Source organism: Actinoplanes sp. NPDC048796 (assembly GCF_040650035.1).
Taxonomy (GTDB): domain Bacteria; phylum Actinomycetota; class Actinomycetes; order Mycobacteriales; family Micromonosporaceae; genus Actinoplanes.
The window spans coordinates 368612-424638 of sequence record NZ_JBEZGO010000005.1; the positions used below are offsets into that span (position 1 = coordinate 368612).

At 71.1% G+C, this 56027-nt stretch carries 57 protein-coding genes and 4 pseudogenes (2 of these 61 running past the window's edge); 31 read left to right on the plus strand and 30 right to left on the minus strand.

Annotated features, from left to right (window positions below):
• Positions 1-961 carry the 3' portion of a winged helix-turn-helix domain-containing protein gene (locus AB0C26_RS23355; protein WP_360251041.1) on the plus strand. 23 nt of this gene lie to the left of the window's left edge, so 961 of the gene's 984 nt are visible here — the last part of the coding sequence; its start codon lies beyond the left edge, outside the window; the stop codon is at positions 959-961.
• Here AB0C26_RS23355 and AB0C26_RS23360 read toward each other — a convergent pair.
• Positions 954-2129: a thiolase family protein gene (locus AB0C26_RS23360; RefSeq protein WP_360251044.1), complete on the minus strand. Its 1176-nt coding sequence runs from the start codon at positions 2127-2129 to the stop codon at positions 954-956. The genes AB0C26_RS23355 and AB0C26_RS23360 overlap by 8 nt on opposite strands.
• A gap of 62 nt (positions 2130-2191) precedes the next feature.
• A complete protein-coding gene (locus AB0C26_RS23365) occupies positions 2192-2617 on the minus strand; it encodes a MarR family transcriptional regulator (protein ID WP_360251047.1) in 426 nt (141 codons plus the stop codon).
• Positions 2618-2690: 73 nt separating this feature from the next.
• Between AB0C26_RS23365 and AB0C26_RS23370 the strand changes: the two genes are divergently transcribed.
• The 6 genes from AB0C26_RS23370 to AB0C26_RS23395 are packed head-to-tail and all read left to right on the plus strand — an operon-like array spanning position 2691 to position 6394.
• A complete protein-coding gene (locus AB0C26_RS23370) occupies positions 2691-3572 on the plus strand; it encodes an SDR family oxidoreductase (RefSeq protein WP_360251050.1) in 882 nt (293 codons plus the stop codon).
• On the plus strand, positions 3565-4437 hold the full coding sequence (locus AB0C26_RS23375) for an amidohydrolase family protein (RefSeq protein WP_360251053.1): 873 nt from the start codon (positions 3565-3567) through the stop codon (positions 4435-4437). Before AB0C26_RS23370 ends, AB0C26_RS23375 begins: the two co-directional genes overlap by 8 nt.
• Positions 4434-4850: a DUF3237 domain-containing protein gene (locus AB0C26_RS23380; RefSeq protein ID WP_360251056.1), complete on the plus strand. Its 417-nt coding sequence runs from the start codon at positions 4434-4436 to the stop codon at positions 4848-4850. Before AB0C26_RS23375 ends, AB0C26_RS23380 begins: the two co-directional genes overlap by 4 nt.
• Positions 4851-4871: 21 nt before the next feature.
• Entirely contained in the window at positions 4872-5300 is a 429-nt protein-coding gene (locus AB0C26_RS23385) for a hypothetical protein (RefSeq protein WP_360251059.1), read from the plus strand.
• Positions 5301-5350: 50 nt separating this feature from the next.
• A complete protein-coding gene (locus tag AB0C26_RS23390) occupies positions 5351-5737 on the plus strand; it encodes a hypothetical protein (protein ID WP_360251062.1) in 387 nt (128 codons plus the stop codon).
• A 9-nt stretch (positions 5738-5746) separates the two neighbouring features.
• On the plus strand, positions 5747-6394 hold the full coding sequence (locus tag AB0C26_RS23395; protein ID WP_360251065.1) for an SMI1/KNR4 family protein: 648 nt from the start codon (positions 5747-5749) through the stop codon (positions 6392-6394).
• Here AB0C26_RS23395 and AB0C26_RS23400 read toward each other — a convergent pair.
• Positions 6347-6835, minus strand: coding sequence for a LuxR C-terminal-related transcriptional regulator (locus AB0C26_RS23400; RefSeq protein WP_360251068.1), 489 nt, complete (start codon positions 6833-6835; stop codon positions 6347-6349). The two genes, AB0C26_RS23395 and AB0C26_RS23400, sit on opposite strands and share 48 nt — an antisense overlap.
• 203 nt (positions 6836-7038) lie before the next feature.
• Between AB0C26_RS23400 and AB0C26_RS23405 the strand changes: the two genes are divergently transcribed.
• The gene (locus tag AB0C26_RS23405) at positions 7039-7389 is read left to right on the plus strand and encodes a hypothetical protein (RefSeq protein ID WP_360251071.1); all 351 of its coding nucleotides are present in this window, start codon (positions 7039-7041) and stop codon (positions 7387-7389) included.
• Between the two features lie 205 nt (positions 7390-7594).
• On the opposite strand, the gene AB0C26_RS23410 is transcribed toward AB0C26_RS23405, so the two are convergent.
• Both AB0C26_RS23410 and AB0C26_RS23415 read right to left on the minus strand, forming a co-directional pair.
• Positions 7595-8002, minus strand: a complete 408-nt coding sequence (locus tag AB0C26_RS23410) for a PPOX class F420-dependent oxidoreductase (RefSeq protein ID WP_360251074.1) — start codon at positions 8000-8002, stop codon at positions 7595-7597.
• Positions 8003-8054: 52 nt separating this feature from the next.
• A complete protein-coding gene (locus tag AB0C26_RS23415; RefSeq protein ID WP_360251077.1) occupies positions 8055-10925 on the minus strand; it encodes a GH92 family glycosyl hydrolase in 2871 nt (956 codons plus the stop codon).
• Between the two features lie 192 nt (positions 10926-11117).
• On the opposite strand from AB0C26_RS23415, the gene AB0C26_RS23420 reads away from it, so the two are divergent.
• The gene (locus tag AB0C26_RS23420; protein ID WP_360251080.1) at positions 11118-11963 is read left to right on the plus strand and encodes an EamA family transporter; all 846 of its coding nucleotides are present in this window, start codon (positions 11118-11120) and stop codon (positions 11961-11963) included.
• Here the strand turns inward: AB0C26_RS23420 and AB0C26_RS23425 are convergent, their stop codons facing one another.
• The gene (locus AB0C26_RS23425) at positions 11964-12224 is read right to left on the minus strand and encodes a hypothetical protein (RefSeq protein WP_360251083.1); all 261 of its coding nucleotides are present in this window, start codon (positions 12222-12224) and stop codon (positions 11964-11966) included.
• A 66-nt stretch (positions 12225-12290) separates the two neighbouring features.
• Between AB0C26_RS23425 and AB0C26_RS23430 the strand changes: the two genes are divergently transcribed.
• Complete coding sequence (locus AB0C26_RS23430; RefSeq protein WP_360251086.1) at positions 12291-12908, plus strand: class I SAM-dependent methyltransferase; 618 nt, start codon at positions 12291-12293, stop codon at positions 12906-12908.
• 857 nt (positions 12909-13765) lie between these two features.
• Here the strand turns inward: AB0C26_RS23430 and AB0C26_RS23435 are convergent.
• A complete protein-coding gene (locus AB0C26_RS23435) occupies positions 13766-14635 on the minus strand; it encodes a helix-turn-helix transcriptional regulator (protein ID WP_360251089.1) in 870 nt (289 codons plus the stop codon).
• A gap of 31 nt (positions 14636-14666) precedes the next feature.
• A complete protein-coding gene (locus tag AB0C26_RS23440; protein ID WP_360251092.1) occupies positions 14667-14915 on the minus strand; it encodes a hypothetical protein in 249 nt (82 codons plus the stop codon).
• A 205-nt stretch (positions 14916-15120) separates the two neighbouring features.
• Between AB0C26_RS23440 and AB0C26_RS23445 the strand changes: the two genes are divergently transcribed.
• On the plus strand, positions 15121-15489 hold the full coding sequence (locus AB0C26_RS23445; RefSeq protein WP_360251095.1) for a hypothetical protein: 369 nt from the start codon (positions 15121-15123) through the stop codon (positions 15487-15489).
• Between the two features lie 148 nt (positions 15490-15637).
• Here the strand turns inward: AB0C26_RS23445 and AB0C26_RS23450 are convergent.
• Both AB0C26_RS23450 and AB0C26_RS23455 read right to left on the minus strand, forming a co-directional pair.
• Positions 15638-16348: pseudogene (locus AB0C26_RS23450) on the minus strand (M28 family peptidase); the annotation flags it as partial.
• Between the two features lie 81 nt (positions 16349-16429).
• Positions 16430-17137 (minus strand): annotated as a pseudogene (locus tag AB0C26_RS23455) (PA domain-containing protein); the annotation flags it as partial.
• Between the two features lie 121 nt (positions 17138-17258).
• Here AB0C26_RS23455 and AB0C26_RS23460 point away from each other — a divergent pair.
• On the plus strand, positions 17259-17888 hold the full coding sequence (locus AB0C26_RS23460) for a DUF1275 family protein (RefSeq protein WP_360251098.1): 630 nt from the start codon (positions 17259-17261) through the stop codon (positions 17886-17888).
• On the opposite strand, the gene AB0C26_RS23465 is transcribed toward AB0C26_RS23460, so the two are convergent.
• A complete protein-coding gene (locus tag AB0C26_RS23465; protein ID WP_360251101.1) occupies positions 17824-19044 on the minus strand; it encodes an MFS transporter in 1221 nt (406 codons plus the stop codon). The genes AB0C26_RS23460 and AB0C26_RS23465 overlap by 65 nt on opposite strands.
• A 100-nt stretch (positions 19045-19144) precedes the next feature.
• On the opposite strand from AB0C26_RS23465, the gene AB0C26_RS23470 reads away from it, so the two are divergent.
• The gene (locus AB0C26_RS23470) at positions 19145-20632 is read left to right on the plus strand and encodes a M1 family metallopeptidase (protein WP_360251104.1); all 1488 of its coding nucleotides are present in this window, start codon (positions 19145-19147) and stop codon (positions 20630-20632) included.
• 25 nt (positions 20633-20657) lie between these two features.
• Here the strand turns inward: AB0C26_RS23470 and AB0C26_RS23475 are convergent, their stop codons facing one another.
• From AB0C26_RS23475 to AB0C26_RS23485, 3 genes are all read right to left on the minus strand, one after another.
• Positions 20658-21482 (minus strand): GNAT family N-acetyltransferase, encoded by an 825-nt coding sequence (locus AB0C26_RS23475; RefSeq protein ID WP_360251107.1) that lies wholly within the window; start codon positions 21480-21482, stop codon positions 20658-20660.
• Positions 21479-22942 carry a gluconokinase gene (locus AB0C26_RS23480; protein ID WP_360251110.1) on the minus strand — a complete coding sequence of 488 codons (1464 nt, stop codon included), beginning with the start codon at positions 22940-22942 and terminating at the stop codon, positions 21479-21481. Before AB0C26_RS23480 ends, AB0C26_RS23475 begins: the two co-directional genes overlap by 4 nt.
• A 114-nt stretch (positions 22943-23056) precedes the next feature.
• Positions 23057-23638, minus strand: a complete 582-nt coding sequence (locus tag AB0C26_RS23485; RefSeq protein WP_360251650.1) for a TetR/AcrR family transcriptional regulator — start codon at positions 23636-23638, stop codon at positions 23057-23059.
• A 67-nt stretch (positions 23639-23705) separates the two neighbouring features.
• Here AB0C26_RS23485 and AB0C26_RS23490 point away from each other — a divergent pair, with 67 nt between their 5' ends.
• Entirely contained in the window at positions 23706-24053 is a 348-nt protein-coding gene (locus AB0C26_RS23490; RefSeq protein ID WP_360251113.1) for a cytoplasmic protein, read from the plus strand.
• 79 nt (positions 24054-24132) lie between these two features.
• Positions 24133-24738 carry an SIMPL domain-containing protein gene (locus AB0C26_RS23495; RefSeq protein WP_360251115.1) on the plus strand — a complete coding sequence of 202 codons (606 nt, stop codon included), beginning with the start codon at positions 24133-24135 and terminating at the stop codon, positions 24736-24738.
• Positions 24739-24899: 161 nt separating this feature from the next.
• On the opposite strand, the gene AB0C26_RS23500 is transcribed toward AB0C26_RS23495, so the two are convergent.
• The 8 genes from AB0C26_RS23500 to AB0C26_RS23535 all read right to left on the minus strand — a co-directional run bounded on the left by AB0C26_RS23500 (position 24900) and on the right by AB0C26_RS23535 (position 32686).
• A complete protein-coding gene (locus tag AB0C26_RS23500) occupies positions 24900-25259 on the minus strand; it encodes a hypothetical protein (RefSeq protein ID WP_360251118.1) in 360 nt (119 codons plus the stop codon).
• A 146-nt stretch (positions 25260-25405) separates the two neighbouring features.
• The gene (locus AB0C26_RS23505) at positions 25406-26971 is read right to left on the minus strand and encodes an ABC transporter ATP-binding protein (protein ID WP_360251121.1); all 1566 of its coding nucleotides are present in this window, start codon (positions 26969-26971) and stop codon (positions 25406-25408) included.
• Positions 26968-28623, minus strand: a complete 1656-nt coding sequence (locus tag AB0C26_RS23510; protein ID WP_360251124.1) for an ABC transporter substrate-binding protein — start codon at positions 28621-28623, stop codon at positions 26968-26970. Before AB0C26_RS23510 ends, AB0C26_RS23505 begins: the two co-directional genes overlap by 4 nt.
• A gap of 17 nt (positions 28624-28640) precedes the next feature.
• Complete coding sequence (locus AB0C26_RS23515) at positions 28641-29624, minus strand: ABC transporter permease (RefSeq protein WP_360251653.1); 984 nt, start codon at positions 29622-29624, stop codon at positions 28641-28643.
• The gene (locus AB0C26_RS23520) at positions 29624-30505 is read right to left on the minus strand and encodes an ABC transporter permease (protein ID WP_360251127.1); all 882 of its coding nucleotides are present in this window, start codon (positions 30503-30505) and stop codon (positions 29624-29626) included. The genes AB0C26_RS23515 and AB0C26_RS23520 overlap by 1 nt, the downstream gene beginning before the upstream one ends.
• Positions 30506-30633: 128 nt before the next feature.
• The gene (locus tag AB0C26_RS23525) at positions 30634-31059 is read right to left on the minus strand and encodes a hypothetical protein (RefSeq protein ID WP_360251130.1); all 426 of its coding nucleotides are present in this window, start codon (positions 31057-31059) and stop codon (positions 30634-30636) included.
• Entirely contained in the window at positions 31056-32018 is a 963-nt protein-coding gene (locus AB0C26_RS23530) for an SMP-30/gluconolactonase/LRE family protein (RefSeq protein ID WP_360251133.1), read from the minus strand. Before AB0C26_RS23530 ends, AB0C26_RS23525 begins: the two co-directional genes overlap by 4 nt.
• Entirely contained in the window at positions 32018-32686 is a 669-nt protein-coding gene (locus AB0C26_RS23535) for a histidine phosphatase family protein (RefSeq protein ID WP_360251136.1), read from the minus strand. Before AB0C26_RS23535 ends, AB0C26_RS23530 begins: the two co-directional genes overlap by 1 nt.
• A 135-nt stretch (positions 32687-32821) precedes the next feature.
• Here AB0C26_RS23535 and AB0C26_RS23540 point away from each other — a divergent pair, with 135 nt between their 5' ends.
• A complete protein-coding gene (locus AB0C26_RS23540; protein ID WP_360251139.1) occupies positions 32822-34261 on the plus strand; it encodes a GGDEF domain-containing protein in 1440 nt (479 codons plus the stop codon).
• A 189-nt stretch (positions 34262-34450) separates the two neighbouring features.
• On the opposite strand, the gene AB0C26_RS23545 is transcribed toward AB0C26_RS23540, so the two are convergent.
• Positions 34451-35275: a trypsin-like peptidase domain-containing protein gene (locus tag AB0C26_RS23545; RefSeq protein ID WP_360251142.1), complete on the minus strand. Its 825-nt coding sequence runs from the start codon at positions 35273-35275 to the stop codon at positions 34451-34453.
• 167 nt (positions 35276-35442) lie between these two features.
• Between AB0C26_RS23545 and AB0C26_RS23550 the strand changes: the two genes are divergently transcribed.
• Positions 35443-36357, plus strand: coding sequence for a DUF5996 family protein (locus AB0C26_RS23550; protein ID WP_360251145.1), 915 nt, complete (start codon positions 35443-35445; stop codon positions 36355-36357).
• Here the strand turns inward: AB0C26_RS23550 and AB0C26_RS23555 are convergent.
• Positions 36354-36866: a hypothetical protein gene (locus tag AB0C26_RS23555; RefSeq protein WP_360251148.1), complete on the minus strand. Its 513-nt coding sequence runs from the start codon at positions 36864-36866 to the stop codon at positions 36354-36356. The two genes, AB0C26_RS23550 and AB0C26_RS23555, sit on opposite strands and share 4 nt — an antisense overlap.
• A gap of 66 nt (positions 36867-36932) precedes the next feature.
• Between AB0C26_RS23555 and AB0C26_RS23560 the strand changes: the two genes are divergently transcribed.
• From AB0C26_RS23560 to AB0C26_RS23595, 8 genes are all read left to right on the plus strand, one after another.
• Positions 36933-37316 (plus strand): BlaI/MecI/CopY family transcriptional regulator, encoded by a 384-nt coding sequence (locus AB0C26_RS23560; RefSeq protein WP_360251151.1) that lies wholly within the window; start codon positions 36933-36935, stop codon positions 37314-37316.
• A 94-nt stretch (positions 37317-37410) separates the two neighbouring features.
• Positions 37411-38241 (plus strand): iron uptake transporter permease EfeU, encoded by an 831-nt coding sequence (efeU, locus tag AB0C26_RS23565; protein WP_360251154.1) that lies wholly within the window; start codon positions 37411-37413, stop codon positions 38239-38241.
• Positions 38242-38249: 8 nt separating this feature from the next.
• The gene (gene efeO, locus AB0C26_RS23570; protein WP_360251157.1) at positions 38250-39380 is read left to right on the plus strand and encodes an iron uptake system protein EfeO; all 1131 of its coding nucleotides are present in this window, start codon (positions 38250-38252) and stop codon (positions 39378-39380) included.
• Positions 39381-39382: 2 nt separating this feature from the next.
• Complete coding sequence (gene efeB / locus AB0C26_RS23575) at positions 39383-40627, plus strand: iron uptake transporter deferrochelatase/peroxidase subunit (protein WP_360251160.1); 1245 nt, start codon at positions 39383-39385, stop codon at positions 40625-40627.
• A gap of 61 nt (positions 40628-40688) precedes the next feature.
• Entirely contained in the window at positions 40689-43862 is a 3174-nt protein-coding gene (locus tag AB0C26_RS23580; RefSeq protein WP_360251163.1) for an EAL domain-containing protein, read from the plus strand.
• A gap of 86 nt (positions 43863-43948) precedes the next feature.
• On the plus strand, positions 43949-44368 hold the full coding sequence (locus tag AB0C26_RS23585; protein ID WP_360251166.1) for a hypothetical protein: 420 nt from the start codon (positions 43949-43951) through the stop codon (positions 44366-44368).
• Entirely contained in the window at positions 44365-45486 is a 1122-nt protein-coding gene (locus AB0C26_RS23590; protein ID WP_360251169.1) for a caspase family protein, read from the plus strand. The genes AB0C26_RS23585 and AB0C26_RS23590 overlap by 4 nt, the downstream gene beginning before the upstream one ends.
• Positions 45483-46553, plus strand: coding sequence for a hypothetical protein (locus tag AB0C26_RS23595; RefSeq protein ID WP_360251172.1), 1071 nt, complete (start codon positions 45483-45485; stop codon positions 46551-46553). Before AB0C26_RS23590 ends, AB0C26_RS23595 begins: the two co-directional genes overlap by 4 nt.
• 39 nt (positions 46554-46592) lie before the next feature.
• On the opposite strand, the gene AB0C26_RS23600 is transcribed toward AB0C26_RS23595, so the two are convergent.
• The 3 genes and pseudogenes from AB0C26_RS23600 to AB0C26_RS23610 form a co-directional block, all read right to left on the minus strand.
• Positions 46593-48809, minus strand: coding sequence for a helix-turn-helix transcriptional regulator (locus AB0C26_RS23600; protein ID WP_360251175.1), 2217 nt, complete (start codon positions 48807-48809; stop codon positions 46593-46595).
• Positions 48802-48942 (minus strand): annotated as a pseudogene (locus AB0C26_RS23605) (DUF2293 domain-containing protein); the annotation flags it as partial. The gene AB0C26_RS23600 and the pseudogene AB0C26_RS23605, both read right to left, overlap by 8 nt.
• A 755-nt stretch (positions 48943-49697) precedes the next feature.
• The gene (locus AB0C26_RS23610; RefSeq protein WP_360251178.1) at positions 49698-49877 is read right to left on the minus strand and encodes a hypothetical protein; all 180 of its coding nucleotides are present in this window, start codon (positions 49875-49877) and stop codon (positions 49698-49700) included.
• 468 nt (positions 49878-50345) lie between these two features.
• Here AB0C26_RS23610 and AB0C26_RS23615 point away from each other — a divergent pair, with 468 nt between their 5' ends.
• From AB0C26_RS23615 to AB0C26_RS23630, 4 genes are all read left to right on the plus strand, one after another.
• Entirely contained in the window at positions 50346-51302 is a 957-nt protein-coding gene (locus AB0C26_RS23615) for a carboxypeptidase-like regulatory domain-containing protein (protein WP_360251181.1), read from the plus strand.
• Entirely contained in the window at positions 51283-51639 is a 357-nt protein-coding gene (locus tag AB0C26_RS23620) for a hypothetical protein (protein ID WP_360251184.1), read from the plus strand. Before AB0C26_RS23615 ends, AB0C26_RS23620 begins: the two co-directional genes overlap by 20 nt.
• 660 nt (positions 51640-52299) lie before the next feature.
• Positions 52300-52758 (plus strand): carcinine hydrolase/isopenicillin-N N-acyltransferase family protein, encoded by a 459-nt coding sequence (locus tag AB0C26_RS23625; RefSeq protein ID WP_360251187.1) that lies wholly within the window; start codon positions 52300-52302, stop codon positions 52756-52758.
• 49 nt (positions 52759-52807) lie between these two features.
• A complete protein-coding gene (locus AB0C26_RS23630) occupies positions 52808-53122 on the plus strand; it encodes a hypothetical protein (RefSeq protein WP_360251190.1) in 315 nt (104 codons plus the stop codon).
• Between the two features lie 111 nt (positions 53123-53233).
• Here AB0C26_RS23630 and AB0C26_RS23635 read toward each other — a convergent pair whose 3' ends face one another.
• A complete protein-coding gene (locus AB0C26_RS23635) occupies positions 53234-53443 on the minus strand; it encodes a hypothetical protein (protein WP_360251192.1) in 210 nt (69 codons plus the stop codon).
• 59 nt (positions 53444-53502) lie between these two features.
• On the opposite strand from AB0C26_RS23635, the gene AB0C26_RS23640 reads away from it, so the two are divergent.
• Together AB0C26_RS23640 and AB0C26_RS23645 are read left to right on the plus strand one after the other, a co-directional pair.
• Positions 53503-54420: an acyltransferase domain-containing protein gene (locus AB0C26_RS23640; RefSeq protein WP_360251195.1), complete on the plus strand. Its 918-nt coding sequence runs from the start codon at positions 53503-53505 to the stop codon at positions 54418-54420.
• A 23-nt stretch (positions 54421-54443) separates the two neighbouring features.
• Positions 54444-54998 (plus strand): hypothetical protein, encoded by a 555-nt coding sequence (locus AB0C26_RS23645; protein WP_360251670.1) that lies wholly within the window; start codon positions 54444-54446, stop codon positions 54996-54998.
• Between the two features lie 51 nt (positions 54999-55049).
• On the opposite strand, the pseudogene AB0C26_RS23650 reads toward AB0C26_RS23645, so the two are convergent.
• Both AB0C26_RS23650 and AB0C26_RS23655 read right to left on the minus strand, forming a co-directional pair.
• Positions 55050-55202, minus strand: a pseudogene (locus AB0C26_RS23650) (SAM-dependent methyltransferase); the annotation flags it as partial.
• A 28-nt stretch (positions 55203-55230) separates the two neighbouring features.
• Positions 55231-56027: the final stretch of a bifunctional diguanylate cyclase/phosphodiesterase gene (locus tag AB0C26_RS23655; RefSeq protein WP_360251198.1), read on the minus strand. It continues 1492 nt past the right edge of the window; 797 of the gene's 2289 nt are visible here — the last part of the coding sequence; the start codon falls outside the window, past its right edge; the stop codon is at positions 55231-55233.

Below are 56027 nucleotides of genomic sequence, written 5' to 3' on the forward strand. Positions count from 1 at the left end.
CGACGACGTCGCGCGAATCCGGGTGGCGACCGGGGCCGACCCCCTGTGGGAGACGGTCATCAGCGTCTTCCGGCTCCGGCGGCCGGGGCCGGAGCTGGCCTTCGGCCACTGGCGCCGGCACGCCGTCCGGGCGAGCCGGCGAGCGGATCTGAGCGTGCTCGGCCCGCTGGTGCGGCAGCGGTACTTCCCCGACTTCCTCACCCCGCCCGAGGGCACCGCCGGCCTGCCCACGGCGCTGGACGCCCTGATGTCGACCCCGGTCACCCGGCTGCGCACCGACATGGCCCGGCTGGCCGGGACCGGCGCGCCGCTGACGCCGTGGATGCGGCAGCTCGGCGACGGTGACCCCGGCGCGCTACGGCAGCTCGCCACGGCGCTGCGCTCGCATCACGACGCGGTGGTGGCGCCGTTCGCCGACGACGCCCGCGCCCAGGTCGACGCCGACCGGGGCCGGCGCGCCCGCGTGCTGCTCGACCAGGGCGCGGAGGGCCTGCTCGACAGCTTCCGGCCGATGATGCGCTGGGAGCCGCCCGTGCTGCACGTCGACGTGCCCCAGCAGCGGGCGCTGCACCTCAACGGCCGCGGCCTGCTGCTGGTGCCGTCGTACCTGTCGTCCGGCACCCCCGACATGCTGTTCGACCCGGGCCTGCCGCCGGTGCTGGTGTACCCGATCGAGCACTCGCTGAGCCGTTCGCTGGCCACCGGCACGGCCCTGTCGGCGCTGATCGGACCCACCCGGGCCGCGGTGCTGGAGTCGATGGGAGACGGGCGTACGACCTCGGAGCTGGCCCGGCACGTCGGGGTGAGCCGCGCCTCGATCAGCCAGCACACCGCGGTGCTGCGCGACGCCCGCCTCATTCAGACCGTCCGGGCCGGCAAGGCGGTCCTGCACCTGCGCACGCCGTTGGGCACCGCCCTGCTCTCCGCCCAGCCCGGCGGCCGGGGCGCGGCGATCAGTTAGCGTTTTCCAGGACGACCGCGAGGGCCTGGCCGACGCCGATGCAGATGGCGGCCACACCCCAGCGATCCCCCGACTCGCGCAGGCGGGCGGCCAGGGTGCCGAGGATGCGGCCGCCGGAGGCGCCGAGCGGGTGGCCGATGGCGATGGCGCCGCCCTTGGCGTTGACGATGGCCGGGTCGATGTCCCAGGCGTCGACGCAGGCCAGCGACTGCACCGCGAAGGCCTCGTTCAGCTCGACGGCCGCCACGTCGTTCCAGGTGATGCCGGCCCGGGCCAGCGCCCGGTCGGCCGCCGCGACCGGCGCGTAGCCGAACATCGGCGGTTCGACGGCGGACACGCCACGGCCGGCGACCCGGGCCAGCGGCGCCCGGCCGATCCGGTCGGCGGCCTGTTCCGAGGCGAGCAGCACGGCCGAGGCGCCGTCGTTCAGCGGCGACGCGTTGCCCGCGGTGATCGTGCCGTCGGGCCGGAACGACGGTTTCAGCGCGGCCAGTTTCTCCGCCGTCGAGCCGGGCCGGATGCCCTCGTCGCGGGTCAGCCCGCCGACCGGCACGACCAGGTCGTCGTAGAAGCCGGCCGTCCACGCCGCGTCGGCGCGACGGTGCGAGCCGGCGGCGAAGGCGTCCTGCCGTTCGCGGGAGATGCCGAACTTCTCGCCCAGCATCTCGTTCGCCTCGCCCAGCGAGACGGTCCACTCCTTCGGCATGTTCTCGTTGACCAGCCGCCAGCCCAGCGTGGTCGACACGGCCGTCACGTTGCCGGCTGGGAACGCCTTCGACGGTTTCGGCAGCACCCAGGGCGCGCGGGTCATCGACTCGACGCCGCCGGTCACCACCACGTCGGCGTCGCCGGTCTCGATGGCCCGCGAGCCGATCATGGCCGCGTCGAGCGACGAGCCGCAGAGCCGGTTGACCGTCGTGGCCGGCACGTCGACCGGCAGTCCGGCCAGCAGCACGGCCATCCGCCCGACGTTGCGGTTGTCCTCGCCGGCCTGGTTCGCGCATCCCCACACGACGTCGCCGATGGAGCCAGGGTCAAGGTCAGGAGCCTTACCCAGTACGCCGGTGAGCGCGGCCGCCGCGAGGTCGTCCGGCCGCGACTCGGCGAGGGCGCCCCCGAAGCGGCCGAACGGCGTACGGACAGCGGCGTACAGGTATGCCGAGCTCATGCCTTCAACCTAGGCCGGGCGGCGATGCGGCACCAATACTGAATGGGACTCGATTGAGAGCTTCACGATATGGAAGCCAGCGCCTGCCAGCTGTCGATCAGGGCGTGCCGGAACCCGGCCGCCTGCGCCTCGGTCAGCCGCCCGGTCATCTCCTCCTCGAGCTCGCGTACCGGCTTCACGTACTGGGCGAGCAGCCCGCGCCCTTCGTCCGTGAGGTGGATGAGCAGCTCCCGCCGGTTGGCCGGGTTGCGCTCGCGGTGGATCAGCCCACGGCTCTCCAAGGCTCGGACCATGTCGGCCATGGTCTGCGCGGTGACGAACGAGTCGCGGGCCAGCTGCGCCGCCGACAGCCCGTCGTGGCGTTCCAGCACGGTCAGCGCCGTGTATTGCAATGCGGTGATGCCGCCGGTGCGGACGATCTCGTCCAGCCGCGCCCGTACCACCAGTTCCAGCTGCTTGACCAGGTAAAGCAGCGACGGTCTCTCCATGGCGTCACCCTACGCTATTGACAGGAATCCTGATCGTCGACCACGATCAGGATTCCTGCTGATGGAGGCGAGCATGAACGTGGAAGGCAAGGTCGCGATCGTCACCGGCAGCGGCCGGGGTCTGGGCTTGGCGTACGTGAAAGCGCTGGCCGCCGCGGGCGCGTCGGTGGTGGTGAACGACGTCGACGAGGCGGCCGTGGACGCGGCGGTCGCGTCCCTCGGCGACCGGGCGACCGGCGTCGCCGGCGCGGTCGGCGACACCGCGACGGCCGAGCGCCTGGTCGACACCGCGGTGAAGACCTTCGGGCGCCTGGACGTGCTGGTCACCAACGCCGGCATCCTGCGCGATCGCGTCCTGTGGAAGATGACCGACGACGATTTCGACGCCGTCGTCCACGTGCACCTGCGCGGCACCTTCACCTGCGCCCGGGCCGCGGCGATCCAGATGCGTTCCCAGGGTACGGGTGGCCGCCTCATCCTCATCTCCTCCCCGGCCGGGCAGCGCGGCAACTTCGGGCAGACCAACTACGCGGCCGCCAAGGCCGGCATCGCCGCGATGGCCCGCACCTGGGCGCTCGAGCTGGCCCGGGCGAACATCACCGTCAACGCCGTCGTCCCGGTGGCCGCGACCGAGATGACGAAGACGATCCCCACCTTCGCGCCGCTGCTGGAGAAGGACGAGCCGCTGCCGGCCTGGGTACGCCGCGACGAGGGCATGGGAACCGTCGACGACGTCACCGGCCTCATCGTCTACCTCGCCTCGGACGCGTCGGCCGGCCTCACCGGGCAGGCCATCGGCGTCGGCGGCGACCGGCTCGCGCTCTGGGCGCACCCGAAGGAGAAGACGGTCGCGTTCACCGACGGCGGATGGAGCGCTTCGGCCATCGCGGACCATGACTTCGGCGACCTGGAGACGTACGGCATCCCCGCCCCGAAAGCCCCCGGCAATGATTGACGTCGACGCCCTGGACGCCATCGACGTCCACACCCACGCCGAGGTGAGCCGGGACGGCCACAAGTCGCTGAGCGGCGAGTTGCTGGCCGCCTCCGAGGCGTACTTCAAAGCACACGGCCACCGCCAGCCGACGATCGACGAGATGGCGTCGTACTACCGGGACCGCCGGATGGCCGCCGTCGTCTTCACCGTCGACGCCGAACACCTGACCGGGCACCCGCGCATCTCCAACGAGGAGGTCGCGGAATCCTGCGCGGCCCACCCCGGCGTGCTGATCCCGTTCGCGTCGATCGACCCGCACCGGGGCCGCGCCGGCGTCCTCGAAGCGCGCCGCCTGGTCACCGGCCACGGCGTCCGCGGCTTCAAGTTCCACCCGAGCCTGCAGGGCTTCGACCCGTCCGACCGGCTCGCCTACCCCCTGTACGAGGCGATCCAGGAACTGGGCGTTCCCGCCCTGTTCCACACCGGCCAGACCGGCATCGGCGCCGGCGTCCGCGGCGGAGGCGGCATCCGGCTGCGCCACTCCAACCCGATGCTCGTCGACGACGTGGCCGTGGACTTCCCCGACCTGCGCATCATCCTGGCCCACCCGTCCTTCCCGTGGCAGGACGAGGCCCTGGCGGTCGCCACCCACAAGGAGCACGTCCACATCGACCTGTCCGGCTGGTCGCCGAAGTACTTTCCACCCCAGCTCATCCGGTACGCCAACTCGCTGCTCCAGGACAAGGTGCTCTTCGGCTCCGACTACCCGGTCCTCACCCCGGACCGCTGGCTGGCCGACTTCGCCGCGCTGGACATCAAACCCGCCGTACGGCCGAAGATTCTGAAGGACAACGCCGCCCGCCTGCTGGGCCTGACCCGATGACCCTGACCCTGAAACCGGCCTTCACCCTGACCGTCGACCTGGCCGAGCCCCGCGACGTGGGCCAGGTACCCACCGGTCACCGCCGGGTCATCCCCATCCTCGGCGGCACGGTCACCGGCCCCACCCTGACCGGCGAGATCCTGCCCGGCGGCGCCGACTGGAACCTGGTCCGCCCCGACGGCGCCATCCACGTGTGGGCCCGCTACGAACTCCGTACGGCCGAAGGGGCCGTCGTCTCGGTCATCAACGAGGGCCTGGGCCGGCCCGGCGAGCCGATACCGACCCGCCCGGTCTTCGAGGTCCCCTCCCCCGGCCCGACCTGGCTGGCCGCGTCGTTCTTCCTGGGCGAACTGCGCCTGAGCGACCGCCCCGGCCGGGTCCACATAGCGGTCAGCCAGGTGATCCCGGCCTGACCGGTAGGGCAAGATGACCGGGTGAGCTCCATCATCAAGTTCTTCGTGGCCCCCGACGACGAGGTCGCCGCCGGCGCCGCCGAGGAGGGCCCCGGGGCGAGGTTCGAACCGATCACCTACGGCAACTTCGACGTGTGGTCGACGCTGGAGGAACTGGAGAGCATCCTGACCGGCCGCGACCTGGAAGAGGTCCTGGACCAGGGCGGCCCCGAAATCATCAGCGGCGCCGGCGAGCCCATGCTGCTGCGCGTCCCCACCGTCCTGGTCGAGGCCCTGTCCACCGCCGACAGCGAAACCATCTCCGGCGCCGCCGAGCAGTGGCTCTCCTTGCGCGCCGGGGAGGGCGAGGCCCTGGACGAGGAACTGGCCCACGAGATAGTCAGCGAACTGGCCGCCACCGCGGCCAGGGCCCAGCGCACCACCCAGTCCCTCTACTGCTGGGTCGCCTGAAGGACAGCACGGCGCCGACGCTGGTCTCCGCTGATGCTCGAAGGAGGAGTGTGCAGGTCCTGCGAAGTGACGCGACCCTGGAGATGGAGCTGCGTGGCACCGTGGCCGAGCTCGAGGGCTTAGCCGAGCTGGTGTGCTCGGGCAGCGGCACGGCCGAACTGGATCGCATCGGCGACCCTGCGCCGTACGACCGGACGCTGGCGCGCATAACCGTCGAGCAGACGTCGGGTCCGGCTCTCATCGGGTGCTTCACGAGCCCTGATGTGCTGGACATCCGAGGAGGACACGAACAACTCGGCCTGATCGCCGACGAGGTGCGGGGTGTCGCCGAGGACGGCGACCCACGGAGTCATCTGCACATCGATCACTACCCTGGACACGGCTACCTCGACGAATCCTCCGAGCCGCTGGTCGTGACGCTGCGTCAGCGGCCCTAGACTCGCTGCGTGGCGACCGTGACCGAAGCCTGGATTCGGATCGAGGGCTGGCTCCACCACTACACTCCGCGGAGCGGCGCCGTGCTTGCCGGGCCGGCGGCGCCTGAGCTGATTGAGGCGGCCGAGGTTCAGGCCGGTGTCGCTTTTCCAGCTGAGCTTGTCGAGTCCCTGCTTCGCCATGACGGGCTGACGGAGCCGGCGAACATCTTTCCGGAAGCGACGCCGCTCGCCGTCGAGGAGATCGGCGAACAGTATGCGATTCGGATGGATGTCGCTCCTGACGTCGACGGCTTCGCGGTGCACGCGCCCAACGCCGAGCCCTGGTGGCATGAGCGCTGGCTGCCGTTCGGGGATGCGGGCTGCGGGCTGCAAGTCATCGACATGCGACCTGGACCGGGCCGCGGGCGGGTGGGCCTGGCGCCGACCTCCAATCCCGCGGATTTCACCGAGGGCTGGCCGTCCCTGAGTGCCTATCTGACAGCGGTCGCGGTCGCTCTCGAAACCGGCGGCACCGTGGGCGAGTGGCACGCGTACGTCGCCGATGACGACACGCTCTGGTGGGATCTGGCCGGCAGAACGGAAGTCAACGGCCGACCGCTCCGGGCGGTGTCAGCCTTGCAGGGCGGCGGCCAGTTCGCGGCGGGACGTGATGCCTAGCTTGGTGAAGATCTTGCGGAGGTGCCACTCGACGGTCCGGGGGCTCAGGAACAGCGAAGCGCCGATCTCCGGGTTGGTGCGGCCGGTCACCGCCAGGCGGGCGATCTGGGCCTCCTGCGCCGTCAGCTGGTCGGCTGTGCCGGGGGCCTTGGCGCGGACCGTTTCGCCGGTGGCGGCCAGTTCACGGGCGGCGCGCGTGGCCAAAGCCTCGGCGCCGATCGTGGTGAAGGACTCGTGGGCCCGGTGCAACTCGGCTCGGGCCTCGGAGCGGCGGTTCTCGCGGCGCAGCCATTCGCCGAACAGCAGATGGGCTCGGGCCGCCTGCATGCCCATGCCGGCCGCCGTGAAGGACGCGATGCCGGCCCGGTAGCCGTTCTCGTCGGCGGTGACCAGGGCGTCGGCCAGCGCCTGCACGCCGCGCGCCCAGTCCGTGCCCGCCACTGATGTGCGTTCCCGCAGCCGGGCGCGCGCCGATTCGGCCTCGGCTCAGCCCGCCGAAGCCGAACGCCATCTCGGCCGTCGACAACCCGCGCGGCAGCTCCAGCAGGGCGAGCGGGTTTCCCCTGGTCTCGGCCACGATCCGATCGCGGACGCGGGCGTCCACCGGCCCCGGCAGGGCGGAGTCGAGCAGGATCCGGGCGTCGGTGTCGGAGAGCCCTTCGACGGTCAGCTCGGGCAGGCCGGGCCTGGAGCCGGCCGGGGTCCGTACGCCGAAGACCAGCCCGACCGACTCGGCGTCGAGCCGGCGGGCCACGAAGGTCAGGATCAGCTCGGACATCCGGTCGAGCCACTGCACGTCGTCGACGACGCAGATCAGGGGCCGCTGCGACGCCGCCTCGGCGAACAGCCCCAGCACGGCCAGCCCGACCAGCAGCGCCTCCGGCGGTTTCCCGGCGGCGAGGCCGACGGCGGTGGCGAGCACGGCCCGCTGCGGCGCCGGCAGCCGGTCCAGGTTTTCCAGCAGGGGCGCGCAGAGCTGCTGCAACGCCGAGTAGGTGATCTCGGATTCGAGCTCCACCCCGGCGGCGCGCAGCACCCGGGCACGGCTGCGCCCGGCCCGTACGTCACGCAGCAGACGGTCCAGCGCCTCACGCTCGCGCCGTCGCCCCCGCAGCCTTTCACCAGCCAAGTCGATCACCTCCGCCCGCGGCGCAGCGGGCCCGGCCCGGCCTGGCCTGGCCTGGGAGAACCCTCAGCGCCCTATGCGCGCAGATCGCCCCAGGCGTGCCAGCTGTCGATCTCGACCTGCACGGTGACCCGGGGCCGCTCGCGGTTGGCGTAGGGCGCGCCGGTGTAGTGGACGGCCAGGCGGTCGATGTCCTTGAGGCCCTCGTCGTCGGCGATCGAGACGACCCGCCCCTGCACGCTCAGGTGGGTGTACCAGTTGTTGCTCGCCAGCACGGTCAGGGAGACTCGCGGGTCGCGCTGGAGGTGCTTGAGCCGGGCCCGCTTGGCGTCGAGGCCGAGCAGCACCCGCCCGTCGTCCTCGAGCAGGTACCAGGTGGCGACGGTGACCGGCCGCCCGTCGGCGGCGACGGTGGCCATGACCGCGGGGTGGGGCTGCCGGAGGAACTCGGCGAGCTTCGAAGGAAGCGGGATCTTGGACATGGTCAGGAGCCTAGCGCCGGCCGCGGGGAGGCGGCCGGCGCCGGCGGGTGGGTCAGGACACCGCGACGTCGAAGATGTGCATGATCCCCTTGTCGGTGGAGCTGGGAAGGATCACCGCGTCGACCGTCTTCGTGCGGTCGAGGGCGGCGGGCGCGGTAGCGAAGACGCGGAAGGTGCCGTCGCCGGTCGTGCCGTTGGCATTGTTACGGCCGGTCAGGGTGATCAGGGCGGTCGGGTCGGCCGAGGCCCAGTCGGCGAACGTGACCGGGACCGGCTGGGTGCTCTTGTCGGTGTAAACCACGATGGCCATGCCCGTGGACGGGCCGTTGGTGGCCAGGCCCAGGAACGAGACCGAGCCCGCCTTCGCGTTCTTCACCTCGACGCGCTGGCCGTGCGGGATCCAGTTGTCGGGCGTGCCCGGCGCGGCGGTGGGCCAGGTGAAGGCGATGCCGGTCTGCCCCAGCGGCAGGGAGGCGCCAGGGGTGGCGCCGGCCGCGGCCAGGCTCTCGCGGGAGAAGGACCAGTCGCTCAGGTCCATCGAGCCCAGGTTGCCCTGGCCGTTCGGGGTGGTGCCGATGTTGTTGCGGGCGTCGGCGCCGTCGGTGTAGGACGGCGGCACGTCCGCGGCCCCGGTGCCCCACGTGCCTGGCGTCGCCGCCATCGTGAAGTCGAGGCGGCCGGCCGTGCGGGCGTCGAGCCAGTTCGCGGTCCTGTTACGGCCATTGACCTTCAGCGACGACACATACTTCTTGCCATTCTGTACGCCCGGAGCGGTGATCCGGATGCCGCGACGACCATCCACCGGGTCGATCCTCATGCTCGGGAACATCGGAGCGCTGATCAGCAGATCGCCGGTGCCGTAGACGGCCGGGTAGACGCCCAGGTTGGCGAAGACGTACCAGGCGCTCAGCGAACCCTGGTCGTCGTTGCCGGGCAGCCCCGACGGCGTCGTGTCGTACATCTCGGCGACGGCCCGGTAGAGCACGTCGGTGGCCTCGGCCGGAGCCTGGAGCCAGTTGTAGACCCACGGGGTGCCGAAGGCCGGCTGGTTCGACAGGTAGTTGCCGGTCTGGGTGTACGCGCCGGCGTCGAGCTGAGCCATCAGAGTGTCGAGCTGGGCGGTGGCCGCGGCCACGCCGCCCCGCCGGGCGATCAGCGTCGACATGTTCTGTGGGACGAGCCAGCCGTACTGGTAACCGGTCGACTGGTTGAACTGGCCGCGGCCGGCGCCGTCCTCGCGTACCCGAAGATCGAAGTTGCGGTCGAAGCCGGTGCGCTCACGCGGACGGATGTGCTGGGTGACCGGATCGAAGACGTTCATCCAGTTCTGGGCGCGGGCCATGAAGAACTTGTAGTTCGCAAGATCGCCCTCTGCATGAGCCAGCCGCGCGATCGCGAAGTCGTCGATCGAGTACTCGAGGACGCGCGAGGTGGCGAAGTCGCCCTTGCGGTTCTCGATCAGGCCGGTCGCGAAGTACTGGTACGCCTCCGAGCGGCTGCTGGCCACCGCGGGCAGCTTCTGGGTGGCGACCATCGAGGCCAGGGCGGCCTTCCGGTCGTATCCGGTGATGCCCATGTCGTCCAGCGTGGCCAGGATGACCTGGTAGTTGTCGCCCTGCATGCGGGCCGCGCCCGGCGCCCAGGAGCCTTTCTGCTTCACCATGTCGACGATCGACTGGGCCATGTCGGAGGCGACCTTCGGGAAGGTGAGCGCGATGAGCTGGGCCTGGCCACGGTACATGTCCCAGCCCGAGCCGGCGAAGTTCAGGTTCTGGTAGAAGTGCCGGCCCTTGGCCACCACATGCACCTGGTTGTCGTAACCGAGGTACTGGCCGTTGACGTCGTCGCGCACGTTCGGGTGCAGCAGCGAGTGGTAGAGCGCGGTGTAGAAGGACGTCCGTTGCGCGTCGGTCCCGCCGCCGACGTTGATCGTGCCGAGCGCCCGCTTCCATTGGGATGCGGCCTGACGGCGTACGGAATCGAATCGCTCTCTGCCTGCCTCCTTGTCCCGGTTCGCGGCCGCGTTGGCGACGCTGACATAGCTGAAGCCGGTCTTGGCGGTGACCTTGGCGCCGTCGGCGAAGGTGATCCACGCGCCCGTGTCGTGGCGGTAGTCGGCGCCGGTGTCGGTGGTGCTCTTGATCGCGTGGGCCGATCCGGCGGTCATCTCGCCGTCGTTCCAGGTGCCGTACGAGGCGAAGGGTTTGTCGTACGTGGTGGAGAAGTAGGCCTTGTAGAGGTTGCCCACGTCGCACACATCGGTGCCGTACATCCAGCCGCTGACCGTCCGGGTGGCCGAGTCGATGGTGACCTCGCTGCCGAACGAGCGGTTGTTCTGCCCGGACACGTCGAGGATCAGCGTCGCGTGGCCGGAGAAGGAGAAACGGCTTACGGCCGTACGGGCACTGGCCGTCAATTCCGTCGTGACGCCGTTGTCCAGAGCGACTTTGTAATAGCCCGGCTGGGAAACCTCATTGGCGTGGCTGAAGCCCAGGTAGTACGGCTTGACGTCGGCCGACGGGTTGGCCGGGAGTACGCCGCCGGTGAGCTCACCGGCGTACGGAATGGTCGGGAATTCGTAGCCGCCGTAGCGGCCCGTGCACCCCGTACCCGAATAGCGGGTCATGCCGAAGCCGCGGATGAGGCTAGCGGTGTATTCGTATCCGCCCTTCTCGCCCACCAGCGCGTTGCCGGCCTTGTAGGTGGTCGGGCTGGGCTGCACCATGCCGAACGGCACGGCCGCGCCGGGGAACGTGTTGCCGTACGCGTCGTTGCTCTTGTTCTGCGTCGTGTCCATCTCGGTGCCGATGAACTGGTTCACCGCGTCGAACGGCGCCAGCTCCCGGTGGGCGGCCGCGGGCGTGGCCAGCGCCGCCGTCGAGAGGATCGGCGCCAGCGCCAAGGCCAGATACCGGATGCGCATTCGTGTTCTTTCTCGAGGGGAATCGATCAACAACGAAGCATGCTGTCGCCGTCCTTTCCCCAGGGGACCGACACATGACCAGAAGCCGGACTAAAGGTCAACAACAGGTCCTTCCCGCGTACGGATTAGCCCGCTCGGGCCCCCGCCTGCGGGCGACTGACCCGGGGCCCGGCGGTCGGCAGGATCGGCCGCATGGATGCGACGCCCATGGCCTGGGTGATGACGACAGCGGTCGTGGCCGCCCTCGGCTGGGGCGTGTCGGACTTCCTGGCCGGCGTGCTGACCAGGCGGATACCGATCCTGACGATCCTCATCGGATCGCAGATCGCCGCCATGCTGCTCGTCCTGCCGGCCGCGATCGTCCGCGGACTGCCCGCCACCTGGGACGGCCGGCTCTGGCTGGCCGCGGCGGCCGGCCTGGTCGGCCTGCCGGCGATGGGCCTGCTCTACCGCGCGATGCGGGACGGCTCCCCGGCCGTGGTGGCGCCGGTGGCCGCGGTCGCCGCCCTGGTGCCGGTCGGCTGGGGCCTGCTGCACGGGCAACAGGTCGGTGCGTTCGTCGGCGTGGGCGTCGTCGTGGGCCTGGCCGGCGCCACGATGGCGAGCTGGCCGGTGCCGGGCCTGGCGGGTGGCCGGACCCGCTGGCCCTCGGTGCTGTGCGCCCTCGGCGCCGCGCTCGGCTTCGGCGCCTTCTTCGTCCTGCTGCACGAGGCGGGCGAGGCGGACGAGTTCTGGGCGGTGGCCGTCGCCCGGATCAGCGCGGGCGTCGCCGCCGTCGCCCTGGCGGTCATCCTCGGCCATGGCCGCACCGCCCTGTTCCGGCCCAGGATCTTCCTGGTCGGCGCGGCCGACGTCGGCGCCGACGCGGCGTTCATCGTGGCGGCGGCGTCCGCCCTGGCGCCAACGGCGGTGGTGGCATCCCTGTATCCCGCGGTCACGCTGCTGCTCAATCGGGTGGTTCTGCGCGAACGGCTGCACGCCGTTCACCTGTGCGGGGTGGTGGCCGCCGTCTTCGCGGTCGCCTGCCTGGCCCGCTGATCAGCTCTGACCACGGATCTTGTCGGCGGCGGCGAGCAGCACGTCGACGGGAATCTCGACCAGGTGCTCGCCGTCCGGCAGCGCGACGCCGGCGGCGTCCCCGGTGAGCGCGTACCCCTGCACCACGACGTTGTGGAGGTCTTTCCGGTAGACGGTCGGGCAGGTGCCGCCGGTGCACTGACCGGCGAGAACTTCGAGGGGCGGGCGACTGGTGACCGCGGGCGCCCCGGTGCTGGTGACGCGATCCTCATGGGTCGTCATGACTCCAAGGTACGGACGGACACCAACCGGTAACAACTCCGCAACCGGCCCCTCTACAGTGACGCGGTGACAAGCCAGACGGGCGTGCGCAGCGCTTACTCACAAATGTCGGATCAATACATAGCCTTGTTCGACGGCGACTGGCAGGCCGAGGTGGACGACACGGGCCTCATCGGAGAACACCTGGCCGGCCTGGACGGCCCGGTGCTCGACCTGGGATGCGGCCCCGGCCATCGCAGCGCCTACCTGCACGCCCTCGGCGCCGACGTGACCGGCGTCGACCTGGTCCCCGAGTTCATCGACTACGCCCGGGCGAACTTCCCCGGCCCGAGGTTCCAGCTCGGATCGATGACGGGCCTACCGCTGCCCGACCAATCGGCGGCCGGCATCCTCTCCTGGTACTCGACCATTCACCTGCAGCCGTCAGACCTGACCGGCGCCCTCACCGAGTTCCACCGCCTGCTGACCCCGTCCGGCCGCCTGGTGATCGGCTTCTTCGACAGCGACGACGGGGTGGCCCCCTTCGACCACAAGGTGTGCACGGCCTACCGCTGGCCCGCCGACGTCTTCTCCACCCGCCTGGCCGAGGCCGGTTTCACCGAACTCCAACGCGTCCGGCACGAGGTCCCCGACCGCCCCGACCGCAAATACGCAGCCATCGCCGCAACGCCGGCGGTGTTGTAACGCCCGCTGACATGGTCTTGTAACCGGGCGGTGTGGAGCAGCTCGGGCAGCAGCAAGCGAACCACTGGCTGCCGCCCGAGCGGCGTGCAGGGCATTGCCATTGGCGGCCCGACCGCAGAGGCCTACATGGGCAGTCGGCGGCAAGGTGGGACGTCAGATGCACTTTCGCCCGCCGCGGTTGCGGCTCAAGATCGCATCATCCGCCGGTACAAGTTGCCCGCTTACGCCACCATGAACGGCGCGACTCCTGCTTCAGGCGAGGAAGGACGGTGTCGAGCCACCATTCCCCAAGAGATTTGACGCAGTAGCGCGGGTCGTGCAGGTCGTCACGGTTTTCTGGTCCATCTATGTATTCGGCGTGATTGCCGGCTTCGGAGGACTGAGCCGAGAATGGTTTCACGACAAGGTCATCGTCTCACCTCTGATCAACTTTTCGATCGCCATGGGCGCCACTGTTGCCGGCATGTTAATCCTGCTGTACGCCCAGAGGCGGACCCTTAGATGGCGCCCGGACAGGGGATTCTTCTCGCCTTTGATCGTGATGGCCGGCATGATTATCGCTTCGCTTGCCCTCACCGCCGTATCCGTCATTGTGGTCTATGTTCAATGGATTTTTCTCAAGTGGCCGGTCGGCCAGGGGCCTGCAGGCTGGCTACGCGGTGGCACAAACCGCTTCATACGTAGGGAAGGCCGCGAACGGCGAGTATGCGGCAGCCGATCTGACCTCATTGGTGTACGCGGTCACATTCGGAGCACCGGCATGCCTCGCAGCCGTTGCGCTCGCCCAATTCCGGCTTTTGAAGCAAGCAGGCCTGAGACTGTCCGGGAACGGCTGATCTACACGGATCGCTGGGAGGTCATGCCCCGGAGCCGGGGAGCATTCGGACGTAGCGGGACTGGTACTTGTCCAGGAGGATGCTGATCTCGGAGGTTGCCACCGAGTCCAGGGTGTCGAAGACCTGCTGGTAGTGGCGGACCGTGCGGCGGTCTCGGGACAGCAGGCTGGTGTTGAAGAGGTCCACGAAGACGACCTTGTCGCCCATCAGTTCGAAGCCGTGTGCCGGCGGGAGGGGCAGGTTGGCGTCCTGCGGAATGATGCGGACGTCGACGTTGGACAGGGTGGAGACCTCGCGCAGCCGGCCTATCTGGGCGAGCATGTCGGCGGGGCCGCACACCTGGTTGCCCAGGGCGGCCTCGGTCATCAGGAACGAGAACTTGCGGCCCGGCTCGTACAACACCTGGCCTCGCTGGATGCGGGCCGCCACGGCCTCGGACACGGCCAGTGGGGAGGCGGCGGTGTCGTCGTCGTCCTGTTCGCCCCGGTAACCCGTGAGCAGCGCGCGCGCATATTCGCTGGTCTGCAACAGGCCGACCACCACGGCGGGCTGGAAGGTGCGGATCTCGCGGGTGGAGACTTCGAGCTGGCGCAGGAACTGTTGGCGCTCGGGCAGGCCGGGCTCGGTGGAGTGCCAGTCGACGAAACGGTCGCTGGGGCGGTCGGCCGCGGCGACCAGGCGGTCGACCTCGCCGGGGGGCAGCGCCAGGGCCTCGGCGATGCGGCGGACGTCCTGCGGGTCGGGGCTGGAGACGCCGTTCTCGAGGCGGCTGATCTTCGCCTGGCTCATGCCGACCAGCTCGCCGAGGGTCTGGCCGGAGATCTTCTTCTGCTTGCGCCAGCGGGCCAGGAGCGCGCCGACGGGCTGGTCGGGCGAGTCGCCGTCGCTCACGTGACTCGCCTCCCCTCGATGCGCGTCGTGGTCAGCTGACCGCCTTGAGCGCTTCGGCGAGCAGCGCGGCGGGAATCTCCACCAGCTGCTCACCGGCCGGCACGTCGAGCCCGGCGGTCTCGGCGGGAACCGTGTATCCCTGAACGACGTAGGTGTCGCGGTCGGTCAGGTAGACGGTGGGGCAACTGCCCCCCGTGCAGAGCTGCTTGATGAGCTTCAGCTGCGGTGCCGCGTCGTTGCGGTCAGCGCTCTGAACGACCGTTAAAGGTTGATTTGTCACTTCGGGATTGTACGACAGTAGTCAACTTCTATACAGGCGGGTGCATAGACCTCATGCGTAACACTGTAGACGACGTGAGGGAACCTATTCATGTTTCCGGGTCACGCTTGCCATGCGTTGCATAGCCATGGATATTCATGGGTAAGAGTCACAAACAGATAACTGAAGGGTCGCCTCTCCTCCTCGTACGGACAGGAGAACGTTGATGACCATGACCGTGCTGGCCGGGATCGTCGCTCTGCTGGTGTTCCTGTTCCTCATCAGCGAGATCATGTCGGCCGTAGTTCCCCTGATCATCGTGTTGACCTGCGTTTCCGGGCGGGACCGGGAGACTCTGGCCGAGGTGCTGGCGGCCCTCGACTCGTCGCGCCGGCTGCGGTTGTGGCCGGCCCTGCGGTTCGCCGTGGTGCTGCGGCGCCAGGAACGCCGTCTGGCCCGCGCCGCCCGTGACCCCCGGCGCAACCCGTACGCGCACCTCAACGAGCACTTCGCGAACATGCCGGGCGACGCGCCCCTGAACCCGCCGTACGACCACGTCGAACCGGTCAGCCCGCCCGCCCACGCGGGCGAGTGACCTGCCGGTCAGGCGAGAACACCTGACCGGCAGGGCGCACTCAGCTCAGCGGGGTACCGCCGGCCGGCGCGGCCGACCGGGCCGCCGGCGTGGTGGCCGGGCGGGGCGGGATCGCCGAGGTGTCCTGGGCGAACGTGGCCACGGCGGTGGCCACACCGTCGGCGTTGACGTCCAGGGCGTAGGCGTTGATGTTGCCGATCAGGTGGTACTTCTTGCGGAGCTGCTTGTACAGGGCGGCGTCGGCGCCGTCCTTCTCCGGGGTGAAGCTGTCGCAGGCCTGGTGGTAGCACGGGTCGTAGGCGGCGCCGGCCACCCCGCCCCACAGGGCCACGTCGGCCTCGGTCTTCTCGACCTCGGCCCCGGTGAACAGGCCGCCGGCGGGGATGCCGGTGGCGATGAACGGACCGTAGTCGGAGCGGCCGGTGAAGTCGGCGGCCGCGGTCGCCTCGCCGCGCTTGGCGAAGAACTTCTGGAAGACGGCCTCGATCTCGGCCGAGCCGGCCGGGCCGGGGCCGGCGCCGGCCGCGGCCGAGTCGTCGCCGTCGTACACCCCGAAGGTGTAGTTCGGCGAGCCGATCATGTCGAAGTTCAGGTAGAGCGCGATCTTCGCCTGCTCGGCGGCCGGCAGGTTGTTCACGTAGTACGTCGAGCCGACCAGGTTGGCCTCCTCGGCGCCCCACCAGGCGAAGCGGAGCTTGTTCTTGGTCTTGTACTTCGCCGCCTGCAACGCCGTCTCGAGGATGCCGGCGCTGCCGGTCCCGTTGTCGTTGATGCCGGGGCCCTCGGGCACCGAGTCGAGGTGGGCGCCGGACATGACGACCTCGTTCGGGTCACCCCAGCGGGACTCGGCGATGACGTTCGTGGTGCCGCGGACCTCGGCCTCGGCCTCGACCGTGATGGTGACGTTCAGGCCGGTGGTGCCGGCCAGGGCGACGCCGAGCGGGAACGAGATCGAGATGGCGGGGATGCCGACCGGGTCACCGAGCGTGCCGGCGAACAGGTCCTGGCGGTCCGGTGCGGTCGAGTCGCCCTGGTTCATGATGATGACGCCGGTCGCGCCGGCCGCCTCCGCGTTCGCCGCCTTCTGGCCGAACGGGCAGCCGCCGCGCTGCACGAGCGCGATGTGGCCGGCCACACCCACGAAGTCGGCCGCCTCACACCCGGACGTGCTGGTGTTCGGGGTGGTCGGCTGCAGGTCGACGTTCACCACCGAGCCGGTCGCCGTGCCGCCGCCGGAGCAGTCCAGGACGTCGTAGTCCTCCTGGTCCACATAGGTGGTGGCGGTGGGCGCGTTCTGCGTGAAGGTGGACGCGTCGTCGGTGCAGTAGTTGAACTCGAACGGCTGGCGGGTGACCTTGTAGCCGGCGAGCTTCATCAGCGTGGCCACGTAGTCGGCGCTGCGGTCGAACCCGGGCGTGCCCGAGGCGCGGGTGTCGTTGTTGCGGTCGGCGATCGCCTGGAACGCCACGAGGTGCCGCAGCACGCCGGCCAGGGTGACCGCGCGGGGCAGGTCCTTTATGCTGCCGCCCCCGGCCTGGGCCGGGGCGGAGAGAGCGAAACTTCCCAGCAGTACGGCGACGGCGGCCGCGCCGATGAGGCGTCTTCGCACGGTGAACTCCCTTCGATGACGACAAATATCCAGCAACATAGATCGACTACGCGCCGTACGGAAGCGGTCACTCGGTCAGCGGTGTCAGCCGTCCGGGTGGCCCTGACTCGTGGCTCACGTTTCCGCCTGTGGGCGCCGCGGCGGGGTATTGACTCGGCCCATGAGAGAACGGGCCGGGATCGCGCTGCTGGCGGCCACCGCGGGATCGGTCGATCTGCTGGCGCTGACCGTGCTGGGCGGGGCGTTCGCCAGCATCATCACCGGGAACCTGGTGACGCTGGGGTACGGCCTCGGCGCGGCCGACGCGGCCCGGATCATCCCGGTGGCGATCGCCGTCACGGCGTACGGCATCGGGGTGTTGATCTGGCGTTTTCTGCCCCGCACGGTGATCGTTCCGCTGCTGGCCGAGCTGGCGCTGCTCGCCGTGGTCGCGGGCGAGCTGCTGACCGATCCCGGGGCCGGTGTGAGGCGGGCCCTGCTGGCGGTGGTGGCGGCCGCGATGGGCGGCCAGAGCGTGGTCGGGCTGCGGTTGCGGGCCTCCACCACGTACATGACCGGAGCCCTGGCCACCGCGCTCACCGGCGACCTGCGGAAAGCCGGGCCGGTGCTGCTGCAGCTGGCGTCCCTGGTGGCGGGCGCGGCGGGCGCGGCGGCGCTGATGACGGTGGCGCACTGGGCCGCGTACGCGCTCCCGGTCGTCCTGATGGGCCTCGCGGTCGCGCTGCTCACGGCTCGTAGCGCCACAGCTCGGGTAGCGCCGGCACCAGAGCCGCAACCGCCAGTACGGTGAGTGCCCCGCCCGCGACGACCGCCGGGCGTGCGCCGAGGACAGCGCCACCGAAACCGTGCAGCATGGTGGCCAGCTGGGGACCGCCCATCAGGACGACGGTGAGCGAGCCCTGGATCCGGCCGCGGAGAGCGTCATCGGTGTACGCCTGCGAGATCGCGTTGCGGAAGGTGCTGAGCACGAAGTTGACCGCGCCGCCCAGCACCAGCACGGGCACCGCGACGGCCAGGTTCGGGGCCAGCCCGAGCAGCACCACGCAGCCGCCCCAGGCCATCGCGGCCGAGGCCATCAGCGCTCCGTGCCGCCGGGCCCGGCTGAACGTCCCCGACAGCAGCCCCGCGACGAGCACCCCGGCCGGATACGCGGCGAACAGGAGGCCGAGTTCGCGGCCGCCGCCGGCCGGGCCGCCGTACGTGCGCTCGGCCAGCTCCGGAAGCAGCGCGAACGGCAGGCCGAAGACCATCGCGGCCAGATCAACGGCCAGGATGGCCACCAGCGTCCGATGCCCGGCGAGATAGCGGAAGCCGTCGCCGAGCCGCCGCAGCGTGCCCGTCACGCCCGCTTCCGGCGGCGGCATCACCGGGAGCCGGGCGACCGCCCACAGCACGAGGCCGAGCGCGAGCGCGTCGAGCAGGTAGAGCGTCCCGAGCCCGACGACCGGGATCAGGAGGCCGGCCAGCAACGGACCCGCGACGGCTCCGCCGTACCTGGTCAGGGAACTGAGGCTGTTGGCCGCCACGAGCTGCCCGGGTGGCACCACCCGAGGCACCGCGGCCCCCGTCGTGGTCAGGGTGACGCCGAGGCTGAGCCCCTGCACCGCGACCAGAGCCAGCGTCAGCGGGATCGAGTCGAGGCCGAGCACCGCGTTCAGCCACAGGCCCAGATAGGCCAGCCCCAGACCACCGTTGCCCGCCAGCAGAAGCCGGCGGCGGTCGATCGCGTCGGCCAGCGCCCCCGACCACAGCGCCGACACGACAAGCGTCACCAGTGACACCGCCGCCGACACCCCGACCACGGCCGACGACCCGGTCGCCGTGAACAACTGCGTCGGCACCGCGATCAGACTGAACGAGCCGCCCACGGCCGTGACCGCCGAGGCCACCCAGAGCCGGCGGAAGGCGGGGATCCGCAGGGGCCGGCGATCGATGAAGAGGTCCATGGCGCCACCTTGGGGCCTGCCCCAGGGTCAAGGTCCAGATCGCGATTGACCGTCGTCGATAGATTGGGCGGGACCTGTCCATCGACGGAAGGAAAGTCCCGTGCGACGACTGCTCGTGGCACTGGCCGCCACCGCGTTGACCCTCGCCGGAACGGCGGTCGCGGCGCAGGCCGCGCCCGCGCCCGGTGGCCCCGGGGTGGGCGACAGCTACTTCCCGGACTACGGCAACAGCGGGTACGACGTGTCCCACTACGACATCCGCCTGCGGTACACGCCGGCCACCGACCGGCTCACCGGCACCACCACGATCCTGGCCACCGCGACCCAGGACCTCAGCCGCTTCAACCTCGACTTCGTGCTCGACGTGTCCTCGGTGCTGGTGAACAACCGCCCGGCCACGTTCGCCCGGCAGGGCGACCACGAGCTCGTCGTCACGCCGGCCCGGCCGGTCAGCGACGACGGCGCCATGACGATCGTGGTGCAGTACTCGGGCGTGCCCTCCAGCAAGGTCGCCGCCAACTTCACGGCCTGGATCCGTACGCCGGACGGCGCCATGGCCATCGGCGAGCCGGAGATCGCCTGGTGGTGGTACCCGAGCAACGACCATCCGACCGACAAGGCCACCTTCGACGTGTCGGTGTCGGTGCCCACGGGCGTCGAGGCCGTCAGCAACGGCGTCATGCCGCGCCCGCCGGTGCGCGAGACGCTCGGCTACACCCGCTGGAGCTGGCGCTCCCTCAAACCACAGGCCACCTATCTGACCTTCATGACGATTGGTCAGTACGACGTCACGACCGACACGACCGCGAGCGGGCAGCCCGTCTACAACGCGTACTCGCAGCTCCTGAGCCAGGAACTGCGGGAGGCGGCGCAGTCCAGCGTCGAGCGCACAGCCGAGATCACCGACTGGGAGACCACCGTGTTCGGCCCGTACCCGTTCGAGGCGCGCGGCGGCGTCGTCGCCCCGCCCGGAACGCTCTGCTGCGCGCTGGAGAACCAGACCCGCCCCAACTACGCGTCGTCCTTCTTCACCCGCGGCGCCAACACCTCGGTGATCGTCCACGAGAACGCCCACCAGTGGTTCGGCGACTCGGTGTCGGTCGCCGACTGGCGGCACATCTGGCTCAACGAGGGCTTCGCCAGCTACGCCGAATGGCTGTGGTCGGAGCGTAACGGCGAGGGCACGGCACAGGAGATCTTCGACTACCTGTACGCCACCTACCCCGCCGGCGCCTCGATCTGGACCACCGCCCCGGCCGACCCGGGCGTGGCCGAACTGTTCGGCGACGCCGTCTACGACCGCGGCGCGATGACCCTGCACCAGCTGCGGCTGGCCGTCGGCGACGACGACTTCTTCGCGATCCTCCGGACATGGGCCGCCGAGCACCGCTACGGCAACGCCACCACCGAGCAGTTCACCGCCCTGGCCGAGAAGATCTCCGGCCAGGACCTGGACGCCCTGTTCCAGGCCTGGCTCTACGCCCCAGCCAAGCCGGTCGTAGCCACCACCCTGGCCCGCACGGCACCGGCCGCCCCGAAGTCGTGGGCCCAGATCAGCCACACCCACGACCTGCTCCACCGGCGCTGACCGGCTCGTCCGGCCGGTCCGGCGTTCACACCGCCGGACCGGCCGGGCGGCGGAAATCGGTGACGGCCGGGTGTTTTTCCAGACCGGCCGACGCGTACGCGGCGACGGCGCCGACGTTGGCGCTCGGGGTGCAGACCGTGGCGGTGGACGATCCCATCTCCCGCAACGCGACGGCCGCGGCCACCGTGATGGCCCGGCCGTACCCGTGGCCGCGATGGTCGCGGTGGACGCCCAACGGCTCGATCAGGCCGGGACGGCCCTCTCCGGCCGACCACACCGTCACCGTGGCTACCGGAGTGCCCTCGGTGTCGTAGGCGACCAGACACCGGGCTTGGCGGTACGGCGGGGCGGCCGCCATCGTGTGCCAGCGCTCCACCGTGAACGTCGAGTTCGGGAAGGACGCCCGCTGCACCGCGACCCGGTCCTCGACGTGGCCGGGCCCGACCACCTCGATCCGGAGCCCGCAGTCCTCGACCGGCTCGGTCAGGTCGCGCGACAGCGGGGTCCACGGCTCGTCGGCCGTCCAGCCGCGGCGCTCGAGAAGGGCGCGGAAGGCGGGTCCGAAGCGGGCCTCCACGGTCGCGGGTGGTGTGCCCTGGGCCGGATCCGACAGGTCGGCCAGGAGCCGGGCGGCGAACGCCGTGTCGTCGGCGACGGCCGGGGCGATGCCCATCCGGATCAGGTCGTCGCCGTGATCGGCGAGGCCGGCGGCCAGGACGCGGCCGCCGTCGGTCCACGTCCGGACGGCGGGCGGGCCGAAGCGCCAGGCCCACCCGAGGTCACCGGGATGGAGCTGGACCGGCCCGCCGGTGTGCTGCCACTCCGCCACCGCATCGACGATGTTCGTCACGGGGACACGGTAGCGTCGTACACGCGGGCGAATTGGGCGCGGCGGGCCGCGTAGTAGTCGGCGTGGGCGGGCTTCGGTTCGTACGTGGCGCCGACCGCTCGCGGGGCCCGGGGAACATCCGGGGCCAGCGTGTCCAGGGCCAGCAGGGCCGTGCCGCGCTGGGTGGCCCGGCGGCGGGTGACATGGGTGACCGGGCGGGCCAGCACGTCGGCCAGGACCTGGAGCCAGTCGGGCTGGTCGTTGCTCACCCGGCCGGCCGCCGCCACCTCGAGAACGCCGGGGGCGGCCGGGTGCAGTTCGCCGGCCACCCGGGCGTACGTCATGGCAATGCCCTCGATGACGCCGCGGAACAGAGCGTCCGGTCCGGTGGCGGCCGAGACACCGGTGAAGACCGCACGGGCACCGCCGGCCCAGCCGGGGGCGCGCTCGCCCGTCAGGTAGGGCAGGACCAGCGGGGTGGCGTCGGCCGGCGGCGCGGAAAGGTCGGTCTCCGGTGACAGGAGCAGCGTGGCCTGGGCCCAGCTGATGGCCCGGCCGACGTCGTTGACGGCGCCGCCGAGCAGGGTGCGGCGGGCGTCGACCCGGTAGTTCCACAGGCCGAAGGGCAGCGGGTCGGCCGGGCCGTCGAGCAGGACCCGCAGGGCGCCGCTGGTGGCGGTGGCGGCGGTGAGCACCGTGGCGTCGGTCGCCCCGGACCCGATGTTGCTGGCGAAGCCGTCGGTGATGACCGGGAACCAGGCGGCCCGGGCCAGGGCGGGCCAGCGCGACGACGCCGGCTCGGGGACGTCGGTGGGCGGAGTGAACTGCTCGGCGCGGACGCCCGCGGCGGCCAGCAGCTCCGGGTCGAGCTCGCCGGTGTGGCGGTCGAGCAGACCGGTCCAGGCCACGGTGGACGTGCCGGCCAGCGGGCGGCCGATGAGCCGGGCCCACACGTACTCGCCCAGCGACCACCAGGACGCGGCCGCGGCGACCACGTCCGGCTGCTGTTTCGCGAGCCAGCGCAGGCGCGGGGCGTGGTAGCTGGTGTGCAGGCGGGTGCCGGTGCGCTGCTGAACCGCGTGCTCGTCGAGCTCCTGCCGCAGGGCGGCGACGTCGGCCGCGCTGCGCGAGTCGGCGTACGTGAGGCAGGGGGTCAGCGGGCGCCCGGCCGCGTCGACGGCGATCAGGGAGGCGGCGAAGGTGTCCATGGCGACGCCGGCGATCCGCGTGCCCAGGCCGGGGTCACCGGTCACGGCGTCGAGGACCTGCTCGACCTCGGTGGTCACCTGGCCGGGGTCGATGACCGAGGTGCCGTCGGGCGCCACCGTGAAGGCGTGCGGCACCTTGTGCTGAAGGCCGTGCACGCGCCGGCCGGACGCGTCGTGCACGCCGCCGCGGGTGGCCGTCGAGCCGATGTCCAGAGCGAGCACGAGGGGATCCAGCGCCGCGTCGAGGGCGACGTCATCGTCGGTCCGGGTCATCGCAGTCCTCGCTGTCGTGGGGCGCCCGTCTTCGGCGCTCGGCCCATGATTAGCCTGCCTCGAATTCCGGCCGGCCGCATGACAGCGGGGCGATCCGTACCACCGGCGAAGTGCTCACTCGTGGACCCTGGTCGCCGCGGCGAGCAGGGCGCGGGCCGTGTCCAGCACGGTGCCGGCGGCCTGGGCGTGGGTGTATCCGGCGATGTCGGTCAGCCAGACCAGGGTTTCGATGCCGGTGGCAGAGCGGATCGCGACCGCGAGCCGGTGGACGTCGACGTGCGGATGGGTGTCGCGCAGCGGCGCCAGCGCCTCGGCGATCCAGCCGATGGCTCGGCCCTGCCGGAGCGGCGGCTGTCCGGCCGCCGATTCCAGGGACAGGCGCAGCGAGGTGCGCAGCTGAGGTTCCCAGGTGAAGTTGTACGCCGTGAACGCCCGGACGACCGCGTCCAGACGCTCCCCGGTGTCGGTCGGCGGATCGGGCGGCAGCAGGGTGCCGGGCCACAGATGGGCGGCCGAGAGCAGGCTGCGCTGGTTGGGGAAGTACCGGTAGGCGGTGGTGCGGGAGATGCCGGCGTGGGCGGCGGCGTCCTCCACTTTCGGGGTGAGCCCGGCTTCGAGCAGGGCGCGGGTGGCGGTGACGAGGCTCTGTCGGGTGCGCGACTTCTGGCCGGTTCGGCCGGTGGACTCGTAGGGCATCCGCACGGGTTCAGCGTACGGTGAGCCTACATGGGACTCCAGTCCCATATAACGGCGGGAGGCAGCGATGAGCCACGACGATCCGACCGTGACCGACCCGGGCCTGTACCAAGTGGTCTTCGAGAACGAGCGGGTGCGGGTGATGGAGTACCGCGACCAGCCCGGCGACCGCACCCACCCGCATCGGCATCCGGACAGCGTGATGGTGACGCTGAGCGACTTCCAGCGGCGGATCAGCGCCGGTGACCGTACGGCCGATGTCGAACTCACCGCCGGCCAGGCGCGATGGCTGGACGCGCAGGAGCACTTCGGCGAGAACACCGGAGCCACCGCGACGCACTGCCTCTTCGTGGAATTGAAAGACGCGGGCGCGTCAGCGTCCAAAGACGATCTTGACTCGTTCCCCTGGGTATGAATCGTTTCGCAGTCTCCACCCTTGTTGTGATGGCGTCCCTGCTGCTGGGCGGCCCGCGGCCGCCGCCGAACGGGAGAGCGTGACCGTCACCGGCGCCGGCGCCGCGTACGGCGAGCCCGGCCTGCTCACCGCCGAGTTCGGGGTGCAGAGCAGCGCGCCCACGGTGGGCGCGGCCCTCGACAGCGCCGGAGCGGCGGCCACCCGGATGCGGGACGCGCTCGTCCGCGCGGGTCTCGCCCAGGCGGACCTCCAGACCTCGAACGCCACCGTCAGCTCCCGGACGAACGACAAGCAGGAGGTCACCGGTTACACCGTCAATCAGGGCCTGACCGCGAAGGTGCGGGACCTGCCGAAGGCGGGGGCGCTCATGTCCAGCGCCATCGCCGCCGGCGGCGACGCGGCCCGGCTGAACGGCGTGTCCTTCTCCATCGAGGACGACACCGCCCTGCTCGCCGAGGCGCGCCGCCAGGCGTTCGCCGACGCCCGCGGGAAGGCCGAGCTCTACGCCACGGCCGCGGGCCGCCAGCTCGGCCGGGTCGTGCGGGTGAGCGAGTCGGCCCCGAGCTGGGGCGGCGGCCCGATGGCGCAGGACAGCATGGCCGCGTCGGGCGCCCGGTTCGTCATCGAGCCGGGACGGCAGCGGCTGTCCGCGACCGTCACCGTCCAGTGGGCGTTCCAGCGGTGACGGCATGACGTCGGCGACGCCCGAGGGCTGGGCCGGCATGACCACGTGACGAGCCGAGCTCGACCACGGTCGAGCCGGCGCGCTCGTAGCCGAAGCGCTGAGCGGCCGGGCTGGCAACCAGAATCATGGCCGTCAGGGGGATCTGTCGAAGAAAGCGCCGTTCATGCTCCGACGAGGGGCCGGATCTCGACCCAACCGTCACTGACTGGAATCATGCGCCCGATCCACACTGCATGGTCGAAGTCGGACGCCTCCACGATCAAGTAGCCGGCGAACGTCGCCTCGCCGGCCATCAATGATCCGCCGGTCACCTCATTGTCGCGGATCGATACGCCCGCGGAGGGGGGCAGTGCCGCATGCCCCGCAACGATTCGGCCGCCCGTCTCGCCGATCTTCTGCGGCAGCCACATGTGTGCTTCGAGAACGGTGGGCGAGGCCGCCCCTGCGTTGGCCGGCACATCCCGCTCGTACACGAGAATGATGAACGGCGGCAACGGGGACTGGCGCTCCGGCATGACCACGATCGCGAGCCTACCAACGGCCGAGCCGCCGACCGTCACGCTGACCAGGTGGCCGCGATCCGTGCGACTCCCCGATTCGGCCGGTGCCGCAGGCCCCGGACACCTGTGTCCGCACTTCACCGGGCATGACCGCACTGTTGCGATTCTCAGGAGAGGACCGGAACGGCAGCGATCAGACTTTGCGTGTACGGGTGCTGGGGCGCGCCCAGCACGTCGGCGGTGGCGCCGTGCTCGACGACCTCGCCGCGCCGCATGACGGCGACCCGGTGGGCCAGCTGCTCCACCACGGCCAGGTCGTGGCTGATGAACAGGCAGGCGAAGCCGAAGTCGGCCTGCAGCGAGCGCAGCAGCTCGAGAACGCGGGCCTGCACCGACACGTCGAGGGCGCTGGTCGGCTCGTCGGCGATGAGCAGGGCCGGGTTCAGCGCGAGGGCCCGGGCCAGGGCCACCCGCTGCCGTTGCCCGCCCGACATCTCGTACGGATAGCGGTCGCGCAGGCCCACCGAGAGCTGGACCGCCTCGAGAAGCTCGTCGACCCGGCGCCGGCGCGCGGCGGCGTCGAGGTCGCGGTGCAGGACCAGGGGCTCGGCGATGCTGTCGGCGATGGTGACGCGCGGGTTGAGAGACGACGCCGGATCCTGGAAGACGATGCCGATGCCGGCCCGGATCCGGCGCAGCTCCGCCCCGTGCCGCCACGGATGCCGGGCCGCCCGGCCGATGTCCCGGCCGCTGACCAGCGCGACGCCCGAGGTGACCGGGACCAGGCCGGCCACGGCCCGCCCGATGGTCGACTTGCCGGAGCCGGACTCGCCGACCAGGCCGAGGATCTCCCCGGCGCCGACGCTGAGCGAGACACCGTCGACCGCGCGGAACCGCCCGGAGTATTCGACGACGAGGTCGGTCAGGCTGAGCGCTTCGGTCCCGCTTGCGGTGAGTACGGGCGGTGACGAGGCGCCGAGCTTGGGTACGGCGTCGAGCAGCGCCCGGGTGTACGCGTCGGCGGGCGCCGCGAACAGTTGCCCCACCGGCGCCTGCTCCACGACCCGTCCCCTGTTGAGGACCACGACGTCGTCGGCCAGGCCGGCCACCACGCCCATGTCGTGGGTGATGAGCAGGATCGCCATGCCGAGCCGTTCGCGCAGGTCGCGCAGCAGGTCGAGGATGCCGGCCTGCGCTGTCACGTCGAGCGCGGTGGTCGGCTCGTCGGCGATGAGCAGCACCGGGTCGCAGCTGACGGCCATGGCGATCATCGCCCGCTGGAGCTGCCCGCCGGAGAGCTGATGCGGGTACGAGCGCGCGATCCGGGCCGGATCGTCGAGCCCGACCGTCTCCAGCAGCTCGTGGACCTTCTGCTTGGTGGCGACGCGCTTGTGGGTGCGCAGGGCCTCGGCGATCTGATCGCGGATGGTGAAGACCGGGTTGAACGCCGTCATCGGCTCCTGGAAGACCGTGCCGATCTTCCCGCCGCGCAGCTCGCGCAGGCGCGGCGCCGAGGCGCCGACCAGCTGCTCACCCTCGAGCGTGATGCTGCCCTTCACCGTGGCGGTGCCGGGCAGCAGGCCGAGGATCGACATCGCGCTGACGCTCTTGCCGGAGCCGGACTCGCCGACGAGCGCGAGGACCTGCCCGCGGCGCAGCTCGAAAGCCACGCCGCAGGTCGCCTCGACGGCCCCGAACGAGATGTCGAGGTCGTGGATCTCGAGGAGTGTCACTTGTTCAGGGAGACCTTCAGGTAGTTCGGGTAGGCCGGGAAGGCGGCCACGAAGAAGTTCCGCACGTTCGAGCCGTGCAGGAACGAGTTCTTCGTGTAGATCAGCGGCACGACCGGCGCGTCCTGCAGGATCCGCTTGTCGGCCTGCGCCCACAGCGCCTGCGCCTTGGCCTGGTCGGTCTCGGCCAGCGCGGACTCGATCAGCTTGTCGGCCTCGGGCTGCGAGTAGCGGGACAGGTTGTAGCCGCCCCCGCCGATCTCGCTGGACTGGAACAGCGGCTGGATGTTGCCGTTGGCGCTCGGGAAGTCCGGCTGCCAGCTGCTGATCGTCAGGTCGAAGTCGCCCTTGTCGCCGGTGATCGTGTCGGTCACCGTGGTCTCGTCGGCCGGCTTGATGGTCACCTTGATGCCGGCGCGCTGCAGGCCCTGCTGGACGGCCTGCGCCTTGGCCAGGTTGTCCGAGTCGTTCGGCGAGAGCAGGGTGAGGGCCAGGTTGGTCTGGCCGGCCTCGGTGAGCAACTGCTTGGCCTTGGTCACATCACCGGACGCCTCGGCCGGGTACAGGTCGTACGCCTGACGGCCGGCGATCCCCGGGGTGATCAGCGTGGTGGCGATGTCGCCGCCGGTCGCGCCGCCCGACGCGACCTGGAAGGCCTTCTTGTCCACGGCGTACTCGATGGCCTGCCGGACCTTGACGTCCTTGAGCGGGCCCCGGGTGGTGTTGAGGGCCAGGTAGGCCAGCGCGCCGGCGTCGGAGGTGACCAGACGCTGTTTGGCCGACGGGTTCGACTGGATCTGGGCCAGCTGGGCCGGCGGCACGAAGCCCGCGCCGAACGCGTTCTTGTCGTCGCCGGCGTCGGCGATCAGGCGCTGCGCGGCCACCGTGGTGTCCTGGCCGAGCTGGAAGACGACCTCGTCCGGGCCGGCGGTGCGCACGGTGTCGGTCTTGGCGTCCCACTTCGGGTTGCGGGTGAGGGTGACCGAGCTGCCCTGCTTGTACTCCGAGACCTGATACGGGCCGGAGGCGACGGGCTTCTGGGTGTACGTCTTGGGGTCGTCCTGGGCCTTCGGCACCGGCGTGAAGGCCGGCATGGAGGCGATCCAGGGCCAGTCGCCGTACGCGGCGTCGAGCTTGAAGACGATCGTCTTGTCGTCCGGGGTCTCGATCGAGGCCAGCTCACCGCCGGTGTACGGGCCCTTGTACTTGTCGCCGCCGATCAGCAGGCCCTTGTGGTAGCCGAGGCCACCGGACAGCTCGGGCGCGAAGGAGCGCTCCACGCCGTACTTGATGTCCTTGGTCGTGATCGGCGAGCCGTCGGCGTAGGCCAGGCCGTCCTTGAGCGTGTACGTCCAGGTCTTGCCGCCGTCGGTGGTCTTGCCGGTGTCGGTGGCGAGATCGGGCACGACCTGGGCGGGCCGGCCGGGCTGCACGTCCCAGGTGGTGAGCCGGCGCAGCACCAGGCCCAGCGTGGTGATGGCCAGGTTCTGGCTCTTCGCCGGGTCGAAGTTGATGTCGGTGGCGGCGCTGAGGATGCTCAGCTTGCCACCCTGCTGGGTGCCCTCGGTGGCCTCTTTCCTGTCCGACGAGTTGGCACCGCAGGCCGCCACTGTGAGGAGCGCGGTCAGCGCCACAGCGGCCGTTTTTCGTATCACCGGGGTTGTCCTTTCCATTACCGCGAGACCCGCGGATCGAGAGCTCCGTAGACGAGGTCGACGACGAAGTTGGCGAAGATGACGAGGAACGCGGCGAACAGCGTCATGCCGACGATCACCGGCAGGTCGACGGTGCCGACCGCGTCGATGAGCAGGGCGCCCAGCCCCTGCATGCTGAACACCTTCTCGGTGATGACGGCGCCGCCGAGCAACGTTCCGAGGTCGAGCCCGAAGACCGTCACCACGGGGATGAGCACGTTGCGCAGCCCGTGCCGCCCGATGACCCGGCGTTCTCGCAGACCCTTGGCCCGGGCGGTACGGATGTAGTCCTCGCCCAGCACCTCGATCATCTGCCCGCGGGTGAGGCGGGCGTAGACCGCGGCCGAGAGCAGGGCGAGCACGCACCAGGGCAGCACCAGATGCCAGAGCCAGTCGACCGGGCTCTCGGTGAGCGGCACATATCCGCCGACCGGGACCATGTCGAGGGTGAAGCCGAACAGCAGGATGCCGAGCAGGCCGACCAGGTAGCTGGGCGCGGAGACGCCGATGGTGGAGAAGACCATGGCCGAGCGGTCGATCAGGGTGCCCCGCTTGACCGCGGCGGCCACGCCGGCGGAGACGCCGAGCAGCAGCCAGAGCACGGCGGCGCCGATCGCGATGGAGAAGGTGACCGGCGCCCGGTCCCCGATGAGCTGGGTGACCGGCTCGTTGAGCCGGAACGAGTAGCCGAAACAGGGCGCGGCGCAGTCGACGGCGGCCTGGCCCGAGCCGAAGTGCCGCCCGGTGAAGATGCCGCCCAGGAAGTTCAGATATTGCTGGAACCACGGTTTGTCGTAGCCCATGAAGGCGCTCGCCTCGGCCAGCCGGTCCGGGGTGCAGGGACGGCCGCAGGACAGGCGGGCCGGGTCGGCGGGAAGCAGGTAGAAGACCGCGTACGTCAAGAGACTGATGACCGCGAGCGTGCCCACCATGCCCACCAGGCGTGTCGTCACGAACTTCATCACTTGGCCGTCCGGGGGTCGAGGGCGTCGCGCAGGCCGTCGCCGAAGAGGTTGAAGGCGAGCGTGACCAGGAACAGGGCCACGCCCGGGAAGACCAGGAACATCGGGTCGGTCTGCACCCAGGACAGGGCCTCGCCGATGGTGCGGCCCCAGGCCGGCGTGGGCGGCGGCACCCCGACCCCGAGGAACGAGAGGGCGGCCTCGGCACCGATCATCCCGGGGATGGTCATCGTGGTGTAGACGATGATGGTCGACACCAGATTGGGCAGGTACTGCCGGCGCAGCAGGTGGCCGGGACCGGCGCCGAGGGCGGTGGCGGCGACGACGAAGGTGCGCTGCTTGAGCGCCATCGTCTGGCCGCGGATGACCCGGGCCACGCCGGGCCAGCCGAACAGGCCGATGACCAGAATGATGAGCAACTGCTTGGGGAAGCCGGCGGGGGCGATGGCCCCGATCGCGATGACGAAGACCAGCCACGGGAAGCCGAAGAGCACGTCGATGATCCGGCTCAGCACCCGGTCGTACCAGCCGCCGAAGTACCCGGCGGTGATGCCGGCCAGCACGCCGATCAGCATCGACAGCGCGGTCGCGGCGAAGCCGACCAGGAACGAGGTCCGCGCCCCGTGCACCACGATGGCGAACAGGTCACGCCCGGTCATCGGCTCGACGCCGAACCAGTGCTCGGCGCTGATGCCTCCGCCGGCGCCCAGCGGGGCCCCGTTGTCGGCGAGCGCCTTCAGGTCGTACGTGTAGGGGTCCTGTCCCTCCAGGGCGGACAGCAGCGGCGCGAACACGGCGATGAGCAGGAACACCACGATGGTGACGCCACCTGCCACCGCCCAGCGGTCGGCCAGCAGCCGGCGCGGATCATCGACGAGCACGGTTCCTTCTTCGCGGGACTCGCAATGTGGACGGCGCTGATCGTAGGGAGGCTTTCCCGCGCATGGACCCGCTTAGAGACCTATAACACATATATAACCGGTAGGATATTGGGCAGTTGCCGTTCGTGCTACCCCTCCATGCGGCGGCGCCAGTCACTGATCCGTACCCGGACGTGCGGGGCGGCCCGGCCCACCTGGTCGGCGAAGGCGACCAGGCCGTCGCCGGCCAGCACGCTCCAGACCCGGCCGTCGCGCCGGACCACGCGGTTGGTGTTGGTGTGCTCGGGCCCGCCGATCTCGGCCAGGTCGGCCAGCGGAACCCGGTAGCGGGCCAGGGCGGCCCGCAGGACCAGCGCGTCACCGGTCAGGTCCATCCGGTAGACGAGCCGGACCGCCACGTACCACCAGCCGACCGGGATGGCGATCAGCAGGAAGAGGGCCTCAGCCCACCACGGCCCGGTGTCGACGAACAGCGCGGCCACCGGCAGCGCGACCGTCGCCACCATCATCAGTGGAAACACCAGCAGGAAGCCCCGGGATCGATAGGTCGTCATGCATGGCTGATACCCAGCACGGCCACGTCGGACGCGGTCAGGCTGCCTAGAACCACGAGGCCGTCCCGCTCGGCGGCCGACGTGACGAAGCCGTACGACCCGTCGGTGGTCCGCAGGTCGTGCACGCGCTCACCGTCGAGCGTGAACGCCATCGCCCAGGCGATCGGGGCCGCTTTCGGCCGTACGGCCTCGGGCAGGTTCCACACGAGCACGCGCAGGAACCCGGGCCGCGGCAACAGCCGGTCGAGCAGCGCGTTGCGCGGCGCGGCGATGGCCACCCAGAGCAGCCCGTCGCTGCCGAGCCACATGTTGTCCGGAAACCCGGGCAGGTTCTCGACCAGGACCTCGGTGCGCCCGTCCCGCCAGTGCCGCTGGACGCGGTAGCCGGCCGTCTCGGCCACGAGCAGGTACGACTCGTCCGGGGCGAGCACGAGCCCGTTGGCGAACTTCAGCCCGTCCAGCACAGTCGTGACGGCGCCGCCGGGATCGCGGCGCAGCAGCCGGCCCGTACCGGAATGCTCGAAGACGTCGCCCAGGTGCTCGTCGAGCGTCCACTCGGTCGTGGAGGTGGTGAACCAGATCGTGCCGTCGCTCGCCTGCACGACGTTGCTCGCGAAGGCCGCCTCGGCCAACCGGCTCACCGTGCCGTCCGCTTCCACGCGCAGCAGGCCCCGGTCGTGGTCGCAGACGAGAACGCCCCCGTCGGCGCACGGGTGCAGTCCGAGGGGCCGCCCGCCGGTGTCGGCGAGAACCGTCCGATCGCCGGTCTCGGGGTCGATCCGGACGACGCGCCCATCGGCCAGCCCGGTGACGACATTCCCGTCCCGGTCGAAGACGACATCCTCGGGCCCGCGCCCACCGGTCGGCAGCAGCCGCGCCACTCTGAGCCGCGCGGTCGGCCCGTCGTCGGCGAGGCGCGGCGGCGCCCAGCGGCGGGGCCGGATCAGCCGGCGGGTCATCAGCGGTAGGTGAGCAGTCGCGGGTCGGCTTCGAGGTGCGTGTGCTCGTTGTAGGTCGACATCCACAGTCCACTACGGCCGCTGATCAGCTTGGTGACCCCGGTGTTGACGACCACCCGGTTCAGCGCGGTCCACATCACGGCGTCGGCGTGGGGCCCGGCGACCAGCCGGGTCGCGGTCAGGGCGATCGGCCCGCCGGAGCTGACCGCGACGACCTCCCGATGCTCCCCCAGCAGCCTCGCCGCCCGCTCGAGCGCCCCGCCGACCCGCTCCCGGAACGCGGTGAACGACTCGGCGTACTCCCCGTCGTACTTCCCCGAACACCATCGCCCGGTGGCCGCCTCGAACAGTTCCTGAAACGCCCGCGCCGACCCGGCGCGCGCCCGGTAGTCCGGCTCGTGCAGCTCGACGACCCGCTGAAAGTCGAACTCGTCCCAGCCGTCGTCGACCCTGACCGGCACGTCGTCGCCCAGCCCTTCGAGCAGCCCGGCGACGGTCTGCTCATGGCGCCGCAGCGACCCGCGCAGCACCAGACTCGGCCGGATCCCCCGGTCGGCCAGGTTCTTTCCGAGCACCCGGGCCTGCTCGTCGCCCAGTTCGGACAGAGCGTCGTAGTCATCGGCCCCGAACGATGCCTGACCATGCCGGACCAGCAGGAGTCGCGCCATGCCGGGGATCCTAACCCTTTTTGCAGTGACGATGCAGATTAGGCGCACCGGCGCCCGGCCCGGTCCGGTCCGGTCCGGTAGCTGATCCACGTCACACCGGCTCAGGTCGGGCCCGGGACTGCCGACGACACGGACATGAACGCCCCGGGCATCCGCTGGTTCCTTCCCGTCATGGCGGCCGGCGTCGCCGGCTCCATCGCCACCTACGGGACCGGCTTCGGCAACGCCCTCTACGCCGTGCTCTACCTGGCCCTGTGCGGGATCAGCTGGTGGGCGGCCCGCCGGCAACCGTCCGGCACCCGCCTGCCGTGGGTGCTGATCGCGACGGCCATCACGTTGTGGTTCACCGGCGACGCGATCGAGCTGGTGCAGTCGTACGTCAGTGTGGTTCCGTCCGTCGGTGTCGCGGACGCCTTCTGGCTCTCCGGCTACCCGCTCCTGGCCGCGGCGCTCACCCTGATGGCCCGCCGGCGGGCGCCGGGACGGATGCGGCCGGCCGTGCTCGACAGCCTCACCCTGACGGTGGCGGCGGGCGCGGCGAGCTGGCAGTTCTTGATCGAGCCGGTGCTGGGCGCCGGCTACGGCGTGGCCGACTCCGTGATCCCGGCGCTGTACCCGGTCGGCGACGTGGTGCTGCTGGCCGGAACGCTGCTCATCGCCCTCTCCCCGGGCACCCGGACGGCGCCGACCCGCCTGCTGCTGACCGCGGCCGGCCTCTACCTCGGCGTCGACCTGGGCTACAACCTGCTGCCGTACCTGCTGGACTACACGATCGTGGCCCGGATCGGCCCGCTCATCGTGCTCGGCAACGCCCTGATCGTGGCGGCGGCGATGCACCCGGCCCGGGCCGAGCTGAGCAACCCCGGGCCTCAGGCCGCCGTGCTGCACCCGGCGCGGGTGCTGTTCCTGGGCCTGGCCCTGATGACGACGCCCCTGCTGACCATGCTGCAGTCGGGCTTCGACCACCGCCAGATCATCCTCATCGTGTTCACCACCGCGTGCGCCGCCTTCGTCCTCGCCCGATTCACCACGGCGGTGCGCGAGCAGGAGCGCACGCAGGCCGAACTGGCGTTCCAGGCCCGGCACGACCCGCTCACCGGCCTGGCCAACCGGGCCGTGCTCACCGACCGGCTCGGCCGGCTGCTGCCCACGGCGGACGCGCCGGTCAGCGTGCTCTACCTCGACCTGGACGGCTTCAAGCAGATCAACGACGAGCACGGGCACGAGGCGGGCGACGCCGTCCTGCGGGTGGTGTCCCGGCGGCTGTCGGCGGCCGTACGGGAAACCGACCTGGTGACCCGCCTCGGCGGCGACGAGTTCGTCCTGCTCTGCCCGGCCGCACCGCCGGCCGAGGCGGTCCGCCTGGCCGAACGCGTCCTGCACGACATCGCGCAGCCGGTGACCTGGAACGGTCTGACCCTGCACGTCGGCGCGAGCATCGGCATCGCCGCCGAGACACCCGGCGCCGAGACCGGCGCCACCGACGTGCTGCGCTCGGCCGACATCGCGATGTACGAGGCCAAGCGCCTCGGCCGCGGCCGTTTCGTCGTGGCCGGCCTGCCGGTCACCGGCTGACACACGAGGAATCCTGGTAGGGCTCGTCACCCTTGTGACCCCGCGACGACCCGGCGCGGCCCGAGAACCATGACGCAGCCCTACCAGGCGGGGACATCGGGCTGACCGAGCGCGGACGGCGGCAGGCGGCGGAGCGGATGCTGTCGTTTCTGCGGAAGCACGCGAAGCGGAGGGCACCGTCCTGGACGGTCAGCCTCGGTTGATCAGGTCGGTGGCCACCTGACGGGCCCGATCGACGGGTACCGCGAAGCCGATGCCGATGTTGCCGCCGCCCTCCAGCGTGGCGATGGCCGTGTTGACCCCGATGACCTCGCCCCGGGCGTTGATCAGCGGGCCGCCCGAGTTGCCGGGGTTGATGCTGGCGTCGGTCTGCACGGCGGTTCGGCGGTTGTCGCCGTCGCCCAGCCGGACGGGGCGGTCCAGGGCGCTGATGATGCCGGCCGTCACGGTCCCGGACAGGCCGAGCGGGGAACCCACGGCCAGGACCGGTTCGCCCACGCGCGTGGTGCCCGGCGCGGCCAGGGGCAGCGCGGGCAGGTTGGCCGGCGGGTCGACCCGCAGGACGGCGATGTCGTTGCCGGGGTCGGTGCCGACGAGGGTGGCGGTCAGCCGGCGGCCGTCCGCGTCGACGACCGTGATCGGCCCACCGGCGGCCACCACATGGTTGTTGGTGACCACGTGCCCCTGGCCGTCGAAGGCGAAGCCGGAGCCCGATCCGTTGCCCACCCGCACCGACACCACGCCGGGCCGGGCCTGGGCCGCGGCCGTCACCAGGTCGGCCGGGAGGGCGTCCCGGACAGCGGCCGCCGCCGTGGGGGCGTCGCGTCCCGCCACGTAGCCGGCCGCTCCCCCGGCGCCCGCGGCCAGGGCGAGGACGGCGAAGCCACCGGCCACCATCAACGGCCACCGCCGGTTCACCACAGCCGGGGCGGCCGGGGGTGGCGCAGAGAGGAGGGAGGGTGACAGGAAATGAGGGCCGCGCGGTGTGGGGCCCAGGCCCGGTTCGGTGGTCATGGCGCCTCCATGGCTGGGTGCTGGAACGGGCGGGCGCCCGGGACTGGGGGGAATCACCGAGCGCCCGCCCTTGCGTCCCATTCCAGCGCCGAGGACCGAAAGCGGAGCGAAGGACGCTGTGATCTGCGTCGAAGAGCCCGGACGGCATCATGTGGCAGGCTCGGGCGATGGAACAGACGATCGGGCGAAGTGAGTGGCCCCGGCTGCGGGTGACCGACTGGGTGGACACCCGTGACACGCTGCAGATGTGGGCGCAGATCGTGGGAAAGGTCCGGATGGCGCACGCGCCGGCGGTCAACCACTGGTGGCACGTCACGCTCTATCCGAGCGCGCGCGGGCTGACCACGACAGCCGTGCCGTACGGGGACGGGTCGTTCGAGATCGAGTTCGACTTCATCGACCAGGTGTTGCGGATCACCACCAGCGACGGCCGTGAGCGCACCGTCACCCTGGAGCCCAAGACGGTCGCCGCGTTCTACCGCGAGACGATGCTGGCCCTGGCCGAGCTGAACGTCGAGACGGTCATCCACCCCGTGCCGAACGAGGTCGACCCGGCCATCCCGTTCGCCGAGGACGAGACCCACAAGTCGTACGACGGTGACGCCGCCCGCCTCTTCTGGCGGCAGCTGCTGCAGGTCGAGCGGGTGTTCAGCCGCTTCCGCTGGGAGTTCTTGGGCAAGACCAGCCCGGTGCATTTCTTCTGGGGTTCGATGGACCTCGCATACACCCGTTTCTCGGGCCGGGTCGCGCCGCCACATCCGGGCGGCGCCCCGAACTGCCCGCCGTCGGTCATGCACGAGGCCTACTCCCACGAGCTGGCCAGCTTCGGCTTCTGGCCCGGCGGTGGTGAGGAGGGCGCGTTCTACGCGTACGCCTATCCCGAACCCCAGGGCTACCCCGATTTCCCCGTACGCCCGCGGGCCGCCCACTACGACACCACGATCCGGGAGTTCCTGCTGCCGTACGAGGCCGTCGCCTCGGCCCCGGACCCCGACGCGGCCCTGACCGAGTTCCTCCGCTCGACCTACGAGGCGGCCGCCGAGCTGGCCAAGTGGGACCGCCCGGCGCTGGAACGTTCCTAAGCGGCGGCGTCGCGCCGGCGGGGGCGGCCGGCCAGGCGGCGCAGCCAGGTCTGCAGGGAGGCGGCGACGGTGTCCTCGTACTCGGCGAGGGCGCTGCCCGCCTCCAGCACGGCCGCCCGGCGGCTGCGGGAGCGCTGCGACTTCAGCGCGGTCAGGCACGACTCGATCACGGCGTCGAAGGTCTCCCGGTCGGCCGCCGCGGTGGCCAGCAGGACGCGGACGATGATGTCCTCGCCGGTCACGTCCGGCGGGACGCCGAGCATCCAGGAGCGCTGACGGGCGTAGCCGGCATCGGTGAGGAAACACACCACCGGCCGCCGGGGCTGCGACGCCGCCTCGGTGCCGACGCTGCCGAGGCGTTCCTGACGGCGCAGCGCCGCCAGCACCCGGGCGATGTCGACCGACCGTTCCCGGCCGAACGTTTCGGCGTGGCGTTGTTGCAGCTCATGCGCGGTGCCCGGCCGATCGGCCAGAAACACCAGGAGGATGTTCCCGAGCGTCGCCGTCATCGTGCCCGCCTTCCTTCTACAGGCTGTAGAAGTTACAGCATCAGACGATCTCGGTATGCTGCGCACGTGCCAGCCGACGACGAAGAGGCGCCCGGGCGCCGCCAGGCCGGCGCACTCGAATCGGAGATCCTTCGGGTCCTGGTCAACGCGACCGACTCACTCACGCCGCGCGACGTGCTCGGCCGGCTGACGGCCCGCCTCTCGTACAGCACCGTAGTGACGGTCTTGACTCGGATGTACGAGAAAGGCCTGCTCGCGCGCTACAAGGACGGCCGCTCGTTCCGGTATGCGCCGCTCACCGACGAGGCCTCGGTGACGGCCCGCAAGATGGGCTCGCTGCTCGACGCCGGCACCGACCGGGCCACCGTTCTGCGCCGTTTCGTGGGCGAGTTGCAGCCCGGCGACGAGGATCTTCTCCGGCGGTTGCTGGCCGGCGCCGGCGAGGACTGATCACCCGGACCGGCCCTGGACACTAAGGCCAGCCTTCCCTAATCTACAGTCTGTAGTAGTCAGGTTAGGCACGCCTTAGTGAAGGGACCGGTCCATGCTCGCCACCTACCTCATCGGCCTGCGCGAGGGGCTCGAGGCCACATTGGTGGTCAGCATCGTCATCGCGTTCCTGGTCAAGGCCGACCGCAAGGACCGGCTGCCGCAGGTCTGGGCCGGCGTCGGCCTCGCCGTGGCCCTCTCCGTCGGCTTCGGCTGGCTGCTCAGCTACACCTCGACCACGCTGCTGCAGAAGTACGAGCACCGCGAGCTGTTCGAGGCGATCACCTCGATCCTGGCCGTGGTCTTCGTGACCTGGATGATCTTCTGGATGCGCCGGGCCGCCCGCTCCATCGCGGGCGAGCTGCGCGGCAAGCTCAGCGACGCCCTGGCCGTCGGCTCGGTCGCGGTGGCCCTGATGGCGTTCCTGGCCGTGGTTCGCGAGGGGCTCGAGACCTCGCTCATCTTCTACTCGGCCGTGCAGGGCGCGAGCATCAACGGCGGCCCGCTCTACGCGCTCCTCGGCGGCATCGCGACGGCGGTCCTGCTCGGCTATTTCATGTACGCCACGGCGGTGCGAATCAACCTCACGGTCTTCTTCACCGTCACCGGGACGCTGCTCATCCTGGTCGCCGCCGGCATCCTGAAGTACGGCGTCCACGATCTGCAGGAGGCCGACGTCGTTCCCGGCCTCAACAACCTGGCGTACGACATCAGCGGCGCCCTCGACCCCAACGCGTGGTACACGGCGCTGCTCACCGGCATGTTCAACGTGACGCCGACCGCGACCGTGCTCGAGGTCGCGGCCTGGCTGGTCTTCGCCGTACCCGTGCTCATCCTGTTCCTGCGGCCGAAGACGGCCGCTGTTCCCGCCCCGGCGCAGTCCTAGGAGATACCGTGCGCAAAACCCCCCTTCTGCTCGCCGTCGCGGCGGTCTGCACCGTGGCCGCCTGCGGCTCCGGTGACTCCGGCGCGGACGAGGCGGCCGGCGGACCGATCGCGGTCAAGGCGACCGACACCGGCTGTGAGGTCGGCAAGACCACCGTCGACGCGGGCACCAGCGTCTTCGCCATCACCAACGGCGGCAACAAGGTCACCGAGTTCTACGTCTACGCGCCGGGCGACCGGGTGATGGCCGAGGTCGAGAACATCGCGCCCGGCCTGTCGCGCAACCTGCACGTGGAGCTGCCCGCCGGCTCGTACGAGACCGCCTGCAAGCCCGGCATGATCGGCAAGGGCATCCGGGGCGCGCTGACCGTCTCCGGTTCGGCCCCCGCCCTCACCGAGGACGCCAAGCTGGCCGAGGCCACCGCCAGCTACTCGCGGTACGTCAAGAGCCAGACCGGCGCCCTCGAGACCAAGACCACCGAGTTCGTGACGGCGGTCAAGGCGGGCAAGGTCGACGAGGCCAAGGCGCTGTTCCCGGTCGCGCGCACCTACTGGGAGCGGATCGAGCCGGTGGCTGAGATCTTCGGCGACCTCGACCCCCGCATCGACGGGCGCGAGGAGGTCACCGAGGAGGGCATGAAGTTCGGCGGCTTCCACCGTATCGAGAAGGACCTGTGGGCCGCGAAGCCGGACATCAGCAAGGACGGCCCGATCGCCGACCAGCTGCTGACCGACGTCAAGGAGATCGTGCAGAAGGCCAACGCCGAGAAGCTGTCCCCGCTGCAGCTCGCCAACGGCGCCAAGGGCCTGCTCGACGAGGTCGCCTCCGGCAAGATCACCGGCGAGGAGGACCGCTACTCGCACACCGACCTGTGGGACTTCAACGCCAACGTCGAAGGCTCCAAGGCCGCGATCGCGTCGCTCCGCCCGGTCCTCGAGGAGCGTGACCCGGCGCTGGTGAAGACCCTCGACACCGAGTTCGCCAACGTCGACAGCGCGCTCGCGAAGTACCGCGAGGGCGACGGTTGGAAGCTGCACAACCAGCTCACCCAGGCCGACCTGAAGACCCTGTCGGACGCGATCAACGCGCTCGCGGAGCCGATCAGCAAGGTGGCCGCGGTCGTCGCGAAGAAGGCCTGACCATGCCCTGGAAGATGTCGCGCCGGCGAGCCATCACGCTCGCCGGCGCCGGCGTGGGCCTCGGCGCCGCCGGTATCGCCGGCGGCACCGCGCTGACCCGCTCCGGCTCCTCCCCCGAACCGGTCTCCGACGTCGTTCCCTTCGCCGGCGCGCATCAGGCCGGCATCGTCACACCCGCCCAGGACCGCTTGCACTTCGTCGCCTTCGACGTCATCACCAAGGACCGCGACAAGCTCGTCCAGATGCTGCGCGACTGGACCGCGGCCGCGGCCCGGATGACCGCCGGGCGCGACGCCGGTGAGATCGGCGCGGTCAACGGCGAACCCCAGGCCCCACCGGACGACACGGGCGAGGCGCTGGGCCTGCCGCCGTCGTCGTTGACCATCACCATCGGCTTCGGCCCGTCGCTGTTCGAGCGGTTCGGCCTGGCCGCCCGGCGCCCCAAGGCGCTGGAGCCGCTCCCCCGCTTCACCGGCGACACCCTGGACGCGGCCATCTCGGGCGGCGACATCGCCATCCAGGCCTGCGCCAACGACCCGCAGGTGGCCGTGCACGCCGTACGCAACCTGGCCCGCATCGGCATGGGGACGGTCAGCGTGCGCTGGTCGCAGCTGGGCTTCGGCCGGACGTCCTCGACCGCCGCCGGCCAGGCGACCCCGCGCAACCTGTTCGGCTTCAAGGACGGCACCCGCAACCTGAAGGCCGAGCAGACCGACCTGCTCCGCGACCACCTGTGGGTCCAGCCCGGCGACGGCCCGGACTGGATGACCGGCGGCTCCTACCTGGTCACCCGCAAGATCCGGATGCTGATCGAAACCTGGGACCGCTCGTCCCTGACCGAGCAGGAAGGCATCATCGGCCGGTACAAGGGCAGCGGGGCCCCCTTGGGCGCCGACGCCGAGTTCGACGAGCCGGACTTCACCGCGGTGGGCGCCGACGGCCAGCCCCTCATGGCCACGACCTCCCACGTACGCCTGGCCCACCCCGACAGCAACAAGGGCGCCCACATGCTCCGCCGGGGCTACAACTTCGTCGACGGCTCGGACGGCCTGGGCCGCCTCAACGCGGGCCTGTTCTTCATCGCCTACCAGCGAGACCCGGCCAAGGCTTTCATCCCGGTCCAGCGAAGCCTGGCCGCCAACGACGACATGAACGAGTACGTACGCCACGTCTCCAGCGCCATCTTCGCCTGTCCCCCGGGCCTGTCCGGTCCGGACGACTACTGGGGCCGAGCCCTGTTCACCTGATCGGGCGGCCGAATGCCGAGCCGGTAACCTGGCTGGCATCCGGAGAGGGTGGAAGCTCCTGTTGCCACATGGTCCCGAGTTCGGCATCGGCCGCGTCATGCGCGACGGCCGGCTCGCCGGGCTGGCCTTCGCGGTGGGCGGCCGGGCTGTGCTGACCTGCGCTCACGTGATCAACGAAGCGCTGGGGCGCGGGCAGCGCGAGACCCGCCGGCCCGATGAGGACGTGCGGCTCCTTCTGGAATTCCCCTTCGGCGGCGCGCCGGACGACACTCCGATCGCCTACGCGACCGTACAGATGTGGGGGCCGGATCACGGCGACTTCGACCGCCACGACCTGGCCGGCCTGATGCTGCGGGACGATCTGCCCGACGGGGTCACCCCGTTGGAGATGATCGACCGTCCCGCCCGCGGGGGAACAGTCGTGCAGTTCTGGGGACCGGGACGGCACCGCAACGGCGCACATGTCGAGGCCGTCCTGGCCGGCGCCGTCGACCACGGGCGTTACCAGGTCGAGCAACGCGTCGACGGGACGTTCCAGGCCGTCGGCGGCTTCAGCGGTGGTCCGGTGTGGACGCAGGGGGAGGCGCGTGTCGCGGGCGTGCTGTGCGCGGCGGCCGGTCCAGGTGAGGGCGGCGACGCCTACCTGCTCGGCGCCGAGGTGGCGATCGCCTGTTGGCCCGAGGTCCTCTATAGTCCGCCGCCCTGTCCCTACCGAGGGCTCGACGCGTTCGGGCCGGACGACGCGGCGCTGTTCTTCGGCCGCGACAAGGTGATCGCCGATCTGGTCGACCGGGCCGGCCGCACGCCGGTGGTCACCGTGACCGGTCCATCGGGAAGCGGCAAGTCGTCCGTCGTGGCGGCCGGCCTGGTCGCCGAGCTGCGCCGGCACGCCGCGCTGGCCCACCTGACGATCCGGCCCGGCCGAGGTGTTCTCAGCGCCCTGGCCACCGCGTTCGCCGCCCGCACCTCGCCCGGCCCGCCCATCCCGCCCGCCGAACTGGAGGCGTGGGAGAAGCGGCTGGCCGACCGTGGACTGGCCGACGCGATGAGGGTCGTCCGCGCCTCGGCCGGAGTCCAGCAAGTCGTCGTGGTCCTCGACCAGTTCGAGCAGATCCTCGACGATGACCACCCGCCCGAGCAGCGCCGCACCATGTTGCGGCTGCTGGCCGAGCTGGTGACCGCGCCGCGTGAGCCGGGCTGCCTGTTCGTCATCACTTTACGGCACGACCTGTTCGGCCAGCTCATCGCCGAGGATCGCGAATTCGGTCCCTATCTGCAGAGCAGCGCGGTGATGCTCTATCCGCTCGGCCCCGAGGAGCTGCGCGCCGCGGTCGTCGAGCCGGCCCGGCTGGCCGACCCGGAACGCCCCGTACGGGTCGAGCCGACATTGGTCGCCCAGATCGTCGACGACTTCTCGGGGCAGGCCGGCGAACTACCGCTCGTGCAGTTCGCGCTCACCAGGCTGTGGGAGCGACTCGACGAGCCACGCCTCACGCTCAACTCGTACGCTTCTCTGGGCGGCGCCCGGACGGCTCTGACCGATTTCGCCGACTCGTGTGTCGACCGGCTGCCCGCCGAGCAGCAGGACATCGCACGCCGGGTCTTCTGCCGTCTGGGCCTGACCGACGGCATCGCGCTGGGCCGGCGGCTGTTGCGTACCGAGCTGCCCGAGGAGCACTGGGAGATCGCCGCGCGGCTGGCCGGGCCGGACACCAGGCTGTTGGTGATCGGCGGCGACAGCTACGCGGGGGTCGAGTATGTCGAGATCGCCCACGAGATCCTGCTGCGTGCCTGGCCGCGGCTGCGAGAGTGGCTGGCCGCCGATCGCGAGTTTCTCATCTGGCTGCGCCGCACCGAGGACCAGTGTGCCCAGTGGATCGAGGACGACCGCGACGAGCGTCTGCTTCTGCGCGAGCCCTTGCTGGAACGGGCCGAACGGCAGCTCGCCGACCGCGAGAGCGAGACCCGGCATCTACGTACGTTCATTCAGGCCAGTCACAACCTGGTGATCCAGGACGCGCTGACCGGCCTGCCCAACCGCCAGGCCCTCACGCGGGGCATCGCCGACGTGCTGCGGCAGCGCCGGGGCGATCAGGTGGTGGCGGTGTTGATGGTCGACATTCGCCGGTTCCGAGAGGTCAACCGCTATGCCGGTCATGGGGTGGGCGATCGCCTGCTGACCAGGGTCGGCGAGGGACTGCGGAATGTCACACCGGTAGCGGGTCATGTCGGCCGGCTCGGCGGCGACGAGTTCGGAGTGGTGGCCCGGCTGCCTGACGAGGCCGCCGCGCTGAGTTTGGCCGAGGAGATCCGGGCCGCGATCGAGTGCCCGGTGGTGGTCGACGGGCACTCCTTCGACATCAACGTCGCGATCGGGGTGGCCATGCATCCCGCGCACGGCGAAGAACCGGAGACCCTGCTGCAGCGGGCGACCATGGCGGCACATACGGCCAAGGACAACGATCTGGCCGTGCAGCTGTTCCAACCCTTCGAACTGGGCACCGAGCTGCGCCGGATACTGGATGGCGACGGCCAGCCGATACGGGTCCTCTACGAGCCGATCGTGAGTTTGAGCAGCGGCGATCTGGTGGGCGTACGGGCGGCGCCGTTCTGGGTGACGTGGGCCATGCCGACCCTGGGGCCGGGCGACCTCGCGCCGCTGGCCGCTGAGGCGGGTCTCGCCGGGCGACTGTTCGACCTTGTTCTGGCCAGAGCTTTCCACGAGCTGCGTGAACTCCCGCCGATGGGCGTATCGGTGGCGGTCGCCCAGGCGGTCGTCGCGGAGGGAGCCGCCGCCGACCGGATCCGAGGTCTGCTGACCGGCTCCGGCCTCTTCGCACCCGACCTGACTGTCGAAATCAGCGAGGAGACGCTGATGCGGCAGGATCCCGGCGTGGTGCAGTCGTTGCGGCGGGTCGGCGCCCGGGTAGCCGTGGCCGACTTCGGCATGGGCTACTCCTCGCTGTCGTACCTGCGTAATTTCACCATCGACGAGCTGAAGATCCACCCTGGCTTCGTCCAGGACATCACCACGTCCGCACAGCAACTGACCATGGTTGACGCCATCATCAAGCTCGCGAGCAGCCTGGACGTCAAGGTGACGGCGGAGGGCGTCGACATCGAGGCGATCGCCGGACCGTTGCGAGCGAGCGGCTGTGACTTCGGCCAAGGGCAACTGTTCGGGCCGCCGATGTCCCTGGCCGAACTTCAGGAATGGATCGCCGCGCGCCGGTGACCGTCCTCCCGGCGGCGGATTGCCTCGGTTCGGTCCGCATGAGAATGTCGAGCGGCTCGCGCGGTATTTCGAGGGAAGAGGGTTTCGTGACCGAACCTGAGCAGCCTCCCGCCACTGGCGGCACCCGAAGCCTGACCGGCATCGCCCTGATCGCGGCGCTCGTCGTGCTGGTCGGCTTCGGCGTCTTCATCTGGTTCCTGGCCACTCAGAGCCGCACCACCGAGGTCTCCTGGACGCGGCTGGCCTGGTTGTTCGCGTCGGTCGAGGCCATCGCCTTCGGTGCGGCCGGCGCGCTGTTCGGCTCGACCATCCAGCGCCAGCGGGCGGAGCAGGCCGAGGCGGCCGCCGCCGCCAACGCCGACGCCGCCGCCCGGGGACGGGCACTGTCCGCGGCCATCCAGGCCGATGCGCCGTCGGCCGACGCCCGCGGTGATCTGGAGGCCCTCGGACCGGGCGACGACGTGGCCGCCCGGCACGCCGCGCTGGCTCGGGCCCTGTTCCCGTGACCTACTGGGTCGACCGGACCGCCTCGCTCAAACCCGGCCAGCCGGTGACGCACGCGCTGGTGATCGGCGTGAGCGCGTACGACCACCTGCCCGGCGGGCCGCTCACGTTCGGATTGAAGTCGCTCAGCTCCACCGCCGCGGGCGCTCATCGCTTCGCCGTCTGGCTGCGCGACCACTACCACAACCCGCGGGCGCCGCTCGCCACCATCCGGCTGCTCCTGTCGCCCACTGCGGAGGGTGAGCCGGCTGACCGTGAGCATGTGCGCAACGCCGTTCTCGGCTGGCAGGAGGACAACTCCCGCAACTCGAGCGGGACAAGTTTCCTCTACGCGGCCGGGCACGGCGTAATGCTGTCCCACGAGGACTCGCTGGTTCTGCTGCAGGATTTCGCCAAGGACCGGATGGTCCTCGACTATTCGCTCGACATCGGCTCGGTCTACCACGGTATGGCCGGCGATCAATTCCCGCAGTCGCAGGTCTACTTCGTCGACGCGTGCCGCCTCCGGCCGGAGGTGTTCGCCCGGTTCGCCAACCTCGGCACGGGCGTGGGGCTGCCGTCGCCGTTCGCCGCCGCCGACCGTCGCTCGTCGTCGGTCTACTTCAGCGCCGCGCCCGGCACGCTCGCCTACGGCCGGCGGGACGGCGAGGGCACGATCTTCTCCGCCGCCCTGCTCGACTGCCTGGGAGGCTTGGCCGTCGAAGCCGCGGGCGCAGGAGAGTTCCACGTCACCGGGGCCAGTCTGCTGCGCACTCTGCAGGAGCAGGTGAACAGCCGGGCGCGGCAATACAACGCTGAGCAGTATGTCACCGGCGGTGGGACCGGGCTCTCCCACGTCGTGCACTATTTCGAAAAACCGCCCGCCTTCCCGTATGCCATCTGGCTCGACCCCGACCATGCGCGTCCGTTCGTGCGGGCCGAGATCTGGGACGGTGACCGTAACGGGCTGCTGGCCGACGGCCGGTTCGAGCCGAACCCGGCGAGCTGGGATCTACCGGCCGGGCTGCACAGCCTCGACGTGATCGTGAAACCGGGCGACAATCGGTTCCGGACGCGCAGCGGAGTCGCCCTCCTGGTCGACGGCCGTCAAGCCCGTCCCAAGGTGGTGAGCGTGGAATGAGCGGGCTTCGGGTCGACGTGGGCACGCTGAGAGTGCCGGTGCTGATCCGCGACACGCACCTGCGGATCGTGGGTCAGGGAACGAATGGCGTCACGTTCAGCGTGGGTCCGGGTCGTTATGTTGTCACGGTAGCGTTGCCCGGTGATCACCTCGTCGAGGAGGTGGTCGACGTGGGGCGGGACGAGACACGGGAAGTCGCGCTCCGCGAGGCGGTGAACACGGCCGACGCCGATCTGGAGGATCGGGCGCCGTTGGTCTCGGCCCGGCACGGCGAAAGACCGGCCGGCTGGCAGCGGGCCAGGATGCTCACCCATGCCGGGCCTGCCCTCCTGTCACCGGCCCGACCCGCGACCTTCGGGCCGGTCACCGAGTCCGGCCGCCGGCGCCGAGCCGAGGTGGGGCCGGGCGACCAGGGGCAGTCCTTCCTGGAAGTCAGCGACGGCGTGACGAGCGTAGCTCTGGGCCTCCCCAGCGAGGGTGCCTGCTTAATCGAGGAAGACCTGGACCGCGGCGAACTGATGCTCAGCGCCTTCCCGGCCGACCGAAACGCCCGCCTCGCCCTGCGCTACTTGCAGGCCAACGACCTCGAACGCGGCGGTCTGCTGTTCTCGGCGGGCCTGCGGAGAACGAGGCCCCGACGGATATCTTCCCGGCGCTCCGCCGCCTCTGGTGAGGTGCTGATCGGCTGCTATCTGACGCTTCGAAGAGGTTACTTCGCGGAGGTGGATGACCTGATCGAGCGCCTTCGCGGCGACTCGGCGTGGACAACCGACGTGGCGATCATCGAGGCCGAAACGGCGGCCGCTCGCGGCCGGCACAGCGCCGCAGCGGACCACCTCCTGCAAGCAGCCGGCCAAGGACTCCCCCGGTACACCGCTGGTTTCTCGATTCTTGTGTCCCGTATGCGCCAATATGCTCGAGAGGGGGCCGTTCGTGACTCACTCACCGACCGGCAACGCGGGCTCCTCGACGGCCTGGCCGAGGCGTACCGGGAGCTCATCCCGTATGCGGACCTGACGTGCCCGACCACAACATTCCGCAACCTGCCTCACCTGCGACCGCAATAGCTCGAGGCCGCGCCCTGTTCACCTGAGGGAGGGGCGCGCTCAGCCGAGGTCGGCCAGCAACTCGCGGTAGCGCGCGGAGCGGTCGGTTCCGCCGGTCTTGTCGGCCAGTTCGATGGCGAGGCGGAGGTTCGCCTTCGCCTCGTCGGTGCGGCCGGCGCCGATCTGGGCGCGTGCCACATCGGTGACGACCGTGTCGTACATGCCGGCTCCCATGTCCCGCGACTGCTCGGCGACACCCTGCAGCAGGTCGATCGCCTCGTCGTACCGCTCCAGCATGGTCAGGATCCGCCCGCGCGCCCGGCCGCTGTCGAGTCGCAGGATCGCGGCGATGTTCGGGTTCGTCAGCTCGGCGCTGTCGATGATCGCCAGGGCCCGGTCGACCCGCTCGAGAGCTTCCCGGGGCCGGCCCAGCGCGATCTGCCCGAAGGCCGCCTGATTGAGCGAGGTGCAGGCGCCGGCCGCGTCGCCGTGCTCGAGAAACAGAGTGGCCGCGCGGTCGGCCGCCGCCGACGCCTCGGCCCACCGGCGCTGGTGACCTTCGGCGCCGGACACGTAGAACTGCGACCAGGCCTGCTGGACGAGGTCGCCGGCCGCCTCGGCGATCGCGCTCGCCTCCCAGGCCAGATCGGCCGCTCGGGCCGGCTGTTGGTCCAGGTTGGCCGCCACCCAGGACAGGTAGTTGATCTGGGTCGCCTCCATCACCCGGTCACCGAGAGCGGCCGCCGCCCGCCGCCCCCGCTCGAAGACCTCACCCCAGTGGCCCCAGTAGGGCCAGCGGTCGGAGAACCAGTGCATCGCCTCGGCCGTGTCCAGCACCTCGCGATGGCGGCCGGCCCGCTCGGCGAGGGCCATGGCCCCGAGCCAGTTGGCGCCCTCGGCACGCAGCCACGCCTCGGCGTCGGCGGTGCGGCCGAACCGGATGCCGGTGAGGGCACCGGCCGCGGCCACCGCGTCCGCCTCGGTGGCCGACTCGGAGAAGAACCCACCGGCTTTGCCGGCGACGTCCAGGAGCCAGGTGACCATCGCCGCGGTCAGCTCCGGGAGCCCGTCCTCCTCGGCGGTCAGCTGCCGGCCGGCGAAGAGCCGGACCAGGTCGTGGAAGCCGTAGCGCAACGCTGCCGAGACGTGCAGGAGGCCGAGGTCGACCAGCTCGTCCAGGGCGTCCTCGGTGTCGTCCGGGGACAGCCCGGCGAGCGTGGTGGCCAGTTCGAGGCCCGCGTCGGCGCCGGGCACCAGCGTGAGCCGGCGGAACACCCGGGCCGCGGCGGGACCGAGCTGCCGGTAGGAGAGCTGGAAGGCGGCCGCCACCCCCTGATCGTCCGGGCTCAGGTGGGCCAGGCGGGCCCGTTCGTCGCCGAGACGGCCGGCCAGCTCCCGCAAGTTTCCGCCCGCGGCCCGGTTGCCCGCGATGCGCAGGGCGAGCGGCAGGCGCCCGCAGAGTTCGGTCACCGCGCGGACGTCGTCCCGGTCCGTCTCGTGCCCGAGGATGACGTCGAGCATGGCGATCGCCTCCTGCTCGTCGAAGGTGTCCAGGTGGACGCGGTGAACCGCTTCGAGGCCGGCCAACGGCCGGCGGGCGGTGATCAGCGTGACCGAACCACCGGTCCGGGGCAGGAGCGGCCGCACCTGCTGCTCGCCGGCGGCGTTGTCGAGCACGATCAGGGCTCGTTTGCCGGCCAGGGTCGATCTCAACAGCTCGGCGCGCGCTTCGGTGCCCGCGGGTATCCCGCGCTCGGGCACACCCAGGCCGGTGAGCAACTCGGCCAGCAGCCGGCCGCTGCCGGGCGGGTGCACGTCCATCCCCCGCAGGTCGGCGAAGTGCACGCCGTCGGGGAACAGGTCGCCGAGCCGCCGGCCGGCCTCGACGGCGAGGGTGGTCTTGCCCGTCCCGGCCGGTCCGGCCACCACCACGACGGCCGCGTCCGTGCCGGCGGCGTACCGGGCGATGGCCGCCATCTCGGCGTCCCGGCCGGTGAAGTCACCCGCTCCGGCCGGCAGGCCACCGGCGGCCGGTTCGGCGCCGCCCCGGACCGCGGCGGTCAGCCGGCGGCGGGCGGCCTCGTCCAGCCCTAACGCTTCGGCCAGGGCCAGCACGGTCCGGGTCTGTGGGCGCCGGCTGCGGCCGCGCTCCATGTCACCGATGCCGCGGACGCTGACCCCGGACGCGGCGGCGAGTTCGGCCAGGCTGAGTCCGGCGGCGTGCCGGTGACCGCGGAGAAGACTTCCGAACGAGGCGTTCGGTGAACGGTCACTCATCGGTTCTCCACTTTTCCAGGATCCGGTCGATGGCGGGGCGGATTCGGGTGCGTGCCTCCTCGCGGGGGACGCCGGACATCAGCAGGTCGTCGTACGGGGTGTCCTCGTGGCGGATCGAGGCGACCACCGCCCGGGTGACCGCGTCGGGGTCGAGGGAGCGGGCGGCGGCGGGCCCGGGCGTCCTCGTCCGAGAGGCACTGCTGTTCGGCCTGGTCGATGGCGGAACGTTCGACCAGCAGGCCCTGGCGCTCGTCGCGCTTGCGGGAACGGTTGAACCGGACCACCACGGCCGAGAGGCGGCTGGCCGCCTTGGCCCGGCGGGTCAGGGCGGCGTCGCCGGCCGGCAGGAACTCCAGATGGTCCAGGTCGGCACAGGTCAGGCAGATCGGGCCGCCGTCCTCCATCATCAGCATGTCGGCACCAGTCTGCGCGCAGGCCGTGCAGGTGAACTCGCGGGCCGGCAACACCACGACCAGGTCGGGCGCCTTGCTCTGGCGGGCGGCGATCCGGTCGCGCTGCTTCTCGGTCAGCTCGGCGGCCATCCAATGGGTGCGGTACGCCGTCTCGTCGCCCGCCTCGGTGAAGCGCAACCGGCGGCGGTCGCGGGTGGCCGCCACGTACTCGACCTGGCTCGGCTGCAAGCCGCGACCGCGGACCCAGCGGTGGAAGATCTCGAGGGCGTCGGCGATCCGGTCGCTCGACACCGCCGCCACCGCCTCCAGAACCGGGGCCCGGCCCTGGCGCCACTCGGTGACCTGGCCCGGCGGCAGCCAGCCCAGCCCGGTGAGCACGTCGAGCGGGCTGACGTACCGCTGCCGCTCCAAGGCCTTCTCAGCGGCGGTCACCACGCGGCGTTCCAGCTTCGAGGTGGGCTGCATGAACGGCAGGCTACCCGGCCGGATCCCAGACGCCGGCGGCCGCACACCGGTCGGCGTACGCGCTGAAGTCCCGCGGCGTACGGCCGAGTGCCTGTCGTACGCCGTCGGCCGTGCGCACGTTACGGCCGTCGCGGATGTGGCGGAACATGTCGCCCAGTTCGACCGGCAGACCGGCGTCGCGCAGCACCACCCCGTACTCGGAATGGGAAATGGGCGTGTATTTGACCGGGCGGCCGGTGGCCCGGCTCAGGTCGGCCGCCGCGAACGGCCTCGACCAGGAAGTCCTCGCTGAAGTTCGGCATGAACCAGGAGCAGGTCACGATCGTCCAGCCGGTACCGGCCGCCCGCACGTTCCGCTCGGCCCGCCGGGCGAGCGGCCCCCCACGGCCGGAGAGCAGCACCAACTGCTCGACGCCGGCCCCGGCCGCTGTCCTGGCGAAGGTGCCCACGATCTCGGCCGCGCCGGGCAGCCCGAGGTCGGGATGGAAGGTGATGTACGCGGAACGCACGCCCACAAGCGCGGGCGCCCACGTCGAGTCGTCGTGCCAGTCAATGGCCGGGAACCTCGCCCGCATAAGCAGAACGCTCACGCCGTGGCATAGTGTCCGGCGGCGTCATCGACCGATGTCGCTCTACCGCGCGGACGAGGTGGTGGGAAGTGACGGCACGCCGGCACACCCGAACGGCGATGGCCGCGGCGTTCATCGCGCTGACCGGGGGAACGCTCGCGGTGTCCGCGGCACCGGCGACGGCCGCACCGGCGCCGATCAGCATTCTCAGCGTGTCGGCGGAAAACGTGCAGCCCGGGGCCAAGGTGCGGGTCCGGTTCCGCGTCACGAACACCGGGAGCCGAGCCGAGACGGCCATCGTGGTGGTCGGCGGCGGCCTGCCCTGCGCGACCGGCTGCCGGGCCGAGCCGAACCTGAAGGCCGGCCAAAGCCAGGACTTCCAGGCCACTGTCGTCGCGCCCCCGGTGAGCCCGGGCGAGACCTCGGGTCTCAACATCTCGGTTGCCGTACGGCTGGGCGGGCAGAACAGCTACGACTACAAGATGGTCTACGTCGGCGGCACGTCCGCACCCGAGAAGCCGTCCATGGTGGACGCGGTGTCGGGCCGAGTGCGCGACGCCGAGGGCAAGGCGCTCCGGGGCGTGGCCCTGACCGTGCGGGACAGCGCGGGACACGAGTACCGGGCGACGAGCGACCGCAACGGCCGGTTCTCCGTCAAGTCGAGCACCGGCAAGGCGATCGCCAAGGGCCGGATCACGGTCGTCGGGGCGCGGGACGGCTATCGCACCGGCCGGACGACCGTTCAGGGCGCCGCCGGTGAGACGGCGAGCGTGCGGCTGACCCTGGCCGCCGTGGCCGCGCCGGCCACGACCCCGCCGTCGCCCTCCCCCACCGCGACCGAAACCGTGGCCGCGGACGAGAGCGCCGAGCCGGCGGTCAGCGCCTCCTCGGCGGCACCCCTGATCCTCAAGACGGTCAGCGACGAGGGCAGCGGCCCGTTGCCGTTCGTCCTGGGTGGATTGCTGGTCGCCGCCGGCCTGGCCGTCCTGGCCCTGCTGGTGAGCCGCCGCCGCTATCCTCGTCCCCATGATCACGAGACCGACTGACCGCTGGCGCCGCGAAGCGGAAGCCGGTGAGAACCCCTGGGCGGCCGAACTGTGGCCGCCCGACTTCACGGCCGCGGTCGAGGCGGCGCTCGTGGCCTTCGAACGGGAGGCCGCGGGCCTGGGCTCCGCCCCGGACACCGACGTGTGGGCTGCTGTCGAGCGCGTCGTCGAGGCCCTGAACGACGCCGACGACGGCCACATCGAGACCGGCGAGCGCGAAGATCTCTGCGAGTACGTCGACCAGGTTCTGACCGCGGCCGGCGTGGACGTGGCCGCCCTGACCGCCCGCCGGGGAATCGACCGGGCCGAGCTCACCGACGACTGGCGGGACTGGTAGCGCCCCTCCGTATCGGCCGCCGCGGCCTTGCGCCAGGGCGCGTGTCCGGTCGTCGTCCCCGGGCCCTATGGTGCGCTCTGTGAGAATCGCCGGCGTACCGGGTGACTTCGCTGTCGCCTCGCATCTGATCGTGCGGGGCAGCCAGGCCGAGATGGGCTTCGCGTTGGCCCGGGCCGCGATCGGGACGTACGGGTCCGCACCGCGCCGCGTGGCGCCCGTGCTGGGGCGGGCCCGGCGGGGGTGGTTCGAGGCGAACTGGCCCGAACACCATGAGCGCTCCCGGGGCATGGCCGACGCCTTCGGCGTGGACGGCGAGGATCCGTCGCTGTGCGTGGACGAGCTGAACGGGCTGCCGCTGAACGGCGGATGCTCGGCGGTGTGGTCGCCGCCCACCGTCGTACGGAACTTCGACATTCACGCCTCCGTCATCGAGACCGAACCGCCTCTCGCCGGCTGGCGACTTCCCGCCCTGGCCCGGCCGTACGTGGTCGAGATGCACCCGGACCGGGGCCTCTCCTCCGTGGCGATCACCGGCAACAACCTGGGCGGCTGCCTGGAAGGGATCAACGAGGCCGGCTTGTGCGTGGTCGAGCTCGCCGACGGCCAGGGCGACACCGTCCGGCCACCAACGCACCGCAAGCCGGCCTCGACGAGGCCCAGGTGCCGAGGTTCCTGCTGGATCGGTGCCGTACGGCCGAGGAGGCCCGCGAGGCGCTGCTGGGCGCCAAGCACTACACCCGCTACAGCACGTGCCACTTCCTGGTCGCCGACGCCACGGGTGACGCCTTCGTCTGGGAGCGGGAAGGTGACAACGCCGAGCACATCGTCGACGCCGGGGCCGAGCCGCTGATCGTCACCAACCATCTCCTGTCGACACCCGCCGCCGATCGGGAGGACCACAGTCACGCTCGCCTTCGCCTTCTCGAACGCCGGGTGAGCGACGGGGTGCACGCCGCCCTGGACCTGGTCCGGGCCGAGGAGACGGCCGAGGGTCAGGCCGTCACCCTGTGGCGCAGCGAGTACCGGCCGGCGACCTCGTCGATGACGGTCCGGTTCCTGCTCGGCGCCGAACCGGAGCGGCGCTACAGCTTGCCGTTGACCATTACGGTGGGGCGATGACAGGGAAACTCAGCGATGCCGTCGACGCCCGGTTCGCGGCGAGCGGGTCGTGAGCCGGCGCCGGCCCGGCGCCCTCGGGCCGGGCGAGATGGCGGTCGCCGCCGTGTACGTGCTGATCCTTCTCGCTGGTCTGGTGCCGCCGGTCCTGGTCGGGATCGCGGTCTACCAGGATCTGGACGGTCCGCTGCTGACTCTCGGGTGGGCCAGGATCTTGTGGCTCCTGCTCGCCGGCGTCTTCCTGGTCAAGGCGGGCGAGGCCGCCGCGTGGACGGTCGCCATGGGGGAGTCCACCTTCGCCTTCATACTGGCTTATGTGTACGGCTGTGACCTGATCCTCGGGCTGGGCTGGCTCATCTTCTACTGAAACTTCGCCCACTCGCCCTCGGAGATCACCTCGACCACGCCGTCGACGACCTGGATGGCCGTCTGCTCGTCGACGGCGTAGGACGGGTTGCCGAGGCCGTCGGCAGCGCGGTCAGCTCCAGCACGCCCAGCCCAGCCCGGTCAGGTGCTCGAAGCCGACGGCGAGGCCCCGCACGGACTGCGGGCCGCACATCGGGTGGCCCCACTGCGCGGTCGGGATGACCAGGGCGTGGCTTTCCTCGACCGGCTTGCCGAGAAGGCGTACGAGAGCCGCTCGAATGCTTGGATTGGTGACCCCACCGGAGGTGAGCAGGAGCTTCACGGGACGCCTCCCAGCGCTGGACGAGCGACACCGCCACGGTAGCGATAGGGTCGTCCGTCGTGGAGCTGGAACACATCGCGGCGCGGCTCGGGGTGCCGGCCGGGGAGATCGAGCGGGTGCACCGCCTCGCCGGTGACCGGCCGTCGGCCGAGGTGCCGCCCGTCAGCGCGGCGCCCGCGATTCTCGAGCGGTTGGCGGTACGGGCCGACGACGCCGCCGAGATCCAGGCCGGCTGGCCCGGGGCGGACTCGCCACTGTGGACCCCGGAGCTGCGCTGGCTGCTCGACCGGTCGACCGCGCTGGTCCGGGCCGACCTGGGCGGTTACGGCTGGCTGGCGCCCGGGCCGGCCCTGCCCCGGTACTTCGTCTACGTCTACCTTGCCCTGGTCGACGTCGTGACGGCGTACCACCGCGACCGTGGCATTCCCGGCGAGGTCACCCGGGCGACCCTGGCCGACCTGGGCCGCAACCTGGCCGTCGACCGGCGGATGAGGGGCGAGGGCTGGCCGGTCATGCAGAGCTGGCTGACCCTGCACGTGCGCGGCGGCCTCTACGAGCTCGGCCGCCTGCAGTACCAGCGCGGCGACACCACCATCGACCTGCACATCCCCGAGGCCGGCCCGCTCACCCCGGCCGCGATCGACGCGTCGCTCGACGAGGCTCGAGCGTTCTTCCCGCGCCACTTCCCCGAGGAGTACTACGAGGGCTTCACCTGCGGTTCCTGGCTTCTCGACCCGCAGCTGCTGGACTACCTGCCGGCCGACTCCAACATCGCCCGCTTCCAGCGGCGATTCGAGATTTTGCCGTACGAGGAACCGGAGGGCCTGGACGCCGACGTCGAGACCCGCCGCTTCGTCTTCCGCACGCTGACCACACCGCTGGACCAGCTCCCCCGCGACACCGTCCTCCAGCGAGCCGTCATCGACCACCTGACAGCCGGCCACCACTGGCAGTGGCGCCGCGGCCGCCTCCGCTAGCGTCCCGTTCGTATGCTCGCCGGATGAACATCGATGCGGCCAGTCTTCCCGGCGATGTCGTCGAACTCATCGAGGCCCTGCGGCCGGGCGAAGAGCTGGTCGTCATGCGAGCCGGCGCACCGATCGGGACGATCACCGGAAATGTCGTCGTGCCGCGCCGGCCCGAGATCGAACCGCTCCCGGCCGGCCGGGACGACGTGACCGTTGTCGCCACCGCGATGAAACTGCCGGAGCAGGCTCGGGCGGCACTCTCCGAACGGCTCGGTGCCGGCTACATCGTGGTCGACATGCACGACGCGCCGGAGACGGCCGACGTGCTGCTGGTGCCGCCGATCAGCCCGCAGCTCATCGGCTGTCTCCGGTCGACGTTCCCCCAGGCCCGCGTCGTCGTCACCGAAATCGAGGACGACGACCTCGGAGTCCGTTACCTGGGCCCGATCCGGCGCATGCTCGACGCGGGCGCCGAGACCTACCTGACCTCCAGCACCATCCCGAGCCTGGCCGCTCAACTGGACCAGGCCGTCACCGCCCGGGAACTCGCCCCCGAGGCGCCCGGCCGCCCGGCCCTGCCGGGCTGACGGAGGCTCAGGGTTTGCGGGCGACCGCGCCGAACTCGTCGACCTCGCGCAGGACGACCGCGCCACCACCGTGATGTCCGGGTAGAACTCCGCGAACTGGTCACCCACCTGCCGGTCGACCGGGAAGTTGTCCGTGCCGCCCAGCCAGTGGTTCCAGACCCGGGCCGAGTGCGGGACACCGGTGTCGAACTGAGAGTCGGTCATGCCGGCCGATTCTCATGTGGACAGGTCGTCACCGGGCGCCGCCGAGGCGGCCTGAGCCGGCCGACTGTTGATGGGCCAGCAGGCGGGAGACCTCGGCCGCGGGCATGGGGTGGGCCAGGTGGTAGCCCTGGCCCAGCGTGTAGCCGAGCTCGCGGAGCGTCGTCACCTGTTCCGGGCTCTCGATGCCCTCGGCCACCGTGTCGAGGCCGAGGGCGTGGGCCAGCTGGATGACCGCCCGGGCCACCGCCTGGCGGGCGCCGGCCGCCGCCGGGTGGCCGTCGTCGATCTCGATGCCGTCGACGAAGGACTTGTCCAGCTTGACGATGGCGGCCGGGAAGGCGCGCAGCAGGCTCAGCGAGGACTCGCCGGTGCCGAAGTCGTCGAGGGCCAGGCGGATGCCCATGCGGTCCAGCTCGTGGAGGGCGCGGGAGACCTGCTGACCGCGCAGGACCGCCGACTCGGTGACCTCCAGGACGAGGCGTTCGCAGGGCAGGCCGCTGTCGGACAGGGCCTCGGCCACGTCGGCCACGAAGTCCGGGTCGTGCAGCTGGCGGGCCGAGACGTTCAGGCCCGCCTCGCGCGGGGCGTCGGGGCCGAACTCGGCCAGCCACTCGGCGGCCTGGCGGCAGGTCTCCCGCAGCACGAAACGGCCCAGGGGCACGATCAGGCCGGTGCGCTCGGCGGCCGGGATGAACTCGGCCGGAGCCACCTCGCCCCGCGTCGGGTGGTGCCACCGCAGCAGCGCCTCGACGCCGAACAGACGGGTGCCGTCGAGGCGCATGATCGGCTGGTAGACCACCCGGAACTCGTTGTTGTCCAAGGCTC

Bases quoted from the DNA above. Each gene is read 5' to 3' on its own strand.
- AB0C26_RS23360 (WP_360251044.1), bottom strand. From the start codon at position 2,129: ATGAGCTCGGCATACCTGTACGCCGCTGTCCGTACGCCGTTCGGCCGC.
- AB0C26_RS23365 (WP_360251047.1), bottom strand. From the start codon at position 2,617: ATGGAGAGACCGTCGCTGCTTTACCTGGTCAAGCAGCTGGAACTGGTG.
- AB0C26_RS23370 (WP_360251050.1), top strand. From the start codon at position 2,691: ATGAACGTGGAAGGCAAGGTCGCGATCGTCACCGGCAGCGGCCGGGGT.
- AB0C26_RS23375 (WP_360251053.1), top strand. From the start codon at position 3,565: ATGATTGACGTCGACGCCCTGGACGCCATCGACGTCCACACCCACGCC.
- AB0C26_RS23380 (WP_360251056.1), top strand. From the start codon at position 4,434: ATGACCCTGACCCTGAAACCGGCCTTCACCCTGACCGTCGACCTGGCC.
- AB0C26_RS23410 (WP_360251074.1), bottom strand. From the start codon at position 8,002: ATGTCCAAGATCCCGCTTCCTTCGAAGCTCGCCGAGTTCCTCCGGCAG.
- AB0C26_RS23415 (WP_360251077.1), bottom strand. From the start codon at position 10,925: ATGCGCATCCGGTATCTGGCCTTGGCGCTGGCGCCGATCCTCTCGACG.
- AB0C26_RS23420 (WP_360251080.1), top strand. From the start codon at position 11,118: ATGGATGCGACGCCCATGGCCTGGGTGATGACGACAGCGGTCGTGGCC.
- AB0C26_RS23425 (WP_360251083.1), bottom strand. From the start codon at position 12,224: ATGACGACCCATGAGGATCGCGTCACCAGCACCGGGGCGCCCGCGGTC.
- AB0C26_RS23445 (WP_360251095.1), top strand. From the start codon at position 15,121: ATGACCATGACCGTGCTGGCCGGGATCGTCGCTCTGCTGGTGTTCCTG.
- AB0C26_RS23460 (WP_360251098.1), top strand. From the start codon at position 17,259: ATGAGAGAACGGGCCGGGATCGCGCTGCTGGCGGCCACCGCGGGATCG.
- AB0C26_RS23465 (WP_360251101.1), bottom strand. From the start codon at position 19,044: ATGGACCTCTTCATCGATCGCCGGCCCCTGCGGATCCCCGCCTTCCGC.
- AB0C26_RS23480 (WP_360251110.1), bottom strand. From the start codon at position 22,942: ATGACCCGGACCGACGATGACGTCGCCCTCGACGCGGCGCTGGATCCC.
- AB0C26_RS23485 (WP_360251650.1), bottom strand. From the start codon at position 23,638: ATGCCCTACGAGTCCACCGGCCGAACCGGCCAGAAGTCGCGCACCCGA.
- AB0C26_RS23490 (WP_360251113.1), top strand. From the start codon at position 23,706: ATGAGCCACGACGATCCGACCGTGACCGACCCGGGCCTGTACCAAGTG.
- AB0C26_RS23515 (WP_360251653.1), bottom strand. From the start codon at position 29,624: ATGAAGTTCGTGACGACACGCCTGGTGGGCATGGTGGGCACGCTCGCG.
- AB0C26_RS23525 (WP_360251130.1), bottom strand. From the start codon at position 31,059: ATGACGACCTATCGATCCCGGGGCTTCCTGCTGGTGTTTCCACTGATG.
- AB0C26_RS23530 (WP_360251133.1), bottom strand. From the start codon at position 32,018: ATGACCCGCCGGCTGATCCGGCCCCGCCGCTGGGCGCCGCCGCGCCTC.
- AB0C26_RS23535 (WP_360251136.1), bottom strand. From the start codon at position 32,686: ATGGCGCGACTCCTGCTGGTCCGGCATGGTCAGGCATCGTTCGGGGCC.
- AB0C26_RS23540 (WP_360251139.1), top strand. From the start codon at position 32,822: ATGAACGCCCCGGGCATCCGCTGGTTCCTTCCCGTCATGGCGGCCGGC.
- AB0C26_RS23545 (WP_360251142.1), bottom strand. From the start codon at position 35,275: ATGACCACCGAACCGGGCCTGGGCCCCACACCGCGCGGCCCTCATTTC.
- AB0C26_RS23550 (WP_360251145.1), top strand. From the start codon at position 35,443: ATGGAACAGACGATCGGGCGAAGTGAGTGGCCCCGGCTGCGGGTGACC.
- AB0C26_RS23555 (WP_360251148.1), bottom strand. From the start codon at position 36,866: ATGACGGCGACGCTCGGGAACATCCTCCTGGTGTTTCTGGCCGATCGG.
- efeU (WP_360251154.1), top strand. From the start codon at position 37,411: ATGCTCGCCACCTACCTCATCGGCCTGCGCGAGGGGCTCGAGGCCACA.
- efeB (WP_360251160.1), top strand. From the start codon at position 39,383: ATGCCCTGGAAGATGTCGCGCCGGCGAGCCATCACGCTCGCCGGCGCC.
- AB0C26_RS23595 (WP_360251172.1), top strand. From the start codon at position 45,483: ATGAGCGGGCTTCGGGTCGACGTGGGCACGCTGAGAGTGCCGGTGCTG.
- AB0C26_RS23600 (WP_360251175.1), bottom strand. From the start codon at position 48,809: ATGAGTGACCGTTCACCGAACGCCTCGTTCGGAAGTCTTCTCCGCGGT.
- AB0C26_RS23620 (WP_360251184.1), top strand. From the start codon at position 51,283: ATGATCACGAGACCGACTGACCGCTGGCGCCGCGAAGCGGAAGCCGGT.
- AB0C26_RS23645 (WP_360251670.1), top strand. From the start codon at position 54,444: ATGAACATCGATGCGGCCAGTCTTCCCGGCGATGTCGTCGAACTCATC.